Raw genomic sequence first — 57,671 nt, 5'->3', positions numbered from 1 at the left:
ATTCTCGAATACCTGTATATTGTGATAATATTGACAATATCACAGGAGTTATTTATGTAAAAGATTTGCTCTCGCATATCGAAAATACTGATTTTGATTGGGTAAAAGTAAAAAGAAAAGCTTTTTTTGTTCCTGAAAATAAAAAGTTGGACGATTTGCTTAGTGAATTTCAAGAAAAGAAAATTCATTTGGCGGTGGTGGTTGATGAGTATGGTGGCACTTCAGGAATTGTTACTTTGGAGGATATTATAGAAGAAATAGTAGGCGACATTAGTGATGAATTTGATGATGAAGATGTAATATATTCGCAAATTGACAAGGATACCTTTGTTTTTGAAGGGAAGACAGCTTTAAAAGACTTTTATCGCATTTTACAGCTTGAAGAAGATGAAAACCTCTTTGAAGACCATCGGGGAGATGCTGAAACCTTAGCCGGTTTTTTACTTGAAATTTCAGGAAATTTTCCCCGAAAGGGCATTCCTATTTCGTTTCATAATTATCGATTTACGGTAGAGGCTTTTGATAAAAAACGTATAAAACAAATCAAAATTATTCGTAATGTACATTCGTAGTTTTTGGATTGCTATTTTGGTTTTGGGGCTTATTTCTTGCGGGGGCGACGTTTTTCCCAAACCCAAAGGGGTACTTCGTTTGGAGTATCCTAGAGCTAATTATCAAGTGTTTAATCTGCAACAAAAATGTCCTTTTGAATTTCAAGTCAATACAAATTCAAAAGTAAACCAAAAGGCGGGCTCTTGCGATTTGAATATCCATTATCCTAAAATGAAAGCCACCATTTACATTTCATATAAAAAAGTACAGGGTAATATTCGTAGTTTATTGCGTGACGCTCAAAAACTTACCTTTGAGCATACCGTAAAGGCAGATAACATTGCTTCAACGCCGTTTGTAAACCAAACCAACCGCGTTTACGGTATGTTTTATCAGGTATATGGTAATGCTGCCTCTCAGGCACAATTTTATGCCACTGATAGTATTTCTCATTTCATTTCAGGTTCTGTATATTTTAAGGCTTTGCCCAATTACGACTCTATTCAACCTGCCACGCACTACTTAGAAAAAGACGTACGTAAGATTATGGAAACCCTACAATGGAAATAATTTCTTAAAAAGAGAATGAAAATTCTAATAGCCTGAAAATATCACTAGCCAATAAAATCAGTACAATAACTCCTGAAACTACTTTTAAAGGTAAACTTTTAATAGCCAACGGAATCAACACATAGCTCAAACTAGCAATTATCGAAATTATGGTGTAAGCCAACTTAAGAAAACTATCTTCAAACCAGTTTGAAGGAGAGGTAACGAAATTATATCCTACCATAGCTACCAAACAGATAACTAGAAAAACAACAAGAAAAATATCGGCCAAAGATATCCCATTTGTTTGTTTTCCTTTGTGCAAATCCACTCCACAGTGTTTACAGTAATTAGCATCAGTGTCACAGGGACAAGAACAATTAAAGCAATTCATTATCAAAATTTTATTTTTTCAACTAAATCCAAACATTCCAAGGAATTACAAATAAAATAAGCAATAATGCCAATGCGTAGAAAAATGCAATTTTACCAAAAGCTCCTTGCGAAGTTTTTTGTTTTTTGTGTAAAGACCAGCCTATAGTAATTAGCGTAATAGCGATGAGAATCATTGAAGGATGTTCCACCAACATTTTACGCAAGTAACTGTCTTTCATAATAGTTTTAGCTCCTGCTTCTGACCACGAAGCGAATAGAGGTGAAATGAAGTATAAAATTAGCCCTAAAAGAAATTGAATGTGAGATACAATAAGAGCAAAAAGCCCTATGCGTAAATCTCCTAATTTGTATTCTTTTTTAGAGAAAAAACCAATAATTGCGTTGATAACAGCAACAACCAACACAATGAGTGTCAAATACGCCCAATAGGAGTGAATTAATTTAATCATAAGTAAATGTTTTTAAGTTGTGCAAATGTAACGATAATTCTTTAAATTTACATAGTATATTTCTTATGAAGTGCTTAAATTCCATTAGTAAGTGTAATTTCTTGGAATTGTTTTTCTAAACCAAAAAATATTATTTTTGCACCCTGAAAAAAATGGAGATGAAAAATTGGCTAGAACGTACGGAATTATTAGTAAAATCGGAAGGAATTGAAAAACTTAAATCAGCAAATATTTTAATAGTAGGATTGGGTGGCGTAGGCTCGTTTGCTGCCGAATTTATCGCTCGTAGTGGTGTAGGAAAAATGACCATTGTTGATGGTGATTCGTTCGATGTAACTAACATCAACCGCCAACTACCTGCTCTGCATTCCACACTCGGGAAGTCAAAAGCTAAAGTGTTGGCTAATCGTCTTTTGGACATCAATCCAGAATTGAAACTCACCGTTCTTCACGAATTTTTATCGCCCGAACGTGCCTTTAAATTGGTCTCTAGCGAGTTTGATTACGTTTTGGATTGTATTGACAGCATCACCCCGAAATTAAACTTGATAAAAGCCGCCAAAACCAAAAAAATAAAACTCATTAGTAGTATGGGCGCAGGTGGTGTGTTAGACCCTTCAAAAGTTATGGTTACTGACATTAGAAAAACCAGAGATTGCCCCCTTGCCAAAAACATCCGAAAACGACTTAAAAAGGAAGGTATTCATTCTGGATTTAAAGCTGTTTTTTCTACCGAAGTTGCTCCAAAAGATACTATGCAGCACACCGACGGAACGAATTTTAAAAAGTCGTTCTACGGCACCATTAGCTATATGCCCGCTACCTTTGGGCTACACGCGGCAGCTACCGTAATTCAATATTTGCTCAATCACGAAGAAACCGAATAAAATCACTTTTTGAAAAATATTACCCAAAAAGGATTTGAATAGCTTCCTCTATTTTAGCCACTTTGACCACTTTTATTGCAGGATTTTTTATTGCCAATTTGCTGTATTTGGAAATAAAAATGGTTTGGAAGCCTAATTTTTCAGCTTCGGTAATGCGCTGTTCCACACGCTGTACAGGACGAACTTCACCTCCTAGCCCAATTTCAGCAGCAAAACACACATTTTTCTCAATAGCAATATCTTCATTGGAAGAAAGTATCGCCATTGCCACTCCTAAATCGGTAGCTGGATCGTCCAAAGTGAAACCTCCAGTAATGTTCAAGAAAACGTCTTTGGCTCCAAGGCGAAAACCAGCTCTTTTTTCAAGTACCGCCAATAACATATTAAGCCTTTTGGCATTAAACCCCGTTGCACTTCGTTGTGGCGTTCCGTAAACAGCCGTACTTACCAAGGCTTGAATTTCAATCATTAAAGGACGCATTCCTTCCAAAGTTGCAGCAATGGCTGTTCCACTAATGGTTTCTTCCGTTTTCGAGATAAGTACTTCTGAAGGATTGTTTACTTCGCGCAAACCGTCGCCCAACATCTCGAAAATACCCAATTCGGAAGTAGAACCAAAACGATTTTTTAAAGCGCGTAAAATACGATACACGTGGTTGCGATCGCCCTCAAACTGAAGTACGGTATCAACCATATGCTCCAATATTTTCGGACCAGCAATGTGACCGTCCTTGGTAATATGCCCAATCAAAATGACAGGTACGTGGGTGGTTTTAGCAAATTTTATTAGCTCGGAGGTACATTCGCGAATTTGGGATACGCTTCCTGCCGAAGCCTCTATATAGTCCGATTGTAGGGTTTGTATGGAGTCAATAATCAGGATTTGAGGTTTGAGCTCTTTAATTTGCTGAAATATATGTTGGGTTTTGATTTCGGTCAGTACATAGCAGTTTCCCGTATTTTTTTTGATACGATCTGCTCGCATTTTTATCTGTTTTTCGCTTTCTTCCCCAGAAACATAGAGCGTTTTGTAAGGCAAATTAAGCGCTATTTGAAGCAAAAGTGTACTTTTACCTATACCTGGTTCGCCTCCAAGCAAGGTAACCGAACCAGGTACCAAGCCTCCTCCAAGCACATTATCCAGTTCGTTATTATTGGTTTTTAAGCGAGTTTCTTGTGCTGAATCAATTTCAGAAAGGGAAATGTATTTTACTTTTTTAGGTTTAGCTTCTGGCTCTTGCCACGCTTTTTTTTCTTCAGTTTGAACCACTTCCTCTACAATGGTGTTCCACTGCTTACATCCGTAACATTGACCTTGCCATTTGCTGTATTGTGTACCACAGTGCTGACAGAAATACGCTGTTTTTACCTTTGCCATTACTTTGAAGGTTAGTTTTTAAGTGCTGACATTCGCTTTTCAATAAATTCGGAAGTGATGAAATCAATCATCGTTTGCGTATAGGCTTTTTGGTATGCTTTAAGTGCCTTTTTAGGCTCATTCATTTGTTCGTAATATTCACCCAAGATGAAATTGGGTAGCGCCGTTTCTTTATAGCCATTATCTGCCACGAATTCCGATAGTTTCAGTAGCGAATAAGCATCTTTTTTATGTAAAGAGGCTTCATAAATCATTAAAATGTCATCTAATATTGGCTTTTTGCGTTGCCCCATTTTTTGGTATATCTGTTCGTATTTGTAGTTCAAATAATCGAAAATATTTTCTTCTAAAGTGAGTATTTTTTCCTCAAATTGTTTATCTGATATGGGTTTATACACATCAAAAAGGAAATCAAAAGCCCTTGGAATCCCCGAAAGTGCCACAGAATTTTTAGAAACACCACCAAAATCCTCAAAATAATAACTTACTGATTCTGGCAGAGTCGTATTTCTCAATTTTTGGTCTAAATCTTTGGTTGCCTGATAGATTTCCTTCCTTTCCAAACTGGAGGTGGCAACATAATAAAAAATCGGCTTTTTGAACAGCGGTAACTGCGCAGCCAACGATTCGTTTATATTAGCTAATGATTTGGGATTGAGCAAAAAATAGGCATCAAAAATCGATTTTTCTTTCAACAAATAATAATTAGCAAAAAATGCGGCTCTACCTTCAGCTACAATACCTTTAAAAGGACTAAGTTTATACTTGCCTGATAAATGTGTAATGAGCTCCGTGGCTAAAAAGTCATAAAACTGAGCCGACTGATTTTGAGGAAAACCAATTTGTTCATCAATAGTAACATCTTCTGGAGTGTTAAAAACTCCAACAATAATACTTTCGGGCATATCTTCAAAATACTCGTAAAACCGAGCATTCGCCATAACAGGTTCCATCATATACCCAGCATCAAGAACCACAAAAAGCGGATAGGCTTGTTTGGGGTCGTATTTTTCAGGGGTGTAGATAACAATTTTGCGTGATTCTTGCAATCTTTTTGAATTTACCGATTCCGATATAAGCTGACTATAAGCGTTTTGTATCAAAAGTAGAAACGCAAGGAAAATACCTATTTTTTTCATAGTTTTTAAATTTTTAAGTTCTTGTTTTTACTTACGAAGATAAGTTTCGAAAGTAAAATCATAAGCGTGTTTATCATCTTTCAAACAAGTTACGGACTCTACCAATTGCCATTCCTTGTCTGATATTTCTGGGAAAAAAGCATCAGCCTCTTCAAAATGGGCGTGAACTCGGGTAAGTTCAATCTTTTGAGCGTATTTCATCGTTTGGCGATAAATTTCCCCTCCTCCGATAATAAACGGATTTTCATCTATTTGTAAAGCCATTTCAATAGCCCATTCAACCGAAGGCACTACAATACAATCCGCTTTTTGATACTCTTTTTGCCGAGTTATGATAATATGTTTTCTACCAGGGAGTAACTTGGGAAAAGTTTCAAAGGTTTTGCGCCCCATCACGATGCAATGCCCCATCGTAAGGTTCTTAAAATGAGTAAAATCCTTGGGCAAATGCCATAGTAAATCTCCGTTTTTGCCCAGCGCATTGTTTTGTGAAGCCGCTGCAATGAGTGTTATCATAGGTTTTCTTTTTCTTCCTGAATTTGTGCCTCCAAAGCAATAGCTCTTTGAGCTTCTTCCTTTTGTTTTTCAAATTCTTTCTCCACCTGAGCTTGCATTTTTAGTAGCTTTTTTTGTTGTAAGGCAACTAATTTTTCACGTTCTTTTCGTTGCCACTCACGCCCCAAAAAACGGTCGGTAATAAATACATTTACCACGTGAATTAAAAAGAAAAAGGTCCAAGCCAAAATTGCCCATACGAACCAATCGGTTTGCCCGTATCCTAATAGTTTGTTAATCACAAACATAAAAATACCTCCTAAAACGTAAATAATAAGATGAAAAAACAAGCGTTTTTTCTGCTTAATTCGGTGTTGAGCGGTTTCAAACATTTCGTGCTGTGCCATATCAATCTTTGGCGAATTTGTAGTATTTCCGAACATAGTTGAATATTTTTTCCAAAAGTACAATATTTATCATAATCTTGACGTAGGCAATTCCAAAATTTGAGTTAAATATACGGAGTAAACTTCCTCGTTTTTTATCATTTTCATAACATATTTTTCTGTAACTTTGCCCCGTGATAACGAAATTAGGACACATATTATTTTCCCTTCTGCTCATATTTTCCAATTCGGGCTTAGCATTTTCTTTGCATTATTGTAAAGAAAAATTGGCCTCCGTTTCGGTAACTATTGAGCCTATGGCTATGGATAAAGAGCCCGATAGTTGCTGTTTATCCAATAAAGAAAATACTCCTTGTTGTGATGACAAATCGGTAGAAGCCCCTCAAACCGATGATGAATTTCTATCAAAAATTCTAAAAATCAATGAGTCAACGTTTATTCTGCCCTGTGAAGTAGCTCATATTTTTGTCAAAACAGCTTCCGCAGAACGTAAACTCTCAAATAGCTATACACAAAACACACAATCCAACTCACCACCACTGTATCAGTTATACTGTAGGCTAGTTTTCTACGCTTAGTTTTTACGTTTTTTAACTCCCTAAGACTTCTCTAAATCAATGAGTTGTCCTTATCTTATATCCCAAAGAATTTGGGGATAAAATTCTCTATTTACACGTAAAAAACTAATCATAAAAACAATGAAATTCAATTTATTTTTTATGCTTTGCCTACCACCTATTTTTTTGTGGGGGCAAAATATATCTGGAAATGTATCTGACGAAAAAAACAATCCGTTGATGGGAGTAAATATTTTTTGGGAAGGTACTTCAAAGGGGGTAACCACTGATACTGACGGAAATTTTACGATTGCATCGGTTTCTGATTCAAATACTTTAATATTTAGTTACATCGGTTTCAAAACACAAAAAGTAATTGTAAAACCGAGCGAAAAATTACAAATCCGCCTTTTGCCTGAAACCGATTTGGACGAAGTAGTGGTAAGCCATAAAAAACAAACCACCGTACGCTCTAAATACCAAGTAGCTAATTTACAAGTGATGAGCCATCAGGAATTACTCAAAGCCGCTTGTTGTAATCTTTCGGAAAGTTTTTCAACCAATCCGTCTATTGATGTTCATTTTTCAGATGCGGTTACGGGAAACAAACAAATTAAAATGTTGGGACTTACAAGTCCTTACATCTTAATGGCGGAAGAAAATGTGCCTGCCATTCGCGGGGCATCACAAGCCTACGGGTTGTCATTCATTCCAGGCACGTGGATTGAAAGCATACAAATTACCAAAGGAGCAGGAAGCGTAACTAACGGATATGAAAGCATTTCAGGGCAAATCAATTATGAAATTTTAAAACCTGCCACCAATACACCTATTTTTTTCAACGCTTATGCCGCAAATGACGGACGATTTGAGCTGAACAATCACCTAAATCATCATTTTTCCGATAAATGGAGTGCTACTTTATTCATTCACGGAAACTTACGAAAACAAAAAAGCGACCACAATTCCGACGGATTTTTAGATCATCCTATTGGGAATCAAATCAATCTACTGAATCGCTGGCAATTTTTAGATGCTGAAAAAGGTTGGGTAAGCTTTTTGAACCTTCATTATATGAAAGACGAAAAACAAGGTGGAATGACAAGTTTCAGCCCAAAAATGCACAGAAATACCACAAAAGCTTGGGGTAGCGAAATAAATACCGAAAAGATAAGTGCTTTGAGTAAAATAGGTTATGTTTTTCCTGAAATTTCACACCGAAGTTTTGGTTTTCAAAATGCTTTTCAATCCTATAATCAAAATTCATATTTCGGTCTAAACCAATATAACGTAAAGCATAATAGTTTCTTTTCTAACTTAATGTATAACTCCATTATTGAAAACGTAAAGCACAAATTTTCAACAGGTTTAAATTTTATTTATGACCATTTTGATGAATCCGTTGCGGTTAATTTTTCTAAAGATTTTACACGTACTGATTACTCTTTCGGTGCTTTCTTTGAATATACTTATGATAATTTAGATAATTTTAGTTTGGTTGGAGGATTACGTGCCGACAATCATAATCAAATGGGAACTTTTTTAACGCCACGCTTACATCTGAGATATAACCCTTGGGAAGGTAGCACTTTAAGAGCTTCGGCAGGAAGAGGCAAACGAATGGCTAACTTTTTTACTGAAAATCAACAATTTTTTGCTTCAAACCGCAATGTTTTATTCACCGAAAATTCAGAAAATCTTTATAAAAAACCTTCTGAAACGGCTTGGAATTATGGGGTAAGTTTGGTACAATCGTTTTACATTTTTTCAAAGAAAGCTGAACTTGCTATTGATTTTTATCGAACTGAGTTTCAAGAGCAAATTGTGGTGGATATGGATAATAGTCCGCAACAACTCTGGTTCTATAAACTCAACGGAAAAAGTTTTTCCAACTCTTTACAAGCCGAACTTTCAACAACTCCTTTAAAGGGTGTGGATTTACGTATGGCATATAAATGGAATGAAACTAAAACATCATATCTATCAGGAACTTACCAGAAAGCTTTAACTCCAGAACATCGCTTTTTTACCAATTTAGCTTACCAAAGCCCAACAAAAAAACACGGATATTGGAAATTTGATCTAACCTATAATTGGTTATCCAAGCAACGTTTTCCTTCAACGCTTTCGAATCCTAAAGCATACCAAATGGGAAATTATGCTCCTGATTTTTCCACTTTTAATGCTCAAATCACAAAAGTTTTCTCCAATCATTTTGAGATTTATTTCGGAGGAGAAAATTTAGGAGGCTACAAACAACATCATAGCATTTTAGCAGCTGATGCACCTTTCGGAAACTATTTCGATAGCACTTTAATTTACGCTCCTACTTTTGGTAGAATGTTCTATACTGGATTACGATATAGCATCGGGCATCCTAAAAAATAATCATAACTTTTTAAATACAAACAAGATGAATACAATTTTATTTTCTTCAGTTTCAAAACTATTTTATGTTTCTATTTTTTGCTTTTTTATAAGTACCTCTGTCCGAGGTCAAGAAAAGTTCAATAGTAACCAAAAAGTAACATTTACCGTAGCAGGTAATTGCGATATGTGTAAAAAGCGCATTGAAAAAGCGGCTTTTTCAGTCAAAGGCGTAAAAAACGCGGTTTGGAATGTACAAACACAAAAACTTGCCCTAACTTTTAACGAAAAAAAATGTAGTGAAATAGAAGTGCATAAAGCAATCGCGAAAATAGGACACGATACCGAAAAGATACGTACCGATGATGCTACTTACGAAAGTTTGCATCACTGTTGTACCTATGAGCGTTTACCCGTACCTAAAAATTAGTTTTTTACATAAAGTAATGGCTTGATTGTTAAAAGGAAAGGCTGTACAAATTTGTACAGCCTTTCCTTTTAACAATGAAAAAATTTTATAAACTTGGCACTTTAGTCTGCTAAAATAACAGCTTTATTGTCATTGAACTCCAAAGTTCCGCCTTTGATAGCCAATAGATATTCGTCTTTTTTATCTCCTTTGATAAATTTAGAGGCTACGTTTTCTTTAGGAGTTATATCTCCGTATAGTTTTACATTCCCTACAGTAAGTACAGAAATTATAGGAGCGTGATTCTCTAACATTTGAAATTCCCCATTAATTCCAGGCACCGACAAAGCACGTACCTCTCCTTTGTATAGAATCATCTCAGGGGTAACAATTTCCACTTTCATAAGTTATTCTTTTTTTGAATAATTATTGAGCTTCTGCTAACATTTTCTCACCAGCAGCGATAGCATCTTCAATACTTCCTTTTAGGTTGAAAGCTGCCTCTGGCAAATGGTCTAACTCCCCATCAATAATCATATTAAAGCCTTTGATAGTGTCTTTAATATCTACCAAAACTCCTGGAATACCTGTAAATTGCTCTGCCACGTGGAACGGTTGCGACAAGAAACGTTGTACACGTCGAGCTCTGGCAACAGCCAATTTATCTTCTTCTGAAAGCTCTTCCATACCCAAAATCGCGATGATATCTTGCAATTCTTTGTAATGTTGTAGCAATTTTTTTACACGTTGAGCACATTCGTAATGCTCTTTTCCTAAAATTTCTGGCGTTAAAATTCGTGAAGTAGAATCCAACGGGTCAACGGCAGGATAAATACCTAACTCAGCAATTTTACGAGAAAGTACGGTAGTGGCATCAAGGTGAGCAAACGTAGTTGCAGGAGCAGGGTCAGTTAAGTCATCAGCAGGAACATAAACCGCTTGTACCGAAGTAATTGAACCTGTTTTTGTTGATGTAATACGCTCTTGCATAGCCCCCATTTCAGTAGCCAACGTAGGTTGATAACCCACCGCTGATGGCATACGACCTAACAAGGCTGACACCTCAGAACCCGCTTGAGTAAATCGGAAGATATTATCCACGAAGAAAAGCACGTCTTTTCCTTGCCCATCACCTGCTCCGTCACGGAAATATTCAGCAATGGTAAGCCCTGAAAGTGCCACACGAGCACGAGCTCCTGGTGGTTCGTTCATCTGACCGAAAACAAACGTAGCTTTTGATTCTTTCATCGCTTGTTTATCCACTTTGCTTAAGTCCCAACCGCCTTTTTCCATAGAATGCATAAACTCCTCACCATATTTGATGATGCCAGACTCTAACATCTCTCTCAAAAGGTCGTTCCCTTCACGTGTACGTTCTCCTACACCAGCAAATACGGAAAGGCCTCCGTGTCCTTTCGCAATATTATTGATAAGTTCCTGAATCAAAACGGTTTTACCTACACCAGCACCACCAAACAAACCGATTTTTCCTCCTTTGGCATAAGGCTCAATAAGGTCGATAACTTTAATTCCAGTGAAAAGTACTTCGGTTGAAGTAGAAAGTTCTTCAAATTTTGGAGCCTCGCGGTGGATAGGTAGTCCGTTAGCTCCATCTTTTGGAAGATTTCCTAACCCATCAATCCCGTCACCGATTACGTTGAATAGGCGTCCGTAAATATCTTTACCAACAGGCATTTGAATAGGATTTCCTGTTGCAATAACTTCAGTGTCACGGCTCAAACCTTCGGTTGAGTCCATCGAAATGGCTCTAACGACATCTTCACCAATGTGCGATTGCACCTCCAATACCAGTTTTGAACCATCTGCTTTAATAATTTCCAATGAATCGTAAATTCGAGGAAGTTTTGCGTCCGCAGCAAATACAACATCCACCACAGGACCAATCACTTGCGATACTTTACCTTTTTGTTGAGACATTACTTATGTACGTTTTTATTTATTTTGATTCTTCTTAAAACCTTCAATATGTTACTTTCTGATTTTAAGACCTAATTTCTACCGTTCGCAAAGATATATTTTTCTTTCGGAAAATTAAAAACGATTTTAAATATTTCTTTCAAAAAACATCTTTTTTAACTAAAATGAATTAAATCGCATCTGCACTTAAGATATAGGCATTCACCCCTAAGGCTTGGTATATTTTATTACATTTGCAAAAATATTTTTCATTGTGAGAGAAGACTTAATGCTCAAACTAGGGCAAAGTATCGTTTATAGCAACCTCGAAAAGGAATTAAATCATAATAAGTCCGTTGATTTAAACGGACTATCAGGAGCTTCATTATCATTTGTCATTGCCAATCTTTTCCGAAACACGAAGCGAAATTTGTTTGTGATGCTTTCGGACAAAGAAGAAGCAGCGTATTTTCTGAATGATTTGGAAAGCCTGTTGGGCGATGAGCACGTAATATTTTTCCCCGATAGCTACCGCCGTCCGTATCAGATTGAAGACACAGATAACGCCAATGTTTTGCTTCGTGCCGAAGTGTTAAACCGATTGGGCTCACATCAAACACCTTTGATTGTGGTGAGTTATCCTGAGGCTCTTTTTGAAAAGGTAATTACTCGCAAACAACTCGAGAAGAACACTTTAAAAATTAAAAAAGGAGACTCTTTATCTTTGGATTTCCTCAATGAAATACTTTTCACCTACAATTTCAACCGAACAGATTTTGTCACCGAACCCGGGGAATTTTCAGTTCGTGGTGGTATTGTCGATGTTTTTTCTTTCTCGAACAACGAACCTTATCGCATTGAGTTTTTCGGCAATGAAATTGAAAGTATCCGTACTTTTGATGTTGAAACACAGCTTTCTACACAACAATTATCAAAAATAACGATTATCCCAAACATCGAAAATAAGGAAAATGAAGAAGTAAGGCAGTCCATTTTGGAATACATTTCGGAAAAAACGCTTTTTATCGCCAAAGATATTGATAGTTTTCCTCAAAAAATCGATAAATTATTCAATAAATCCGTTGAAATTTACGAAAAACTATCGAACGAAGTCAAACATATCGCTCCCGAAGTGCTTTTCTGTCAAAGTAATGAACTTCTGGAATGTATCGGCTCTTTTCAATCGATTTTCACAGGGGCGAACTCATTATTTTCTTCAGAAAAAATCGTTTTTAGAACTAATCCGCAACCTGCATTCAATAAGCAATTTGAACTATTAATCAGCTATTTAAACGAAAAACACGAAGAAGGTTTTACCAATTACATTATTTGTTCCACCGAGCAACAAGCAAAGCGTTTTGATGATATTTTCAAGGAAATGGAACAAAAAGTACATTATCAAACCGCCATTTTATCGCTACACAGCGGATTTGTAGATTCGGACAATAAAATCAACGTCTTTACCGACCATCAAATTTTTGAACGCTATCATAAGTTCCACCTAAAAAACGGATATGCTAAAAAACAAGCCATTACGCTTAAAGAACTCACTCAACTTACTGTTGGTGATTATGTTACGCATATCGACCACGGCATCGGAAAGTTTGCTGGATTACAAAAAATTGAAGTAGAAGGCAAAATGCAAGAAGCCATCAAACTTATCTATGGCGACCGCGATGTACTTTTTGTCAGCATTCATTCCTTACATAAAATTACGAAATACAACGGCAAAGACGGCAAACCTCCGAAGATTTACAAACTAGGTTCGGGAGCGTGGAAGGCCCTGAAACAGAAGACAAAAGCTCGGGTTAAAGAAATCGCCTTCAACCTTATTCAATTGTATGCCAAACGGAAAGAATCTAGCGGTTTTGCCTTTGCTCACGACAGTTATCTGCAAAACGAATTGGAAGCCTCATTTCTTTACGAAGATACGCCCGACCAAAGCAAAGCTACTGCCGAAGTCAAGGCCGATATGGAAAGTCCCAAACCAATGGATAGGCTCGTTTGTGGCGATGTTGGCTTTGGAAAAACGGAAGTTGCCATTCGGGCAGCCTTTAAAGCGGTTGATAACGGAAAACAAGTAGCCGTTTTGGTACCTACGACCATTTTGGCATTTCAACATTATCAGACATTTAGCAGCAGAATGAAAGATTTTCCGGTCAGGATTGATTACTTAAATCGATTCCGAACGGCAAAAGAGAAAAAAAACATTCTGGAAGAACTCGCCAAAGGTTCACTAGACATTATCATCGGGACACATCAAATTGTAAATGAAAGTGTTAAATACAAAGATTTAGGACTTCTAATCGTTGATGAGGAGCAAAAATTCGGTGTGGGTGTGAAAGACAAACTCAAAACGCTGAAAGAAAACCTTGACGTACTGACACTTACAGCAACTCCAATTCCAAGGACACTGCAATTCAGTTTGATGGCAGCAAGGGATTTATCAGTAATCAATACGCCTCCACCAAATCGATATCCTATTGATAGTCAAGTTATCCATTTCAATGAAGAAATTATCCGTGATGCCGTTGCTTACGAAATTCAGCGAGGCGGACAAGTATTTTTCATTAACAATCGCGTGGAAAATATCCGTGAAGTGGCAGGAATGCTACAACGGCTTGTTCCCGATGCCAAAATAGCCGTAGGTCACGGGCAAATGGACGGCAAAAAACTCGAAGAAACGATGCTTGCCTTTATGGACGGAGCTTATGACGTTTTGGTAGCAACGACCATCATCGAAAGTGGTTTAGATGTGCCTAATGCCAACACCATTTTTATCAATAACGCTCATAATTTTGGCTTGTCCGACCTACATCAAATGCGTGGACGCGTGGGAAGAAGCAACAAAAAAGCCTTCTGTTATTTCATCACACCTCCATTTGTGGCAATGAGTGATGATGCTCGTAAACGGATACAAGCCATTGCTCAGTTTTCGGACTTAGGAAGCGGATTCAATATTGCGATGAAGGATTTGGAAATACGAGGAGCAGGTGATTTGCTCGGTGGAGAACAAAGTGGTTTCATTAACGAAATCGGATTTGAAACCTATCAGAAGATTTTGCAAGAAGCCATCGTGGAGCTGAAAGAAAACGAGTTTTCGGAATTGTATCAAACGAAGGAAGAAGACAAATCATATCTGAATGACACACAAATTGATAGTGATTTTGAGCTTTTATTTCCGGATACTTACGTAAACCGAGTTGCGGAACGATTAAACCTTTACAATGAGCTAAGTAACATCACTTCGGAGGTCGATTTACTAACCTACGAAAAGAATCTGATTGACCGCTTTGGTCAGTTACCTCCTCAGGCTGTCGATTTACTCAATAGCGTACGTCTGAAATGGTTTGCGACCAAAATGGGAATCGAAAAATTAGTAATGAAAAACGGAAAAATGACAGGATATTTCATTTCCGACCAAGAAAGTCCGTTTTATCAAAGTTCTCGTTTTCAAAAAGTATTGCAATTTGTGCAACGCCACCCCGACCGATGCAGAATGCAAGAAAAAGAAACCCGCAACGGACTACGGTTGTTGCTTCACTTCAACAACATCAATACTATTGCTCAAGCCTTAAAAGTGATGCAATTGGTTTTCAACGAACAACACTCCTTTTAAAGATAAATAAATTTAAAACCATATAGAAACATAGAAAAATGCTATGTTTTTATATGGTTTTGAACTATTATAATCCTTCCAAAAATAGTATTTTATACGTTTATCTCATAATGGTGCGCCCAATTCCTTTCGAAGTGGGAATCAGTACGACAAACTATTTTGGCTTAGCTATAACGATACATTCTTTTAAATTAGCCTTATACTAATTGTCATAAAAAAATGTGGTAAAAAGATTTAAAATTCTATTTACCACATTACTTCTAAAATATTATAACGCTAAAAATCTATTTGATTGAAATCTTCCTCATCGCTTGTATCTGTTGATTGGTTTTGTTTTCCACAGTCCACAACAATATCACTATTTTCAGGGACAGGGAAAGGGTCTTTTGACACGCCCAAATCCTTATCCTGATAGCATTGCTTCATAAAATACCCCCAAATGGGCAATGCCATAGTTGCCCCTTGCCCAAGAGCTATTCCTTTAAAGTGAGTTGCTCTGTCCTCGCCACCAACCCAAACTCCGGTAACCAAGTTAGGAACCATTCCCATAAACCAGCCGTCACTTTGATTTTGGGTTGTTCCGGTCTTTCCTGCAATCGGATTGGTAAAGGCATACGGATAGCCCGTCATTACATTTTTGTAGATATTGTTATACGAATCAGCTCCTTTAGTTCGCAATCTTGCCCCAGAGCCCGACTGCGTTACGCCTTCCATTAAATTGACCACCGCACGAGCTACCTCAGCACTAACCACATCTTTGGTTTCAGGAGTGTTTTCATACAAAACGGTACCATTTTTGTCTTCTATTCGGGTAACCAAAACAGGTTTTACATATACCCCCTCATTGGCAAAAGTACCATAAGCTCCTACCATTTCAAAAACAGTTACATCGGAAGTGCCCAAAGCAATGGAAGGAACTTCGGGTATTTCGGCACTAATACCCAATGATTTAACCAAGTTTATCACAGGTACAGGACCTACCCTATCCATTAAGTTTACCGTAATGGAGTTCACGGAATTTGCCAAAGCGTGTTTTAAGGTCATCATCTCTCCAGAAAACTTACCATTTGAATTTTTAGGACACCAAGCCGTAGGGTTACCAAATTTACCTGCCTCGACACAAGTTTGAATGTCAGGTAATTGTAAGCAAGGCGAATAATGCAACTGATCAATAGCCGTAGCATATACAAAGGGCTTAAAAGTAGAACCTGTTTGCCTTGCCCCTTGAATAACCTGATCATACTGAAAATGTTTGTAGTTAATCCCCCCTACCCAAGCCTTTACGTGACCCGTTTGAGGCTCCATTGCCATCATTCCAGTACGTAAGAAAGATTTATAATACAAAATAGAATCCTTTGGGGTCATTATAGTATCTTTTTCGCCTTCCCAAGAAAACACAGTCATCTCGGTTTTTTCATTGAAAGAAGCCCGAATTTCTTTTTCAGAAAAACCTAATGCATTCATTTTCTTCCAACGAGGTGAATTTTTTATTGCTCTTTCAATGATTTTATCATATTCTTCTTTGGATACTTCTAAAAAAGGAAAGGTTTTATTTTTCTTCGGATTGTTTTCATTGTCAAAAACCTTTTGAAGTCGTTTCATATGTTCTTGTACCGCCATCTCAGCATAGCTTTGCATTTTGGAGTCGATGGTTGTATATACTTTTAATCCGTCAAGATACAGATTGTGTTTGGTACCGTCGGGTTTTGGGTTATTATCAATCCACGTTCTCATATAGGAACGGAGATATTCCCGAAAATAGGTTGCCACACCTTCATTGTGTGTTTCTGGGGTAAACTTAATTTCCAAAGGTAATTTTTGAAGTGAATCCTTCATTCGGCTTGTGATAAAATTGTTTTTCATCATCTGCCCTAATACTACATTACGCCGATTGGTTACGCCTTGAGGGTTACGCCTTGGATTATACAATGACGAATTTTTAAACATTCCTACCAAGGTGGCTGCTTCTTCAATGTTGAGCTCTTTAGGCTCTTTATCAAAATAAATTCTTGAGGCAGAGCGTATTCCGTCAGCTTGATATCCAAAATCATAGATATTGAAGTACATCGTTGCGATTTCGTTTTTGGTATATTGAGTTTCGAGACGAACGGCAATAATCCATTCTTTTATTTTTTGCACATAACGCTTCCAGCCACGAGTATCCGTACCGTGAAATAGCTGTTTGGCAAGTTGTTGAGAGATGGTTGAAGCCCCTCCTTTACTTCCTAAATAGAATAAAGCCCGTAGAGTTCCTCGTGCATCAATACCTGCGTGGTCATAGAAACGCTCATCTTCGGTAGCTACCAAGGCATCTATTAGATGTTGTGGTAAATCACTGAAAGTTACCGGAGTACGATTATCATCTAAATAAAACTTACCGAGCGTTTTTCCGTCAGAAGCAATAATTTCAGTAGCCAAATTGGTTTCTGGGTTTTCCAATCGCTTGAAATCGGGCATTTCCCCTAAAACTCCCCAAGCCGCCAACAAAAACAATAGGCATACGAAAAGGATTCCACCCGCAAATAAACGCCAGAACCACACCACACCTAAGTTCCTTTTTTTTGTTTTATTCAAATTTTTTGCCATTGATATTTTATTGTTTTTCAATTATTATCCCTAATTCAGTAATGCCTTCAAGGACCACAATTCCGTCAGGATTACCTACTTTACGCATTGCTTGTTCTACCTCAAACCGATAATTTCCCTTGACAGGAAAAGCAACATTTTCCTTAAACCAAAGTTTACTTTCTTTCACCGCCGAAAATCCTTGCCCGAGCCACTTGCCCTCAGGAGTTGCCATTTCATACTCTAAAGTATCCACGACTACTTCATTATTAGGCATTTCCATTCTTGTTATCAGAAACAAATTACTGAACGGATATTTTTCATCATTTCTGACCACTATAAATACGTTATTTTTAGAAATCGTATCGGTAGGTTGATAATCAAAAGCGATGCGATTGTCTTTGTGCCAACCGTTTTGCAGCGAAACAAATTCACTGTACGACACGTTTGACTGACAAGCTGTTATAAACAGAATTGCCACCACTATCCCAGCTAAAAATCTCATTTTTTATTATTGGTATTTGGGGTTTTATCTTTCGGTTTTCGTCGTTTTTTGTTCTTACTACGCTTGTTTTTCTTATTGTCAAATCGGGTTAGGCTATCTTGCCCTACCACATTTTGGAATTCGGGTAAAAGAGTAGTTTCTTCGGCAGCAAGAGCAAAATCTTCCAAGGCTGCGATTTTCACTCCTTTTTTGTTTTGGGTGATGATTTCATTAACTTGGTCAACGGTAAGTTTGTGCCAGTTGATGGACTCATCATCATAGGTAAACCACATAAAACGCTTGAAAATATCTATCTTTTGGCAAGTGGCACGTCCTTTTTCGGTCAATAGTTTGGTTTCCATTTTTGGAAAATCTCGCAGAGCGTCCAAATAGGTATCCAACTCGTAATTCAAACAGCATTTAAGTTTTCCGCACTGCCCTGCCAATTTCTGTGGATTTAGCGAAAGTTGCTGATAACGAGCCGCAGCTGTGGTTACTGAGCGAAAATCGGTAAGCCACGTAGAGCAACAAAGCTCCCTTCCGCAAGAACCTATGCCCCCCAATCGGGAAGCCTCCTGCCGAAACCCAATCTGACGCATTTCAATACGGGTGGAGAAGGTTTTTGCCATATCTTTAATAAGCTGACGGAAATCAACCCTTTCTTCAGCAGTATAATAAAAGGTCGCCTTAGAACCGTCACCTTGGAATTCAACGTCTGATATTTTCATCTCCAAGCCCAAGGCAATGGCAAGTTCACGCGATTGTTTTTGTACTTTTTCTTCTTTGGCACGAACTTCCTGCCAAATATCTAAGTCTTTCTGATTGGCTTTCCGATAGACTTTGGGCAATTTTTCATCGTGCCAATTGACCTTGTTTTTCTTCATCTGTAAACGCACTAACTCTCCCGTTAGCGTCACGATGCCCACATCGTGCCCTGGATTGGCTTCTGTGGCAACTACATCGCCCATTTGTAAAGGCAAATTTTCAGAATTACGGAAATATTCTTTGCGACTGTTCTTAAAACGAACCTCAACGCAATCAAATTTGACCTCTACTCCTGGCATTTGAAGGTTGGAAAGCCAATCAAACACCGATAATTTGTTACAACCATCAGTGCCGCAAACTCCGTTATTTTTACATCCTTTAGGGCTATTTATATCTGTTGTGCAACTACTGCAACTCATTGTTTATTATTATGTTAAAAAATCATCACTTGAGGGCAATCCTTCACAATAAAAAAAGGAAACAACACCCGAAAATTAGGGGTAAAGTTACAGATTTTTCTTTTAAAGTGGTTATTTGATTTTTAGTTTGTGTAAAAAATGTGATGATTGTTCGTTTTTTAGGCTATATTCTTATCGATTTTATCTTTCAACTTTCTTTTATTTTTGCCCGACATATTATAAAAAGAAGCAACAAAGATAAGGCAAAAAATACCTTCGTCTTTGTTGCTTAATTTATGTAGCTGGATTTTTTTATCCTTTACCCTTTGTACTTTATCCTTTGTAAATATGTTTTATTATTCCTTCAATTTTTGAACTCCCATATTCCAAAGGATGAAGGATTGTACATCTGCCGCTTGTTCAATAATTTTACTTACAGGAGTTCCTGCACCGTGCCCTGCATTGGTTTCGATACGAATCAGTACAGGAAGATTTCCAGCTTGCTTGCTTTGCAATTCGGCAGCAAACTTATAGCTATGAGCAGGTACTACACGGTCATCGTGGTCTCCGGTAGTTACCATTGTAGCAGGATATTGCACGCCTTCTCTTACGTTGTGCACTGGAGAGTATGCTTTGAGGTATTCAAACATTTCCTTACTGTCGAGTGCTGTACCATAATCGTATGCCCACCCTGCTCCAGCAGTAAAGGTATGATAGCGTAGCATATCCAATACGCCTACGGCAGGTAAAGCTACACGCATTAGGTCAGGACGTTGGGTCATTGTAGCCCCTACAAGCAATCCTCCATTAGAACCTCCGCTAATGGCAAGAAAATCAGAAGAAGTGTACTTTTGAGCAATCAGATACTCGGCTGCAGCAATAAAATCATCAAAAACGTTTTGTTTCTGCATTTTAGTACCTGCATCGTGCCATTTTTTACCATACTCACCACCTCCGCGTAAGTTAGCTACCGCATAAATACCTCCGTTTTCAAGCCAAACCGCATTAGTAACACTAAAAGAAGGAGTCAGACTTACGTTAAATCCGCCATATCCGTACAAAATAGTCGGATTTTTTCCATCAAGTTTTAATCCTTTTTTATGGGTAATAATCATCGGTACTTTGGTTCCGTCTTTCGAGGTGTAAAATACTTGTTTCGATTCGAAATGGTCTGAATTAAAGTCGATTTTAGGACTCCAAAATATTTCAGAAGTTCCCTCGGCAATATTCAATTTGTAAATTTTAGATGGTGTGTTGTAGTTGGCAAAAGAAAAATATGTTTCCTTATCTTCCTTTTTAGCTGAAAATCCTCCAGCAGTACCTACCCCGGGCAGGGTAATCTCACGAATAAGTTCACCTTGATAGTCATATTGTTTTACCTTAGAGATGGCATCAATCATATATCTTGCATAGAAATAACCTCCTGCCATTGAAAGCGATAATACATTTTCGGTTTCAGGAATTACATCTACCCAGTTTTCAGGATTTGGATTTTTTAAATCAATGGCAACCAATCTTTTATTAGGTGCCTTTAAGTTCGTAATGGCATAGATTTTTGTTCCGTTGTTATCCACCACATCGGTGTCATTATCCACACTATCGGTAATGGTAATCATTGGAGCTTTAGGGTTTTTCAAATCTTTGACGAAAAGCTTGTTCCCTGAGGTAGATACTGCTGCTGTGATAAACAAATAGTTACCATCATCAGATACTGTACCTGAGACATAACGATATTTTTGGTCGGGCGTTCCTCCGAAAATAAGTTGGTCTTCTTTTTGAGAGGTTCCTAATTTATGGTAATAAAGTTTATGGGTGTCGGTTTTTGCCGAAAGCTCACTTCCTGTTGGCTTGTCATAACTGGAATAGAAAAATCCTTCAGTTGCTTTCCACGAAGCTCCGCTGAATTTAATATCTTTCAACGTATCGCCTATAATTTGTTTGTCGGCAGTGCGCATTACGATGAGCTTTCGCCAGTCGCTTCCGCCTTCCGAGATTAGGTAAGCTAACAATGAACCATCTTTAGAAAAACTCATCCCACCCAAGGAGGTTGTTCCGTCTTTAGAAAACGTATTAGGATTTAAAAATTCTTCTTCCTTACCCTGCTTATCTCTACGATACAAAACGCTTTGATTTTGCAAACCATTATTCTTGTAGTAGTAAGTATAGTCGCCTTCTTTAAATGGCGCTCCTACTTTTTCGTAATTCCATAATTTTTCCAACCGATTTTTTAATTCATCACGATACGGAATTTGACTCAAATAGCCAAAGGTAACTTCATTTTGTGCCTTTACCCACTCGGCGGTTTCCGCACTGCGGTCATCTTCAAGCCAACGATAGGGGTCGTTTATCGTTTGTTCAAAATAAACATCAGAGGCTTCTACTTTTTTAGTTTGCGGATAGGTCAAAGCTGTAACTTGTTTTTCTTTTGGGTTACACGAAATCATTACAAGTACACAACCCAACGGAACAATTTTTTTATGCATCACTCAAAGTTTTTTATTTATGGTGCGAAAGATAGTAATTTATTTTAAAGAAATAAAGATTTTTAGGAGCCTACAAGCTAAACTAATGTTTCTAGCTATCTTTTAGAAAAGGTATAATTATTATTGCTTCCTCTTTAGATAAAACCAAAATGACTCGCTTATAACATATTGATAATCCATTTAATCACTATATACAGATATAGCAAAGTAAAGGATAAAGCTGTAACTATTTTAATAAAAGTCCCTGCTAAAAAACCAAGAAAAGCTCCTGCTGAAGCCTTAAAGGCTCTGGGGGTATCCGAAAAATCATAGAGAAGCTCTCCTACCAAAGCTCCCGCAAAAGGACCTATTAAAATTCCCCAAGGAGGAAAAAACAATCCTACAACGATGCCTAAATTAGCTCCCCATATCCCATATTTGCTTCCTCCGAATCGTTTTGCACCCATTCCAGGTATCAAAAAATCGGCAACGGAAATAACTAAAGCTACTACAAATGTGATTATTAGTAAATAATAATTAATTTGCACTGTCGGGGCCATATACGTCAATAATAATCCGAGCCAACTCAAAGGTATGCCTGGGAGCCCTGGGGCTATGCAACCAATAAAGCCTAATAGCAAACAAAGGAATCCTAAAATAATCAAAATATAGTCCATAACTAAAATATATTTATTGCCTATCGAAAGCAACAAATATAATCTGCAAAATGAAATTACCAAAATTCAAGATGAAATGTACATTTTTTGAGGATTTCATCATCAGCCATAAAGGTTATTAAACCTAAAAACAAGGCAATTAAGCTGTGTTTTTTTACGTAATTTCTCCCGCAAATTGCTTCAAAATTAGTAAATTGAGTTTATAAATATCTTTAATGTTAGTGAGCACATCACGAACATCTTAATTTCAAAAACTATAAAAAAGTGAGTAATGACATTTGGATTTTGAAGAGCCTAAAAATTTATTTTATAAATTCGTAGCATATAAAAATTACACTTGTGGGTTGAATGTGCCAAATCGCATTTTTTGTAGTTTATCCAAAAATTTTTAAATTGCGGGGCTTAATTTGATAGAATCTGCTATGCGATTTTTTTTATTTTTAATAACTTGCTTAACAGTTGGTGGCTGTAAATATTACAATTTTACAGGCGGAAGCACTGGAAATGCCAAAACTTTTCAGGTGAATTTTTTTCGTAACGATGCTCCTTTGGTTGAGCCAGGGCTGGACAGAGATTTTACCATTGCCCTTCAAGAACTCATAAATAACCAAACCAACTTATCGCTTACCGATCGTAATGCGGATTTGGTTTATGAGGGCGAAATTGTAGAGTATCACATCGCTCCGATGACGGCTACAGCCAATCAAACAGCAGCACAAAACCGTCTTACAATAGGCGTAAATGTACGTTTTACCAATAATATTGAAGAGAAAAAAGATTTTGAAAGACGTTTTTCTTTCTATTACGATTATCCTGCCGCAAGCCAGCTTAGTTCGGTAAAGGAAGCCGCTTTTGGCGAAATATTTGAACGAATTACACAAGATATTTTTAATGCCTCTTTGGCGGATTGGTAACCTAAAATAATGACTCTCAAAGAATTTATTGAAATACTCGAAAAACCCAACCAAATTCAAGCCCAGCAAATGCACGAATTGGAAGAAATTCTCCTTGAATATCCTTACTTTCAAGCGGCTCGGGTATTGCAGTTAAAAAAATTCCATACCGAACAAAACTATCGGTACAATAAAGCCCTTAAATTGGCGGCAGTTCACGTGGCAAATCGTTCCGTTTTATACGATTTTATTCATTCAAAATCGGGGCAGCACCTTAGTGAAGCTGAGGTGATTAGGCAAATAGCTTTGCAAAAGACAACACCGAAAACCGATTTTGTGACCCCTACAGCAACATACCAGAAAATGCCTCAAAAGGAGATGGATTCTTTCCCTAAAGAAGAAATTGTTCCTAAAATATATGGTTCTTTTACGGATAATCAAGAGGCTGATGCTATAGCAGCTAAAAATCAAGTTTCCCAGACCGATTTACACTCTTTTTCACAGTGGCTCAAAACCATTTCCGAGGTAGGAAATCCGTCAAAACAAGAAGAGAGGCACGTTGAGGAAAATCCTAAAATAGCCGAAAAATTTAAGTTGATAGACCGATTTTTAGAAACCAATCCGAAAATTGAGCCTTCACGCGAATATGTATCGAATATCAATTTGGCAAACGAGGTAAAAACCGATCCTCATCAATTAATGACCGAAACTTTGGCTCAAGTTTATGTAAAACAACGAAAATATAAGCAGGCAATTCAAGCTTATGAAATTTTAATTTTGAAAAATCCAGAAAAAAGTGGTTACTTTGCAGACCAAATAAGAACAATTAAAAATTTACAACAAAATAATTTATAAAAAATGACAGCATTTAATATCTTTTTAGTACTTATCATAGTGGTTTGTTTGTTACTAATGTTGGTAATTATGGTTCAAAACCCAAAAGGAGGAGGGCTTTCTTCAACCTTTGGGAGTAACACCCAAGTGGTAGGAGGGGTTAAAAAAACGGGTGACTTTTTAGACCGTAGTACTTGGACTTTTGCTATCCTTTTGGTGGTTTTGATTATTGCAGCAAATACTTTTGTTGAAACGGGTAGAGAGACAAATTCTGGTTCAAGATTATTGGACGGTAAAAAAATAGAAAATGTAGCTCCTGAATCCAATCCGTTAGAGGCACCAACTACACAAAAAGATACAGCGCAGTAAAATGTCCTAAAAAATTTATATCTATGCCAACTTGTCAGTATAAGTTGGCTTTTTTATTTTGATTTGGCAGTTTTCTGCAATTGGCATACTTTCTGAAAAGAAATACATACAGCGTAAAATAATTTATGAATTTAAAAGAAAAAATATGACAAAAGTGAAAATTAAACCCCTAGCAGATCGCGTTCTTATTGAACCAGCCCCTGCTGAAACCACCACAGCATCAGGGATTATTATTCCAGATACGGCAAAAGAAAAACCTCAGAGAGGAATTGTAGTGGCTGTTGGTGCAGGAACAAAAGATAACCCAATTACATTAAAGGCAGGAGATGTAGTTCTTTATGGTAAATATGCAGGAACGGAACTCAAATTTGAAGGAAAAGATTATCTCATTATGAGAGAGAATGATGTGTTGGCAGTGATTTAAACATTACTGTTGGCTTTTAAGCTATTGGCAAGAACTAAAATAAAATGAGAGATTTCAAAAAAATGACTTAATCTCAATCAAAAAGCAATTAGTATCATTACGTAATAAATAAAATAATCTGCGGAAAGCTGAAAGCTAACCGCCAAAAGCAAAAAATAATAAAATGGCAAAAGAAATAAAATTTGATATAGAAGCTCGTGATGGCTTAAAGCGTGGTGTTGATGCTTTGGCAAATGCCGTAAAAGTAACTTTAGGTCCGAAAGGAAGAAATGTAATTATCAGTAAATCATTCGGTTCGCCTCAGGTTACCAAAGATGGTGTTTCTGTGGCAAAAGAAATAGAATTGGAAGATGCTCTTGAAAATATGGGAGCTCAAATGGTAAAAGAAGTTGCTTCGAAAACCAATGATTTAGCAGGTGACGGAACCACTACAGCTACTGTTTTGGCTCAAGCCATTGTTAAGGAAGGTCTCAAAAACGTGGCAGCTGGTGCCAACCCTATGGATTTGAAAAGAGGTATCGACAAAGCGGTTGCTAAAGTCGTAGAAGAGCTTGGAAAACAAGCCAAAGAGGTAGGGAGCTCTTCTGAAAAAATCCAGCAAGTAGCTTCTATTTCTGCAAATAACGACGAATCAGTAGGTGAACTTATTGCTAATGCATTCGACAAAGTAGGGAAAGAAGGTGTAATCACTGTTGAAGAGGCTAAAGGAACAGATACTTATGTAGATGTTGTGGAAGGAATGCAGTTTGACAGAGGGTATTTGTCGCCTTATTTCGTTACAGACTCTGAAAAAATGATTACTGAGCTTGATCGTCCTTACATTTTGTTGTACGATAAGAAAATATCTACAATGAAAGATTTACTTCCTGTTTTAGAGCCTGTTGCTCAATCTGGAAAACCCCTTTTAATCATCGCTGAAGATATTGACGGAGAGGCTTTGGCAACCCTAGTGGTTAATAAACTAAGAGGAGCGTTGCGTATTGCTGCCGTAAAAGCGCCTGGTTTTGGTGACAGAAGAAAAGCGATGCTTGAAGATATTGCAATTTTAACCGGAGGAACTGTAATTGCTGAAGAGAGAGGATTTATCCTTGAAAATGCTACTATTGATATGCTCGGAACCGCTGAAAAAGTAGTTATTGATAAAGACAACACCACTATTGTTAATGGTGCAGGTGTAGCTGATAATATTACAGCTCGAGTAAATCAGATAAAAGCACAAATTGAAACTACAACTTCCGATTACGATCGTGAAAAACTACAAGAGCGTTTGGCTAAACTTTCAGGTGGAGTTGCCGTTCTTTATGTAGGAGCAGCCTCTGAAGTAGAAATGAAAGAGAAAAAAGATCGTGTGGATGATGCGCTTCACGCCACTCGTGCTGCCGTTGAAGAAGGTATCGTTGCTGGAGGTGGTGTCGCTTTAATTCGTGCTAAAGGTGCTTTGTCTAAATTAAAATCTGAAAATGCCGACGAAGCAACTGGAATACAAATTGTGGTACGTGCTTTAGAAGCTCCTTTAAGAACCATTGTTGAAAATGCTGGTGGAGAGGGCTCTGTAGTGGTAGCAAAAGTATTATCAGGTAAAGATACTTTTGGGTACAACGCCAAAACCGATCAGTATGTAGATATGCTTAAAGCAGGTATTATCGACCCTAAGAAAGTAACCCGTGTAGCTTTAGAAAATGCAGCATCAGTTGCAGGTATGATTCTGACTACCGAGTGTGCTTTGGTAGATATTAAAGATGAAAAAGGAGCAGCAATGCCTCCAATGGGCGGCGGTATGCCAGGAATGATGTAGCAGACAGCGTCTGTGGCGATAAATTTAAAATGCTAACGGCTTTTGGGTCGTTAGCATTTAAGTATTTTCAATCAATTATTAGTATTTTATGAGTGTCATCAACAAAATGGAACTAGTCAGCAAAGAAACTATTCTAAATATCAAAAACAAAAATGTGAAATCCGAAAGTGAGGAGTGGGATTTTAAAGAAATCTATAAAATAAAAGAGACTATAGATAAAATAGAATTGGTAAAAGATATTGTAGCTTTTGCTAATTCGAAAGGAGGGTATATTATCTATGGCGTAAATAAATCATATGAATGGATAGGGCTTGACTCTAGAAGTGATATAGATGTAGATGATGCTACTATAAATAATATTTTAGACACTTATTGTGATGGTAAAATTGATTTTGTTTCTAGTATAATAGAGATAGATGATTTATCTTTTTTTGTCTTGTATGTTTTCCCATCAAAAGATATAATTCCTTTTAAAAAGGATGGACAATATAATAAAGAAAAATGGGGAAATAAAAAATCTATTAATACTACAGTATTTAAAAGAGGAGATGTATATTGGAGAAAAGGAAGTAGATCTATTAAGGCAGATAGTTTATATTATAAATTAAAGAGTAATAATTTTAAAATTCTTGAAAATGTTTCTTCTCAACCTATAATGTACACTGAGTTTATTGGGAGAAAAGAGTATTTAAGAGATTTATATGAAAAAATTAAGAACCCTAATAATAGGATAATCCAAATAGATGGAATAGGAGGAATAGGTAAGACTAGCTTTGTACACTATTTTGTGCAAAAGTTGATTGAAAATGATGAATATCAAAATGATTTTGATTTTATAATTTGGACTAGTTCAAAAAGAAATAAATATACTCCGAAAGGGATAAAGGATGTTTCTGAATTTATATCAAATTATGCAGACTTAATTCAAGAGATACTGAATTTTATTGAAATGAACGAAATTTCTAATGATGGAAATTTGGAATATGATGACACAGATTTAGTTAAAATTTTTCTACAAGAGAATAAGGTTCTATTAATCGTTGATAATTTGGAAACTTTAAATGACAATGATTTGATAGATTTTTTAGAGCACTTTCCTACAAAATCAAAGGCAATACTAACCACAAGAGAAACACTAGGAGATTTTTATATGTCTAGGATTAATATGAGTGGATTTAGTAGAGAAAGAGAATTTGAGGATTTCTTAGTTTCTCAATACACAAATTTTAATGGACAAGGAAACTTTCTAGATGTGTTTAAAGAATATCTTGATGAACTATATTCATATACAAAAGGAATGCCTTTAGCTTGTCAATTAATCACACATCAATTAGCAAATGGAATTCCTATTGAAAATGTTTTCAAGAATTTAGAGAGTGGTAAAGCATATGAAGATATACTAATTTTTTGTTTTAAGGGCTCTATAGAGCGTCTTTCAGAAATTGAAAAAACAATATTATTTATATTTTCTCTGTCAGAAAAAGAATCTTTACTATCAATAGATGATTTGATATATGTAAGTGGTTTTACTAATGATGAGATAGGCTTGGAAGCAATTCCCAAATTAACAAAAATATCTTTATGCTATCAGAAAAAAATGGATACAGGAACAATAGGTTATTCTATTCCTTATCTAGCGAAAATTTATTCTAGGCAGTTTTTACATTTAGATAATGAGCAGGAGATTATTTCCAAGTATGAAATATTTGTTCAAGAAAGGGCGAAATTCAATTCTTTAGATAGTGGAATTGAAAGTTTATTTTATAGATCTCAAGCAAAAAATCATAATGAAAAAGTGCTAGCCGATAAAGCTTTGAGATGTTTATCCATAGCAAGTTATGACTATTATTCAGCTATAGATTCTATTGATGAATTAATTCAAAATAATAATAAATTTCCTTTTTTATATTTAATAAAAGGAAAAATAGAAGAGAATAGCTTTTATAGTAGTAGCTTAGAACGAGCTAAAAAAGAATTTTTAATAGCTATTGAATTAAATGGCGAATATCTAGAAGCTCTAATAGAACTGGGATATATTGAGTATAAACTAATAGTGGGAAATAAGGATAAAGCAAAAAAATATCTTCAATCTAGTATTGATTATTTTCAAAAAGCCTATGAAATTGCCCCTGATGACCAAAGGGTATGTTTAGGATTAGCACAAGGATACTCAAAACAGGCCAGAAATTTAAATTATAATTTTAATAAAGAAATGAAGATGGAATTAGCAGAAAAAGCTAATGAATATTTTGAAAAATCTTTTTATAAGGGAGAAAATTTAACAAAACAAGAAAAGCATTCTAATGCTATTACAGCTTGTGGATATGCGGCTAATTTGAAAAGAAATAGAGATAATGTTAAAGCACTAAATGTTTGTTTAATAGGATTAGGATATGAGCCAGATAATCATATTCTTTTAGAGTTAAAAAAAGAAATCGAATATTATGTAGATCCTAAAAAATATGTTACAGAGGGGTTTAAATATAAAGGCTGGGTAAAAAATAAATAAATGATTTTGTAGAAGTGTTTTGTAAACGCCCAACGCAATATCATCATACACAAGGACGAATCCAATTCACCCCTGCAATCAAACCCAATCATTCCGCATTTGGTTAACAACAAGATGTTTAAACCAAAATACAATTACAGTTTTGTTTCCGCAAAATATAAGCCCACATTAACCTTGTTGATATCCACGACCCCTAACGGGGTCGCATGTGTATAGCATAGAAATATCAAGTGTGATGCAGATATGCCCTCTTCGAGGTCAAAAATAATGAATGTGAATGAGCGAATGATGGATATTTTTAATGAATGAAATACAATAGTTGCAGTTTTGTTCCCACAACCTGTTTCACCTCAATGTATTCACATTATGAGACGGGAGATTTTGATTAAAATCGTCCCGAAAAAGAGACAAAAAATGATGAAAAAGAACACAATTTCGAATTTTCAGAAACACATTTTCTAAAAAAATCATCCGAATATGAGAAAATAGAAAGTGAATGGTTCTTCCAAGGGGATCAAACTATTTGGAATTACCATAACTATAGGACTCAAAAATCTTACTATAGTATCATTTAAAAAGCCGTGAGATGCAACTATCTCACGGCTTTTTAAAACAATGATAAACAAATTTACTATTTTTTAGAACGGCTCATTTTTGCAGCTAAAATAACTGCGTTTCGTGCATTAACAATGGTTCCTGAAGTAGATAATTCCGAGAAGTTTACTTTAACCTGCTCTTCACCTACAATAACATCAAATTTTGGAGCCACTCCCGATTGCATAATTACTTTTTTAACCTCAGCAGCAGTCAATTTTGGGAAGTATGAGCGTATCAAAGCCGCTAAACCAGCAACCTCAGGCGAAGCCATTGAAGTTCCTTGCAAGAATTTGTATGTGTTTTCTGGAGCTGTAGCCCAAATTTTTACACCTGGAGCAAATACATCTACCGTTCTTTTTCCGAAATTAGAAAATGAAGCCACTAAATTTTCATCATACTTGTAATTTAAAGCACCAACAGTCAAGAAATTATCTGCTATTTCTTTTTTGCTTACTTCATCAGTAGGGAAAACTTCTTCGTTATCAATATTTTTACTATCGTTTCCTGCAGCATTTACAATAAGTACATCTTTTGAAGCCGCATATTTTATAGCTTCTTGAACTTGTTTGTAATGAGGCGAAAAATCTTTTCCAAAGCTAGTATTGACTACCTTAGCTCCATTATCTGCAGCATAACGAATAGCAAAAGCGATATCCTTGTCGTACTCATCTCCATCAGGAACTGCTCTTAAAGTCATAATTTTAACATTAGATGCCACGCCATCCATACCCACTGAGTTTCCTCTTTGTGCCGCAATAATACCCGCAACGTGAGTTCCGTGTAACGACTCCTCAACATCTGGACCGATTACATTGTTATTTCCGTATCCTACTTTACTGAAGTCATTTTCATCATCTTTTAAAATTTCTTTACGTGGATGATAATTCAAATTCAAATGATAGTTCAGCTTTGAGGTAAAATGTTTTACCCCTTGTGAAAGATCTTCTTTGGCTTGATTCACAGAGCCTACCAAAGAAACCATACGTGTTAAGAAAGCTACATATTGTTGCAGATTATCATCTTGGGTTTGAAAATTTTCCAAATCTTTCAAAGTATAATCTTTCTTTTTGAGTGCTTTTTGCACGGCAACATCTGCAGTTTCAATCATTTGCATTAGTTGCTCATAGCGGGTTTTATTCTCCAATGCCTGAGCGTGTTCAGTTTCGTACATCGTTTTAGCTTTAGCAAAATCTGGATTTTTAGTATCATTGGTTTTCATAATACGCACGTACTCCAAATTCTCGTGATTTACATCACCCAAGAAATTCCAACCATAAACATCATCAACATAACCATTATTGTCATCATCAATTCCGTTATTAGCAATTTCGTTAGGATTAACCCAAAGCACATTTTTTAAATCTTCGTGATTGATATCAATCCCCGAATCAATAACCCCTACAACTACAGTAGTGGGTTTTAGACCCTTTAGTAAATCGTAAGCCCCCTGCAGATTAATACCAGGAAAGCCATCTTTGGCAAGATTGGTATGTGGCCATCCTTTCAAAACCTCTTCAGAAACCTCTTCAGGCTGAGCAGGAACTTTGCTTGGTAGGGCATCAACATCTGTTGAGGCAATTTTTGACAATGAGCTACATCCTGATAAAATAAGAGCAGATGCAACTAACCATAAGGATTTTTTTACATTCATATTTTTAAGAGTTTATTTTTGAAATCGTTTTTATTCTTACTATTTGCTAAAAACAGCATTTGCTAACCCTTATTGATACTTAGGGAGTACAAATGCCATTTGTTACAAAGGTCAAAAATAAGTAAATTTAAAATCTATCAAAAAATTTTATGTAGAATATTGCCAAAAATACCTTAAATGCACTACAAAATAGGTCTTTATGATAAATTTTGTGTGTATTATTCAAAAAATTTTACTTTAGAAGCAGGATATAAATATTGATTTTTAAATTATCTCCTCCAAACCAAATGCCCATCACAAGGAATACCTCTATTTCCGCTTCTGGTTAGGGAGATGGCTCCGCTGTTTTTATCGTCAAGGTTGTAGAGCTTCCCATTGGCAGGAATCACAGATATATAGCCAAATTTTCCACCTACCGCTCCTACCCACGAACCATCAGGATAATCGTGGTCACTCCACGCCATACCACGAGAGCCTCGCGAGGTAAAAGCAATGTATTTACCGTCAGGGGAGAATGTAGGAAAACCTTCACCGTCCCAACTTGCCCAATCGTAGGTTTTACTAGTGGTAATTTGTTTGCGATTGCTACCGTCAATATTGCAAAGCCACAAATGTTTATCCTTATAATAAACAAACTTTGTTCCTTGTGGATTCACTCTGTACGAACCGCCTCCATCGGCAGAACAGACTTTTTGATACGTTTTATATCCGTCGGCAGGACTCATCTTGTAAACCGAATTGCCCACCTGTACGTATAACGTATTATCCAACGTCCAAACGGGTTTTCCCCAGTCGTAATACTTTACATTGGACGGATTGCAACGACCTACTTCGTTATCCTTATCCGCTTCGATGATAATCATAGGCATATCCGAATATCCCTGTCCTTCCAATGCAATATACTTCTCATTAGGAGAAATAAAGGCATCAAGGGTGATTACATCTCCCCATTCGTATTCAAAATCGTGGATATTTTTCCCATCGGTTTTTACTTCTTGATGCGTTACAGGGTCGCTAATGCTCCTATATACAATACGTTTATGATTAAATCCTTGTACATCAAGGGTAAAAAGCACCTTTGAAGTATCCCACGACACATCATACGTTTGTAAAACTTGTGTCGAACTTACTTTTGCTACTTTTTCAGTATATTTATTATCCGTTAGATTATATACAGACACCTCGTCGGTAAACTGAATGAATAAGTTCCCGCTAAGATTATGTGCTCCTGCACTTGATTCGCCTTCTTTGGAACAAGATGACAAGAAAGCCAATAACATTATTCTGAATAATAAAATCATCTTTTTCATATTTATGCATTAAAGTTACTTTCTAAAAGATACCATTATGTAATGTTTCTGTTTGTAATGTGATGCCTCAGATTGTTTGTTTTTATCAAAGAAAGGGAATTCAAAGTCTTTTTCTACCTCCAAATCATATTACTGAAATAACCTGCCACAGAATAACCATAATTGTCTTTAATCATTATGGCTCCGCTGGTGGGGTCTTTCAAATCGTAGAGTTTGTTGTTATCAGGAATGATAAATACATATCCATACGCTCCGCCAACTACAGTAACGTGAGGCAAACGTGGTTGCAAAGGGTCATAATCTGTCCACATCCGACCGATTGTAGGTGAACCTACAAAAGCAATATACTTCCCATCGGGTGAAAATACAGGCTGATACTCTCCGTCGGCTTTAGAACTTCCTGATGGTGGACTGGTGGTAATCTGTTGCAATCCACTTCCGTCAATATTCTGTATCCATAGATGTTCTTTGTATCGGAAAGCAACTCGTGTTCCCTGCGGATTTACAGCCACATAACTCGCTCCATTACCATTATTGATGTTCAAAACCTGTTCTGTTTGTATTCCATAATCTTCTTTCCAGCGATACAACACCCCCCTGATAGCAAAAAATAGCTCATTATTAAGTGTCCAAACAGGAGTAAATTGGTAGTCTAAATCCGCTTTAGAGGTATAAAACTCAGCTAAAAGTTTCCCCGTTTGCGTGTCTAATAGGAGTATGCCTCTGTTTTCCCAATAGTTGCCATCTACGGCGATGTATCTTTTATTGGGAGAAACCCGTATTGGGGCTTCGCGATAGAATTCTCCTTCGGGGCTAATACCATTATACTGATATTTGAAACCAAAAATATTTCCCTTAGAAGGTATTCCATTGGGGTCGGAAATCGTACTGTACCACGTATATTTCCCCTCAAAAGGTCGCATTATAAAAGTTTGCTTATCTTGATAGGAGTCAAAAGTACGGCTTGTACCTATCGACAATGCTATTTCCTTGCTTCCGTGGGAGAAATCATAACCTGTAACTCCTGGTCCTCTGTCCGTTTTGGTTACTTTAAAGAGCTTTCCTGTTTTAAAATTGTACGAACGGATGCCATCAGTAGCAAATTCGATGTATAATGTTCCGGGCAAATTATTTAATGACGATGCCCCACCTCCTCCATTGTCCTCTTTAGAACAAGAACTATACACCAATGTCCCTAAAAGGCTCATAAATATTATTAATATCTTTTTCATATTTATCAATTTTTATAGTTAAACTTTTACTCTTCTTGTCAGGATGAGCGAAGTCGAAGTCTTTTTCTTACTCTTGAAATTTGCTCAAAGTGGTGAATCAAATAATTTTAACTTTAAATTCTTGATTTTTTACTTGTTCCTCGTCTATTCTTTTTGCAAATAAGTGTATCCATCTACCACGATGGTAGCGTCATCTCCTTTTGTAGAAGGTCTACCGTAGAAGAAACTATGTGTAGAAGTCGTATCGTTACTGTATCGGAGAGTTAAATTTCCGTTAGAAATGGTGTACGTTCCGACGTATTTTTGCCCTGAATAGCTGCCACTTCCTATGCCGCTTCCCGAAGTTTGAGTGAAAGCACTTTTATCATTGGAGAACTTACCATTACCATCAAAATACAAATAGCCACTCACCCCTGAAGCTGAAAAATTACCTGCAGCATCAAGCACTGCAATATTTTGGAACTTGTAGCCACTGGGCGGAATCTGATTGACAAATTCTACTTTGAACATAAAATAGGCTCCATCAGCTAACATATAGCTGTAGTTATCCATATATTCATAGTACGACTTCTCACCGGATTTACTCGTAGTGGTAAGTTTATTACCTTGAATGGTGTAATTTCCATCAACTCGGGTTTTCCAATCGCTCTTACGAAGCCCTTCAGTGTATGTTCCGTCATCTCGAAGGTAGATAGCAAGGTCATATCTACTTGAACCGATAAACCAAATACCTGCATAAACGCCCGTTCCAGGCTTGGTGGCGTTAGTTCCACTATTGCTCTCTTTAGAACAAGAAGTACAAGCCAATGTTCCTAAAAGACTTGTAAAAATTATCAACATCTTTTTCATAATTATTTTTGTTTTTCAAATTTATTCTTTACGTTCCTTTTTCAAAGTAATAAATCAAAAGTTTATTCCCCTAAGTGTCTTTTTATTATCCGCATTTGATTTAAAAATATAGTACTTTATGAATATGGGTTGAAAGAAATAACCACATAAATAATACCAAAAATATTTGTAGAATTGTAAATATATCATAAATCAGTATTAAAAAAATCACTTCCTTTATTTTTCATAATCAGTGAACTACCTCAATTTGTGTTTGAAATTGTGCTAATAAGTTTATACGTACTGATTTTAAAAGCACGATACTTCAAAAAATGAAACCTTTTTTTCAGATTGAATAAAACCAAGTTTGTAAACGAAATTTTTCCTAAAAAATCACTGACTTATTCTTTACGGCATAGCTGATTTGTTTATAAATGAGTATTAATTTTACAGTTTTTACACATTTTACACACTAATTTTAGAGACAAATGAATACTTACATATTTATTCGTATATTTGTGGGTTAAAAATTTTAATCATTCGCATAATGAATCATTTTACAGCAGAAGATTTTGAAAAATTATTGAAGGGGTGGATTACTGAACTCATTAATTTTGTTCCAGCATTAGTTGGAGCAATCGTCGCTTTTATTGCGGGTAGATATATAATTCGTTTTTTGTTAAATCTCACTAAAAAGTTAATGATAAGAAGAGAGGTTGATGTTACTTTACAAACCTTTCTTTTACAATTAATTAAATGGACTCTTCATATAGCATTGTTTTTAATAATTATTCAGATTATTGGGGTTCCAGCAACACAATTTTTCGCTATTTTAGCCAGTGCAGGTGTTGCTATTGGTTTGGCTTTACAAGGTTCCTTATCAAATTTTGCAGGAGGAATTATGATATTGATTTTCAAGCCTTTTAAGGTAGGAGATAACATTGAAGCCAAAGGCGAAAGAGGTACTGTAAAGCGTATTGGGTTGGTTTCTACCACATTAAATAAATTTAATAATGAGGAAGTTATCATTCCTAATGGTCCTCTTTTTGGAGATAGTATCATTAACTATACCCGTGAAGATAAAAGAAGAGTAAAGGTATTAGTTGGTATTGGTTATAGTTCTGACCTTCAGAAGGCTAAAGAAATTTTGTTGGATATTGCCAAAAGTGATAAACGTGCTTTTGAAGAACCTGCTCCGTCTGTTTTTGTTGAAGAATTGGCAGATAGTTCGGTAAATATTTCGGTACGTTTTTGGTGTAATAATGATGACTATTGGGATTGCTATTTTAGTGCTATTGAGTCAGTTAAGACACGATTTGATGCCGAAGGTATCGAAATTCCTTTTCCACAAAGGGTTCTCAATATTGTGAGCGATACTAGCAAATCTTAAAAAACGGAAATAAAATATATTTTTGACAGATATGAAAAAAATAGTTGTAACTGGCGGATTGGGATTTATCGGTTCGCATACAGTAGTAGAGTTGCAAAACTCAGGTTTTGAAGTAGTTATTATTGATAATTTATCAAATTCATCGGAAGATGTACTTCCACGTATTGTAAACATCACGGGGAAAAAGCCAATTTTTGAAAAGTTCGATTTGCGTGATAAACAAGCAGTTATTGATTTTTTCCAGAGACATCACGATATTGCAGGAATGATTCACTTTGCAGCATCGAAGGCAGTTGGAGAAAGCGTGGAAAAACCTTTGTTGTATTATGAAAATAACTTAACCACTTTGGTTTATCTTCTGCAAGAATTGAGCAAAAAAGAAAAAGCACATTTTATATTTAGTTCATCTTGTACGGTTTACGGTCAGGCCGATGAACTTCCGATTACAGAAAATGCACCTGTGAAAAAAGCGGAATCTCCTTACGGAAATACCAAACAAATCGGGGAAGAAATCATTGCCGATACGTGTAAGGTAACCCCTCATTTACAGGCAATTTCTTTACGATATTTTAATCCGATTGGAGCACACCCTTCTGCCGAAATTGGCGAATTGCCCATAGGAGTTCCACAAAATTTAGTGCCTTTCATTACTCAAACAGGTATAGGTTTGCGTGAAAAATTGTCTGTTTTTGGTGATGACTATCCAACACCTGACGGAACTTGTATTCGTGATTATATTCACGTGGTGGATTTGGCAAAAGCTCACGTGGTGGCTTTGCAACGCTTGTTGGAAGGCAAAAACACTGAAAATTACGAAGTTTTCAACGTTGGAACAGGAACAGGAAGTAGCGTTTTGGAAGTAATCAATAGTTTTGAGCGAGTTTCAGGCGAGAAACTGAATTATCAAATCGTGGGTAGACGTGCGGGTGATATTACCGCTGCTTACGCAAATACGGATAAAGCCAATAACGTACTCGGCTGGAAATCAAAATCTACATTAGACGAGGCAATGGCTTCAGCTTGGAAATGGGAAAAGAAAGTTAGAGGTAAATAACTCTTAAAAATGCTCGAAATTGGCGAACTTACTCCTTTTTCGAGCATTTTTTTACAAAATAAAAATTATGAACGTCCTTTCCGAAGAAGAATTACTTCACCTTATCGCTTTGAAAAATACTCCTTTGGTAGGAGACATCACCGCAAAACGGCTCATTTCACACTGTGGAAGTGCTCAAAATGTATTTACTCTTTCCAAACAAAAACTACAAAAAATTGACGGAATCGGAAGTAAAATCATTGAAAATTTATCAGTAAGTACTCATTTGAAAGATGCCGAAAAGGAATTGAAACTCATTGAAAAGTATAAAATTACTCCAATTTATTTCACTGAAAAAAACTATCCTGAGTTACTCAAACAATGCCCTGATAGTCCAATTTTACTCTACCAAAGAGGAAATATCCATCTGCAAAATAAACGAATCATTAGTATTGTAGGCACAAGGAATGTGACGCCTTACGGTATGGCTTTTTGTGAAAAATTGGTAGAAGATCTTGCGCAGTGGAATGTGGTGATAGTAAGCGGATTGGCTTATGGCATAGATATCACGGCCCACAAATCAGCATTGGCAAATAACTTGCAAACCATTGCTTGTCTTGCTCACGGATTAGATACCATATATCCGAAAATACATAAAAAATACGCTGACCAAATGGAACAAAATGGTGGATTGGTAACTGACTTTCCGTGCCAAAGTCCTTTTGACAGAAATCATTTTTTGAGCCGCAATCGAATTATTGCTGGAATGTCCGAAGCTACCATTGTCATAGAATCAGGAGTAAAGGGAGGAAGTTTGGTAACTGCCGATATTGCCTTTTCATACAACAGAGAGGTTTTTGCCGTTCCTGGAAGAGCCACCGATACCTATAGCGTTGGCTGTAATCAACTGATAAGAAACGAAAAAGCACGGATTTTACTTCACGCTGAAGATATCGTTTATCAATTAGGATGGGAAAAAACAGCTCCAAAACTGGTTCAAAATCAACTTTTTCCAGAATTATCCGCAGAGGAGACCATCATCGTTTCCTTTTTAAAAAGTAATGGAAAACAATTGTTAGATGCCATATCATTAGGGTGCAATTTGCCTATTTATAGTGTTTCTAATATTCTGTTTCAGCTGGAAATGAAATCGGTAGTACGTGCACTACCTGGTAAAGCCTTTGAAATCATCTAACTGATTTTGGAAAAAAACTAATGTAAAAAGGGGCTTAATAGACATTTTTTAGGCTACAAACTCTCGAATCCCTTATTGTTACTAACTTACGATGTGGAAAGACGCACCCGAAAAGGCTCTTTTTACGCACAAGTCGATACCATTATCGATTGGAAACCCATTTCCGCTATCATCGACAAACACTATCAAAAAGGACTTTCCGCCTCGGGTGAAAACCCTATGACGGACTCCTGCTGTTGAAAATGTTGCTCATCGGAATGTGGACGATAGCAAACTAAATGCAGGTAGCTATATCAGTGGGTTCTTTTCATTTAGTACTGAAAAATAAATAGCGGTTTTACAAATTTGTAAAACCGCTATTTTTAGATGTTGTTTTAACAGAAAATTATTGTTTGTAAAAAGGCAATTTCACTACGGTTGCGGGTACTCTGTTTTTACGGATTTGGATAAAAATTTCGCTTCCAGGTTTGGAAAGTTCGGTAGGCACATACCCCAAGCCAATCCCTTTGCCTAATGAAGGTGCCATTGTGCCACTGGTTACTTTTCCGATAACGTTTCCGTTGGCATCTACAATTTCATAATCGTGACGTGGAATGGCTTTTTCCTGCATCTCAAAGCCTACTAATTTTTTGGCAACACCATTTTCTTTGTGAGCTTTAATAGCTTCGGCATTAACAAAATCTTTGGTAAACTTGGTAATCCACCCTAATCCTGCTTCAATGGGCGAAGTCGTATCATCAATATCATTTCCGTATAGGCAGAAGCCCATTTCTAAACGAAGAGTATCACGTGCTGCCAGACCAATAGGCTTGATTCCGTAGGAAGCTCCAGCTTTGAAGACTTCGTCCCAAACGTGTTTGATGTGTTCGTTTTTTACATAGATTTCTATTCCGCCACTTCCTGTATATCCTGTTGCAGAGATAATGACATCATTAACTCCAGCAAACTTGCCAATGGCAAAATGGTAGTATTTGATTTCGGAGAGGTTTACGGGAGTGAGCGACTGCATTGAATCAATGGCTTTTGGACCTTGAATGGCAAGTAGTGAATATTGGTCGGAAACGTTCTCCATATCTACACCCCAAGTATCGTGTTTTTTAATCCATTCCCAATCTTTTTCAATATTGGAAGCATTTACTACCAAAAGGTAATGCTCATCGGCAATTTTATAGACAATAAGGTCATCTACAATACCGCCCGTTTCGTTGGGCAGACAGCTGTACTGGGCACGGCCGTCAAACAAGGTAGTGGCGTCATTAGAAGTTACTTTTTGGATTAAATCCAAAGCGTGTTTTCCTTTGAGAATAAACTCTCCCATATGGCTCACGTCAAAAACGCCTACGCCATTGCGTACGGTTTCGTGTTCGGCATTTACCCCCTCGTATTGTACAGGCATATTAAATCCTGCAAAAGGAACCATTTTTGCTCCTAATGCTATGTGAACGTCGGTTAATGTTGTATTTTTCATATCGTTTAGGTATATTTTAATTATAGTTACTCGTTATTTACAAGGCGTAAACTTGACTTTGTTTTTAGTACTTTTTGAATTGTCTCTAAATTTTTAAAGGTATTATAAAAAAGCAAAAACCTTATGAAGCCTCACAAGGTTTGTTGTGCCAATTATTTGTGTCTGATAGTAAAATTTTTGGTTTGGTCAGCCTCATAGCGTTCTTTACACTGATGATAAATTTCGATGGCTTCTTGCAGATTTCCCCAACCGTTTACAGCTACTTTTTTCTTTTCTAAATCTTTATATACTTGGAAGAAATGCTCAATTTCCATAATTAGGTGCGGATTAACATCGTCCAAATCGTTGAGCTTATTCCAAACAGGGTCTGACACAGGTACGCAAATCATCTTTTCGTCGGGTCCTTTTTCGTCTGCCATATGGAATACGCCTATGGGTTTTACCTCCATCACACAACCTGGAAAAGTGGGTTCGGAAACCAACACCAACACATCAAGGGGGTCGGAGTCAAGCGCCAAAGTTTCAGGAATGAATCCGTAATCCGCAGGATACATCATTGATGAGAAAATCATACGGTCATAACGGATTTTTTTCAACTCAAAATCATATTCATATTTATTACGGCTTCCTTTGGGAATTTCAATCAGTACATCAAACGAAATATTTTCTTTGTTATTCATATCTTTTTATTTTATCGCTTACAAAAGTAGGAATTAATTTTTAAATTTTTGGGATTTATTACATTTAAGGTATGCTTTTATGCATCCTTGCTCCAAAGTTAAATGTTTATATTTCATTGTCTTATGTGTTTATTTGACAAAGAAATAACATTTTTTGAAGGGAGAAAGTTTTTTTACTTTCACTCTTTTTCTTACACACTTTGCTTTCGCAGACTTTGGATACGCCTCCATTCAAAGAAGAAAAAAACTACCCCAAAAAGTTACACTTGCTAATAGAATTTAAGGTTCAACAAGTACATCTAAGAATAGCATTTGCAGTTCTTTCATTGACTTTTCGATACGTCGCACGGTTTTCTCATCCTCAATAGAGGTGTGTAATTCGGCTTGTTGAAACCACATTGTTCCCTCACCAGCCCTACATTCACGCACCTCAAGCTTACCATCAATACAAGCCACAAAAACGTATTGAGACGGGAAGTAAGCGTCTTTCACATCATAGAAAACCAACGCTTTAGGCAGATAAAAATCGCCGTACTCCATTGTTTTGTGTGGCAAATCAGTATGCCAAAGCACTGCATATTTATACCCTTTGATGTCTCTCTTCCAAGGAACAAACGAATATTTTTGAGGAAGGGTAACAATTTGTTGCTGATCACTGGCATTATTCTTACTCATCGTCAAAATCTTTTGGAAATTTTCCAAATTGATGGTTTCACTCTCAAAGGGTGTTCCACAAAGATGTCTGTCTCTGTAATATATTCTTGGCATAATTTACAACAATGCTTTTGGGAAGGGCAAAATTACCGAAACTTTTTTGTTTTCCGAATATTTTTTGTGCATTGTTAATATCTTTTATTTTGTATTTTTGTGGCTCAAGGATACGTTTTTTCCTTTGTTAATTCATCACTATTTCAAATGAAGAAAATCATTATTTTAGCTTCAGGTTCAGGCACGAATGCCGAACGCATCATCAGTTATTTTGACCAAAAACAAACTGCTGAAGTATCACTGATTCTTACCAATAATCCTCAAGCAGGGGTTTTACAAAGAGCTAAACGGCTTCAAGTTCCATCATTGGTATTTGACCGAATGGCATTTTATCAAACGGACATCGTGTTAAATATCATTCAAAACTTACAACCTGACCTTATTGTACTTGCCGGATTTTTGTGGAAATTCCCTGAAAATATATTAAATCATTACCAAGGGGGTATTGTAAACATTCACCCTGCGCTACTGCCAAAATTTGGTGGTAAGGGAATGTACGGAATGCACGTACATCAAAAAGTTATTGAACAAAAAGAGACCCAAAGTGGCATTACCATTCATCACGTGAATGAAAACTATGACGAAGGGGCTATCATCTTCCAAGCAAAAACCCAAGTTAGTGAACAAGATACCCCCGAGACCTTAGCAGAAAAAATACATCAGTTAGAATATGAACATTTCCCAAAAGTCATCGAAGAATTATTAGGATTGTAAAACACCAAATTAAAAACGATTGTTATGAAAATATATCCTATCGAAACGGGTAATTTTAAGTTAGACGGAGGCGCTATGTTCGGCGTAGTTCCCAAAACTATCTGGCAGAAAACTAATCCAGCGGATGCCGAGAACAAAGTAGGGTTAAGTATGCGATGCCTTCTGATTGAACAAGATAATCGACTGATATTGATAGATACGGGCATTGGCAACAAACAATCTGATAAATTCTTTGGGCATTATTCCCTTTGGGGAGATTTTAATTTAGACGATTCCTTAAAAAAAGTAGGGTTTCATCGTGATGATATTACTGATGTTTTTATGACGCATCTGCATTTTGACCACAGCGGAGGCGCCATACAATGGAACAAAGACCGAACAGGTTATGAACCCGCTTTTAAAAAAGCTCATTATTGGAGTAATCCAAGCCATTGGCAATGGGCAACCGAACCTAACGCCAGAGAAAAGGCTTCCTTTTTGAAAGAAAACATTTTGCCTATTGAAGAAAGTGGTCAGCTTCGTTTTATTGACAATCCTATCGGAAACTTTACAGAAAAATCTCCTTTAGGTTTTGACATTCTTTTTGTTGACGGACATACTGAAAAACAAATGATTCCTTACATTTCTTATCAAGGAAAAAAATTGATTTTTGCTTCGGATTTGTTGCCTACCATTGGGCATATTCCCCTGCCTTATGTAATGAGCTATGATACCCGTCCGTTACTAACCCTTGAAGAGAAGAAAAATTTCCTAAACGAGGCTGCTGATAACCAATACTATTTGTTTTTAGAACACGATGCCCAGCACGAAATTTGTACCTTGCAACACACCGAAAAAGGCGTACGCTTGAAGGAAACATTTCGCTTTGAGGAGGTTTTCAATCCGTAATTAGCTTGTATTTCCAAAGCAAATAACTACTTAAAAGTGATAAAAAATTCAAAAAGAATTATTTTTTTAGCACTGTTTTTATATTTTCTAACTTAATATACTATATTTGTTGTTCAAAAGCAAATGCACTAATATTAAATGACGACAGCACTGAAGCAAGAAGGTAAATTTTCATATCTTGAGAAAGGAGAAGGCACTCCAATTATCATTCTACACGGGCTGATGGGAGGGCTCAGCAACTTTGAAGGTGTAGTTTCTTTCTTTTCGGAACGTAATTATAAAGTGGTGGTTCCTGAATTGCCTTTGTACACGATGCCACTACTACGAACAACGGTAAAAAATTTGGCAAAATTCATACATAAATTCGTAAAACACAAAGGATACGAAAAAGTGATTCTTTTAGGTAATTCACTCGGAGGACATGTTGGTTTGCTATACACAAAACTTTTCCCAGAATCGGTGAAAGCACTCATACTTACCGGAAGTTCAGGGCTTTATGAAAGCGCAATGGGTGATGGGTATCCCAAACGCGGCGACTACGAATTTATTAAAAAGAAAAGTCAAGAAGTGTTTTACGACCCCAATGTAGCTACCGAAGAAATTGTTAATGAAGTTTTTGAAACCGTAAACAATCGTACAAAACTAATAAAAACTTTAGCTATTGCTAAAAGTGCTATACGCCACAATATGGCTAAAGATTTACCCAAAATGCCTACCCCTACTTGCTTGATTTGGGGCAAAAATGACAACGTTACTCCTCCAAGAGTTGCCGTAGAATTCAACCAATTACTACCTGATTCGGAGTTGTTTTGGATAGACAAATGTGGACACGCCCCAATGATGGAACACCCCGAAGAGTTTAACCAAATCTTGAATAATTGGCTGGAGAAACGTAATTTTTAACCTATACTTTGTTTCTCGTATTTATGATTATTACCAAAGCCGAATTCATCATCAGTAATAGCGATGTAAGCAAATGCCCTAAAGAAATACTCCCCGAGTACGCCTTTATAGGGCGTTCCAACGTAGGTAAATCTTCGTTAATCAATATGCTTACCAATAATAAAAATTTGGCAAAAACTTCGGGAAAACCTGGGAAAACACAACTTATCAATCATTTCAAAATCAATAACAATTGGTTTTTGGTGGATTTGCCTGGTTATGGGTATGCCCGAGTTTCAAAGAGTACTAAAAAGGTATTTCAAAAGTTTATTACCCAGTATTTTGAAAAAAGAAAGCAACTGATATTGGCTTTTGTTTTGGTGGATATTCGGCACGAACCCCAAACCATTGATGTTGATTTTATGCAGTGGTTGGGGGAAAATCAAATACCGTTTGCTATCATCTTTACCAAAGCCGATAAACTCAAACCCGAAGCCATCAAGCGCAACGTAGCTACCTACCACGAAAAAATGCTTGATTTTTGGGAAGAAATGCCCACTTACTTCGTTACTTCATCTTCCAACCGAATGGGAAAAGAAGAAGTATTAGCCTATATTGACAGTATCAACCAATCCCTTTAAAATTGAAGGAATATATAATTTGTTGAATATGTTATTGTTGCTGTCAATTTTACATAAAAGGCGAAAACAATCGAAGATTTTCTCTATAAACTGTTTGTAATTAGGGCGTTGCAACCAGTGTTCACAAGAGAGTTTTTGGGAAGAGACTACATCACGGTAAAAATCAGTACGCAGTTCTGTAGCGATGGCTCGGTCAAACACCAAAGCCGACACTTCAAAATTCAAATCGAAACTTCTCGCTTCTAAATTTGCCGTACCCACCGATGCCCATTGCCCGTCAATGACAAAAGTTTTGGCGTGGACAAACCCTTTCTGATAGCGGTAAATTTCCACTCCAGCATTTAGCAATTCCTCAAAAAACGCCTCAGCAGTGGTATTCACCAATACAGAATCTCCTTTTTCGGGCAAGAGCAAACGCACCAAAACTCCACTGAGTGCGGCTACTATCAAGGGGAACGTGCCGATTATTCCTGCGGGGATGCTCAACGGCGACACGATGCTTCAATGTGATTTAGGCATTACGGCCCATTCTTTTGATTATATCGGAAAAAGAACGCTTATATTCCGCATTTAGGATACTGTAATCGCGTTGAGTGCGTTTTACATATTTATCCATAATAACGATTTTTTTTGTATCGATATTTCAGGATAAGACACCTTTTTTATAAAAAGAGATGTGTTTTTGCTCCACATCAAAAGGAGATTGATCATTAGCTACCAAATAAAACCCAAAATCTTTCCAAATGGTGTTGAATACACATTTTTTTGTGACATATTTAACATAAAAATACACGTATAAACTTTCTTAAATTTCATTTGAAAAATTATCTATTATGCAGTTTTTTTTCGTAAATTCGTTGGGTGTTCAATACTAAAAATCATAGAGTGTTATGGAAATGTTACTTATTACAACACAATGGATTACATCAAGTTTTGAATGGTTAGCACAGGCTACATATTTACACCAATTGGTGGTGGTGTTACTTGCTATTTTTATTGGGGCTCGTGTAGGAGGCATAGGGCTTGGTATTTTCGGAATGATGGGAATGGCTATTCTGGTTTTTTACTTCGGGTTGGAGCCTGGAAAAGCTCCTATTGAAGTGATGCTGATGATTGTTGCCGTAATTACCGCAGCTTCGGCATTACAAGCAGCAGGAGGTTTAGATTATCTGGTACGGGTAGCTGAAAAAATTCTTCGAAAAAATCCTGCAATGATTACCTTCCTCGCCCCTATGGTTTGTTACTTTTTTACATTTTTTTCAGGAACAGGGCACGTAGCATATTCGCTACTTCCTATCATTTCCGAGATAGCCACAGAAAGTAAAGTCCGCCCCGAACGCCCAATGAGTATTTCGGTAATTGCTTCACAACAAGCCATTACGGCAAGTCCTATTTCGGCAGCAACGGCGGCTCTTTTGGGTATGGACTTGCTCGGTAGTAAAGGCGTTGAGTTAAGTGATATTCTAATGGTTTGTATGCCAGCCACATTGATGGGTGTAATTGTTGGCGCTGTGGCAGTGAGTTTTGTGGGTGTTCCCTTAGAAAAAGATCCCGAATACCAACGCCGATTAGCCGAAGGCTTATTAAAAGCCAATCGAGAAGATAAACAAATGACACCCAAGCAAACTCGTAGAGCCAAAATATCGGTATTGGTCTTTCTTTTAGGGGTATTAACCATTGTACTATTTGGTTCGGTTCCAGCGCTGCGTAGCGTAGGGAATGTTACCATAGGTATGCCTGAAGTTATTGAAATTGTGATGATGACTACTGCTGGATTTATTTTTATCTTGGGCAAAGCCGATGTTGGTAAAGCCACACAAGGAAGCGTTTTCATTGCTGGAATGCAGGCGGTAATTGCCATTTTTGGGATTGCTTGGATGGGGGATACCTATTTCAACGGAAATTTGGAATTCTTCAAAACAAACATTGAACATATCGTTACGGCATACCCGTTTTTGTTCGCCGTTGCCCTTTTTGTAATGTCTATTTTGCTATTCAGTCAAGCGGCAACAGTACGCACACTTTATCCGCTGGGTATAGCTTTGGGCATTCCTCCTATGGCACTGGTAGCGATGTTTCCTTCGGTAAATGGCTATTTTTTCATTCCAAATTATCCGACAGTAGTGGCAGCTATCAATTTTGATCGTACGGGTACTACACGCATTGGCAAATACGTTTTAAATCACTCATTTCAATTACCAGGTACTATAGCCACAGTGGTTGCTGTAGCTTTAGGTTATGCTATTATAACTATTTGGTTTTAAGTATTTTTGGTGGAGTCACGTAGAATTAGTTGAGTAGGCAGTTGAATGATTTGATGTTCAAACGGAATATGTTTGTCGGTCTTCTCAATTTCATCAATGAGCATTGAGGTTGCCTTTTGCCCCATTGTGGCACTGGGTTGCGCCACGGTAGATAGTTTTGGGCGAATGTATTGCGTTACAAACCAATTACTAAACCCGATGACGGCTATTTCCTGCGGAATTTTCTTTCCGAAATCTTTAATGGCATTGACTGCTCCTAAAGCGAGAATATCGGTAGCCGCAAAAACGGCATCTATTTCAGAGTGCTTTTTCAGACATTGATAGGTAATTTCATACGATTGGTGCATATCGTGTGGTTCCGTATGAAATATATAGTCAGAATTTTCTTGTAGCCCAAACTCATAAAGTGCTTTCAGATAGCCTGTAAGCCTTTTTCGGTAATTGAGAGGCAGGGTGGTTCCTCCTAAAAAGAGAATGTGTCGAGCTCCTTGTTCAAGCAAATGTTTTACAGCCAGATATGCCGCTTTTTGGTCGTCAATCAGTACCTTAGAACACGGTATAGCACTCGAAATCCGGTCAAAAAGCACCAAGCCAATATCATTGGCTAAAATATCCATAATATGCTCTTGCTCATAGGCTAAGGTCTCGTGTGAAAGTGCCATCAAGATTCCATCGACTCTTTTATCAATAAGCAACCCTACTTGTTCCTTCTCCATTTCGAGCGAATCTTCAGAACATAGTGTGATAACTAAATAACCCCGCTTAGTTGCCTCTTGAATGATTCCGTTTAGCACTTGTGAAAAGAAATAATGGTCGATTTTAGGAACGATAACCCCTAAGGTTTTTGACTTTTTGCTTCGGAGAGTAACCGCGTGAACATTAGGCTTATAATTAAGTTCCTTTGCCAATTGCTGCACTTGGTTTTTGGTCTCTTGACCAATATCAGGGTAATTTTTTAACGCTTTTGAAACTGTAGTTACTGAAACGCCTAATCGCTCTGCCAAATCTTTTAATGTTACCGAAGGCATAATTTATTATTTTTTGTCATTGACAAAGGTAATGATTTTTTGCGCATCAATAAAAAACAACAAGTGTTGGATAATACGTATTTTAAAATAATTTGGATGACAAATAAAATTGTGAAGACACCATCATTTAAAGTTTGATGGTAATCTTAAATTCCATATAGTAAGTACAGCAAATCCAACTTTCGCCTTTTAAACTGCGACTATTAGTTTTTACAATTTTAAAATTTCAATTGAGGTTGAATGTGGTCATTATCTCATACTGCTTTTAAACAAAACAAAAATTATAATCAATAAAACAGAATCATTTTCTTCTTGATTTTATAAATCCGTTAAGGAAAATAGCCGCTAGCATAACTGCCGAAGCCATATAAAATATAGGGCTCATATGCTCCGATTCACCAAAAATGAGATAGGCAAAAACCACCCCATAGATGGGTTCTAAATTTACCGCTAGCACCAAAGTAAATGGTGAAATGTGCTTCATTAAACGTATTGATTCAAACATAGGATAAGCCGTGAAAAGCCCCGCCAGAAGCAATACCCACCAAAAATCAACCCAAGAAATTTGCGTAAAGTTCAAAAGTTCACCTGTCAGCCCAAAATAACCACTAAGGGCTAAAAAACCTCCGAATATTTCGTAAAAAATGATATTTCCAGAAGTGGTACTTCCGTGTAATTTACCATTGAAAACGCTAAAAATAGAGGCTAATAAAGCACACAAAATGCCGTAAAAAATGCCTTCTTTGTATTGTATCTCAGTCTTGAAAATCAAAATCATTCCTAAAACAATAACAATCCCTATGATGATTTCCAGCCAATCCAATCTTCGTTTATAAACTATTGGTTCGGTAATGGCGGTAAATAGCGTTGTGGTAGATATACACGATAAAGCAATGGAAACATTGGAAACTTTTATGGATTGGAAGAAAAACAACCAGTGCAAAGCCATTAAAAAGCCCACACCCAACAGTTTAAAAAACAATTTTTTAGGAATCTTAATAGTCTCTTTTTGAAAGAAAAAAACAAAAACCAAAAGTATAGATGAGGTAAAAAGCATCCGATACCAAACCAATGCCGAAGCCTCCAAAGTAATGATTTTACCCAAAATAGCGGTAAATCCCCATAAGAAAATAATGAAATGTAGCCGAGCTAGGTATGAATTAAGCATAGTATTTTGGCGAAAACTAAATTTGCTGAACTGGGCAAAATTATAAAAATCTGGTAAAATGAAAATAACGTTTTTACCCTGATGTTGCTTTGTTTGAGCGAACTTTATAAAAAATATTTCATTTTTAAACTATTTGATTATCTTTGTCCGCACTAACTAAAAAACAGAAAATTGCCTACAACGGTAACACATACAGCTACTTTTGCTAGTACATATTCGGACTTTAAGCAAATCACCAAGGCGGGGTTGTCTGCCAGTGTTGTTTTCTCTTCGGTTGCTGGATATTTACTTGGGGCAGGTGAAGTGTCGTGGAGAATTATCGCTCTTTTATCGCTCGGCGGATACTTTATGGTTGGCGCTTCTAATGTGTTTAATCAAATTATCGAAAGAAATTTGGACGCCCTGATGAAGCGTACGCAAAATCGCCCAATTCCCACAGGAAGAATTTCGGTGCCTACGGCTTGGTTTATCGGTATTACTTTTGTTATTGCCGGAATTTCTTTGCTTTATGTGGTAAACCCCAAAACGGCTATGTTTTCAGCGTTGTCCGTCATTTTATATGTGGGCTTATATACACCTTTGAAAACGCGGACGCCCTTATCGGTTTTTGTAGGCGCTTTCCCTGGAGCAATTCCTTTTATGCTGGGGTGGGTAGCTGCCACCAATGATTTTGGTATAGAGGCAGGAACGCTATTTATGATACAATTTTTTTGGCAGTTCCCTCATTTTTGGGCTATTGGTTGGCTTCTTGATGATGATTATAAGAAGGCAGGATTTAAGCTTTTGCCTACTGAAAAACGCGACAAAGCCACCGTCATACAGATAATAATGTATATCCTTTGGATGATGTTAGCAGCTGTATTTCCTGCTTTTGGCTTTACAGGGGCATTAAAGCTCTCTGTTGGGGCAAGTATATTAGTTACACTTTCAGGATTTGTGATGCTGGGGTTTGCCATAAAGTTGTACGAGAAACAATCTCATATAGCGGCGAGGCAGCTTATGTTTGCTAGTGTTATTTATATTACCGTAATTCAAGTGATTTTTGTAGCCGATAAATGGATTCGATTATGGATATAACAGAATTGGAAAAAGGAAAAAGAGCCAAAAAGATGATGCTTTGGTTCGGTATCGTTAGTCTTTCAATGACTTTTGCTGGACTTACCAGTGCTTATGTAGTTAGCGGAAGTAGTCGCCCAGATTGGTTGAGTGATTTGCGATTGCCTACGGCGTTTTTCATCAGTACTGTCGTACTTTTGTTGAGCAGTTTTTTATTTTGGACGGCAAAAAAATCAATAAAAAACCAAAAATACAAACAAGCAACCCTTTTACTTTGGAGCGTTTTTGTCTGTGGAATAGCTTTTATTGTTTTGCAATTCAGCGGATTTTCTGAATTTGTTTCACAAGGATATTATTTCACTGGTAGTGAAAGTAACGTTACCGTATCGTACATTTACATCATTGCCTTCTTGCATATTGTTCACGTAATAGCAGGGTTATTAGTGGTTTTGACACTCATATACAAACATACAAAGCGAAAATACACTCCCGAAAACACGCTAGGAATTGACCTAGGGCTTACTTTTTGGAATTTTCTTGACCTTTTGTGGCTGTACTTAATAATATTTTTTTACTTTTACCGATAAAACTTAAACAAACACTAATTTTTAAAACTGACATTCACTAACTATGGAAGCAGCAATTGCAAAACCAGAAAAAAAACAATCGCGTTGGGGCGGAGGTGATGCTCAACCCTTTGGGGTGAGTTATGGGAAAATGATGATATGGTTTTTCATCGTTTCCGATGCCCTTACTTTTTCCGGATTTTTAGCCGCTTACGGGCTCATTCGTTTTAAATTTATTGATATTTGGCCTATCGCCGATGAGGTTTTTACACACATTCCATTTTATCACGGTGACCCTCAGCCAATGATTTTTGTGGCATTTATGACCTTTGTGCTTATCGCCTCTTCGGTAACAATGGTATTGGCTGTTGATGCGGGGCATCGTATGAATCAGAAAAAAGTAGCTACTTATCTGTTACTGACCATTATTGGTGGGATAATCTTTTTAGGCTCTCAAGCTTGGGAATGGGCTACTTTTATTAAAGGAGAATTTGGAGCAGTGGAAACAAAAGCTGGAAATATTTTACAATTCGTTGATGCTAAAACCAATAAGCAAATTGCTTTGGCTGATTTTGTAAAATCTTCACAGGTAGTGCGTCAGCAGCAAAAAGCTAATAAAGGGATTTGGTTTATGAAAGAAAAAGCATTGCCTACCTATGCTTTGGCAGATGTAGTGGCGTCATTTAAAGCCAATGAAAATGTGGTAATTCGTACCGAAAAGTTAAACGAAAAAGGGCATAAAACGGTGCTTTCCAGAGCTGAATCATTACAGCAAATTGAAAATGCAAGGTATGTGGTTGAGGGAGCAAACCTTATCCGAAATGAGTATGGTCATCGCTTATTCGGAGATTTCTTTTTCTTTATTACTGGATTCCACGGATTCCACGTTTTTTCAGGAGTAGTGTTGAATATCATTATTTTCTTAAACGTACTCTTAGGTACCTATGAGCGTCGTAAGAGCTACGAAATGGTAGAAAAAACAGGACTTTACTGGCATTTCGTGGATTTGGTTTGGGTTTTCGTATTCACTTTCTTCTATTTGGTTTAAAAAAATATTATTGATTATGGCACATACAGAACATAAATTAGAGATATTTCGTGGAGCTATTAAGTTCAAATCCAACGAACAAAAAATATGGGGCGTGCTTATTTTGCTGTCTATAGTTACGGCAATTGAGGTGCTTTTGGGTATTTATCGCCCAGAATTTTTAGAAACTAAAGTGCTTTCTATGAAGCTTTTAAATTGGATTTTCATTATCCTTACCATAGTTAAAGCTTACTATATTGCGTGGGATTTTATGCATATGCGTGATGAACTTAAAAGTTTCCGACACGCGGTGGTGCTTCCACTTTTGATATACATTCCGTACATCATATTTATTTATTTAATAGAGGGAAGCTATATCAATGAAGTGTTGAAAAACAGCTTTATGACTTGGAAATTTTAAAAATAGTTTCTTATAGTTTTTGCTTATGGACGCCACCTTTTTTCAGGTGGCTTCTCTATTTTATAGGGTTTTTATCCCCCCTTCTGACTAAAAATTGTAGACTCAAATTGAAAAAAATTCGTAACTTCGCTAAAGCAAAATAAAATGTTATGATATACGATGCTATAAACCACTGGGAATTATACTTTAAAAACCCCATTTTCAGAGAAATTTTCAATAATTTAAAAACGTTAGACGCACAAACTCCAGATGGGATTTACTTTGCTTGTGAGCAGTATCAAATACGGGTAATGACTTATCAAACCAAGGAAATACCTACTATAATTGAATCACACCAAAAGGAAGTGGACATTCACGTGGTTTTGGCTGGGGAAGAACGTATCAAATTATTTGGCAGAAAAGATGTAATTGTAACCACCCCTTACAATGCTGAGAAAGATTGTCAACTCTATAAAGCAGTAAATCCACCCGTTATTGATTTACACCTAACTCCCAAAAATATGGCAGTGCTTTTTCCTCAAGACATTCATCAGCCTCAATTTATAGCAGAAACTAAATCTCAAACCATTAAAAAAGTGGTTGTTAAAGTAAAAGAATTTGTTTTTGGAGAGCATTAACTATTCTTCTCCAAACCATTTGCTTGAGAAGTTGTGCCCAGAAGGTTCTTGGAATAATCGGAGGTTAAAGGTGGGGATAATGGCAAAAATATGGTCGAAAATATCGGCTTGTATTTGCTCGTAAACTGCCCATTCTTTTACCTTACAGAACATATATATTTCAATGGATACACCTTTTTCTGTAGATTGTAATTGTCTGACAATAAAAGTCATATCTAAATTAGCATATCCTGATTCTCGCAAGTAATTTTCAACATATTTTCGGAAGGTACCAATATTGGTCAGTCTGCGTTGGTTTACGTGTTCTGTTTCATTGGCATTTACCGCTGAAATTACTTGGAGTTTTTCGTCAATATACTCGGTAAGCAATCGTATCTTTCTAAAAGTTTGTATTTCAGCTTCTGACAGGAAGTGAATGGATTCAATATCAATACTCACGTGACGTTTGATTCTTCGTCCGCCTGAAAGTTGCATTCCTCGCCAATTGGTAAAAGACTCGGAAGTGAGCTTGTAAGTAGGTATAGTGGTTATGGTTCTGTCCCAATTTTGGATTTTAACCGTAGTCAAGCCAATATCAATAACCGTTCCGTCAGCGCCGTCTTTAGGTAAAACAATCCAATCTCCCACATAAACCATTTTATTTGCTGAAAGTTGTATTCCTGCTACAAACCCCATAATCATATCTTTATAAACAATCAGAAGAATGGTTATCATAGCTCCCAATCCAGCAAGGATGTCTAAAAAGTTTTTATTTGCAAAAATGGAAATAACGGCAATACCTCCTAACGAAAAAACAATCACTTTTGCCAATTGAATGTAAATTTTTAAGGATGCCCCCTCACCTTTTACGTGACCATACAATTCGTCAATAGCATTTAGTAGTGCATTGAAAAACAATAACGAAACAATAATAAAATAGGTACCGATAAGAGTTTCTATTACCCATCGCAGCCCGTCAGAGGCAATGAGTTCGCCAAAGAGAAGCATCACCACACCAGGGAAGAAATGTGCCATATTGGCAAAGACCTTGTTTTTCACGAAAATATCATCCCAATCGGTAGCGGTACGTCCTACAATTTTAGGAATATATTTACGCATTATTTGCGTAGCTAGTCGGTCAACCATCCAACCAAAAATACACATTGCCAGAAAGGTAAAAGCCGATTGTAACGTAACAGCCCAACCATTATCAATACCTAAGTTCTCTATAAAAACAACACTTTCAATACGGTATTTCTCAATGAAATGCATCATAGCTTCAAAATCAAGATTTTCACAACAAAATTATAAAATTAAAATATATGATTAGATTTAATGAAATAAAAGACTATTTTTGCGGTATGTAAATTTAAAATTTTATAATATGAAAAAAATAATGATTGCGTGTTTTATGCTTTTATCTGTTAAGGCATTTTCTCAAGATTACCCAAAACATCAAATAAATTTAAACATCGCCAATGCTATAGCCATTGCTTCTATTGAAGTGGGATATGAACATTATGTAGGTATGAATCAGTCGGTTGAGTTGGAAATGTTTTTCAATGATCGTTTTTCGTACTTTCCTAAAAATAGCGATAAAAAATTCTCTGCTACCAGTATCAAATTAGGATATAACTACTACTTTGATCCTGAAAATCTCTCAGGACCTTACATCAATCCGTTTATTAAACAGCGTTTTGGTAAGTATAAAGAAACCGAAGGAGCAAATGTTACTGAAATCAAACTCAATAGTTTTATTTTAGGGGTAGGTCTTGGCTATCAGTGGAATTACAACGATACTTTCATCGTAGCACCGTTTGTTAATATTGCACGTAATTTTGGATCCGAAATTAATAACAGTAAAAAGTTTTGGGCAATTGAGCCTAATGCTGGTTTAAAAATAGGATACAAGTTTTAAGAAACTAAACCCATAATAAAAAGACGTGAAAACCCGTGATTTGCTTGGCAAATCACGGGTTTTCTGTTTCACACGTTTCATTTTGCAAAAAAAGTAGTTATATCACAAGGATATATACCTCAAGATGCGCTAAAAAAATAATCTGGTGGGCTTATCCTAATTTTCAAAATAACAAATTATTAACGATAGCGTTTTTATTATCTTCCAAACTCAAATATATAGCATCTATCTATTTTGCTACTGAGAAAAACATTTTTATTACCAATTTGAACAACTTGCCCTATTAGAATTTCTTTGGGTTATGTTAAAGAATAGATAATTTATTATTAACACCTTACGAAATTAGAAAAAAGCGCTTTATTTTCAACAGAAAATTCATACCTTAGCCCCAACAAAGCAGATCTTCGGATTTCAACTATTGTTTTATACTAACAGTAAATCAAATGAAAAGAATAGCTCTATTAACTTTTATGATGCTTTTTTCTGGAAAAATATGCTCACAGGAATTGCATCTTCCTCAGATGAATCAATATCTGGCAGATAGCGAGTTTTTGATTGCATCAACTTACGCGGGGATTGGAGACTTTGTTAAATTGCGCTTCAGTGGAGTAACCCAATGGGTTGGAATCAAAGATGCTCCTGATTATCAGTCGCTTTCTGGAGATGTTCGAATCGGTGAACGTAGCGGTTTGGGCTTGGTGCTATACAATGACAAAAATGGTCACACCAAACAAATGGGGGGTAAAGTCAGTTTTGCACACCACTTAACATTAGACCGTTACGATAATCACTTCCTTTCTTTCGGAATTTCGTATGCACTCAATTCCTTCCGAATTGATACTGACAAATTCGATCGTATTTATGACCCTTCCGTAACCAACAATCGCTCTACAATCAATCATAATTTTGACGTAGGAGTGTTGTATCGTTATAAGGGTTGGTTTGCTAATTTGACTGTAGCCAATTTGCTCAATAAGGATATTGATATTTTTGCAGTAAGCGAGCCCAAGGCATTGCGTAATTACAGTGTTTACACGGGGTATCGTTATAAGAGATATCGCACTAGTGATTTCGAAATAGAACCCTCATTATTTTATCAGCATTATGAAAGTGATGGACGTTCATCAACGGATGTGAACCTAAAATTCAGATGGTTAGATATGCAAGATTACTATTGGGCTGGGGTTAATTATCGTTTTTTGAATGACCAGATTTTGAGACCCTTGAATATCGGTCCGATGGTGGGCTTGAAGCGAAATATGTTCTATTTTGCGTATTCTTATCAACTAACTTTAAATGAGATAGCAACATATAACACAGGAACTCACGTAATCACCTTAGGGCTTGATTTATTTCAAGGAATTAGTAACTGTAGATGTACTGATAGATAATATGCTGGGTAAAATTCACTTGAAAAACATTCGTATTTTTAGTAATCACGGTTGTTTAGATGAAGAAAAAATAATAGGTAGTGATTATTTAGTTAATCTGAAAATCAAGGCTGATTTGAAAAAAGCCATAGATTCTGATGAGTTATCCGATACGGTTGATTATGTTCATTTAAATAGAATTATTAGTGAAGAAATGCACAAACGTTCTAAATTGTTGGAACACGTAGCCTATCGGGCATTGAAGCGAATTTTTGATGAACTTCCACAGGTTCAGCAGGTAAGCATTGGTATTGCTAAAGTTAATCCACCCATAGGTGGCGATGTGGCTTCGGTTGCGGTCAAAATAAAACAAAAAAGAGTTTGTATTTGTGAATAAAAGTAGTAAATTTGCAATCTGACTTACACAAATAGGGCATCGTGGCCGAGTGGCTAGGCAGAGGTCTGCAAAACCTTGTACAGCGGTTCGAATCCGCTCGATGCCTCAACTTAATATAAAGTTCTTTGTTGAGTGTATTACTTGATCTAGTTATACCAAATGTAGAAGTGATTCAAAGTAGTGATGGGATTTTCATCATACATCAATAAATCTCTATTATCTTAAAATATAGTTGATTTTAAATGTTTTATACAAAGAGTTTTAAATCAATAATAAAATTATAAAAAAATGACAAATGTATTAGACAAATTCGTTCAGGATATGAAAAATAACGTTCCTGGATTTATAGCAGTGTCTGTCACAGAGGTAAGATCAGGTGTTTCTTATGTTTCTGATACTGTTGTACCTAGTTTTGACCCTAATTTAGCTTCAGCTTATAACTTAGAAGTAGTAAAAGCTAAATTGAATGCTCTTAGTGCTTTAGGACTAGCTCCAAAAGAAAAAATTGAAGATATTTTGATTACTTTGACAGATCAAATTCACATCATTGACATTGCTGCTAACGGAACGTACTTTATTTATTTAGCGGTAGATTCAACAAAAGCAAACCTTGGTTTAACACGGGCTTTACTTGCTAAATACAAAAAAGATTTGGCAGCAACTTTCTAAGAACAACAAAAAAATTAACAATAAAAAGTTTGAAATTATATAGTTTCAAACTTTTTTGTTTTTTAATAACATCTCTTTTTAAAGCATAATACTTAAAAATAGTTGGTAAAAGTTTTTGAGATATAGGCTACCAGAGGCTTGAGCAGAAGTTTTATGGAATGTGTTTCATAAAACTTTTTCTTTGTAATTCAACTTGCTAGTTTATATTATTTAAAGCCTGTTTAAATTTTATTGAGTAAAATTTTTATAGCAGATAATTTGACCATATTTTCTGAGTTTTCTAGCAGTAATTCATAATTTCTACATAATCTTCGATCATTGTCTAGCCAAGCAAAAGTGCGTTCTATCACCCATCTTTTAGAAATGGGATGAAAATCCTTTTTCTTTTGATCATTTCTCATAACTACCTCAATGATATAACCAAATTTATTCTTCACTTGTTCGATAATCTCTCTCCCTATAACCTCCATTGGCAAGGATAATCTTTAAAGGAATGAATAAATATACCAAAGTTCTCATCAGAAAATCTGCCGCTTTACCATCGTGAATATTGGCACTTATAAGTTGGAATGAACTTACGTTTATTGAGCAAAAATTAATTTTTTTTAAGAATTTTAT

At 36.5% G+C, this 57,671-nt stretch carries 55 protein-coding genes, 1 tRNA gene and 1 pseudogene (1 of these 57 only partly in view); 32 read left to right on the top strand and 25 right to left on the bottom strand.

Annotated features, from left to right (window positions below):
* Together gldE and gldD are read left to right on the top strand one after the other, a co-directional pair.
* Positions 1-572: the final stretch of a gliding motility-associated protein GldE gene (gldE, locus tag CGC47_RS07730; protein ID WP_042001122.1), read on the top strand. Its footprint begins 760 nt before the window's first position; the window shows 572 of its 1,332 coding nt (coding positions 761-1,332); its start codon lies off the left edge, out of view; its stop codon occupies positions 570-572.
* On the top strand, positions 559-1,122 hold the full coding sequence (gene gldD / locus CGC47_RS07725) for a gliding motility lipoprotein GldD (RefSeq protein WP_042001071.1): 564 nt from the start codon (positions 559-561) through the stop codon (positions 1,120-1,122). The genes gldE and gldD overlap by 14 nt, the downstream gene beginning before the upstream one ends.
* Positions 1,123-1,126: 4 nt before the next feature.
* Here the strand turns inward: gldD and CGC47_RS07720 are convergent, their stop codons facing one another.
* Positions 1,127-1,432, bottom strand: coding sequence for a hypothetical protein (locus tag CGC47_RS07720; RefSeq protein ID WP_013996241.1), 306 nt, complete (start codon positions 1,430-1,432; stop codon positions 1,127-1,129).
* A gap of 85 nt (positions 1,433-1,517) precedes the next feature.
* Entirely contained in the window at positions 1,518-1,946 is a 429-nt protein-coding gene (locus CGC47_RS07715; RefSeq protein ID WP_095900202.1) for a hypothetical protein, read from the bottom strand.
* Between the two features lie 152 nt (positions 1,947-2,098).
* Here CGC47_RS07715 and CGC47_RS07710 point away from each other — a divergent pair, with 152 nt between their 5' ends.
* Positions 2,099-2,833, top strand: coding sequence for a tRNA threonylcarbamoyladenosine dehydratase (locus tag CGC47_RS07710; protein ID WP_370444584.1), 735 nt, complete (start codon positions 2,099-2,101; stop codon positions 2,831-2,833).
* 19 nt (positions 2,834-2,852) lie between these two features.
* Here CGC47_RS07710 and radA read toward each other — a convergent pair whose 3' ends face one another.
* Genes radA through CGC47_RS07690 form a run of 4 tightly spaced genes read right to left on the bottom strand, consistent with a single transcriptional unit; the run spans position 2,853 to position 6,288 of the window.
* Positions 2,853-4,211: a DNA repair protein RadA gene (gene radA, locus CGC47_RS07705; RefSeq protein WP_095900201.1), complete on the bottom strand. Its 1,359-nt coding sequence runs from the start codon at positions 4,209-4,211 to the stop codon at positions 2,853-2,855.
* A gap of 11 nt (positions 4,212-4,222) precedes the next feature.
* Positions 4,223-5,350, bottom strand: coding sequence for an alpha/beta hydrolase (locus tag CGC47_RS07700; RefSeq protein ID WP_042001073.1), 1,128 nt, complete (start codon positions 5,348-5,350; stop codon positions 4,223-4,225).
* Positions 5,351-5,377: 27 nt separating this feature from the next.
* Positions 5,378-5,866 carry a dihydrofolate reductase gene (locus CGC47_RS07695; RefSeq protein ID WP_042001076.1) on the bottom strand — a complete coding sequence of 163 codons (489 nt, stop codon included), beginning with the start codon at positions 5,864-5,866 and terminating at the stop codon, positions 5,378-5,380.
* Positions 5,863-6,288, bottom strand: a complete 426-nt coding sequence (locus CGC47_RS07690) for a 2TM domain-containing protein (RefSeq protein WP_042001079.1) — start codon at positions 6,286-6,288, stop codon at positions 5,863-5,865. Before CGC47_RS07690 ends, CGC47_RS07695 begins: the two co-directional genes overlap by 4 nt.
* Before the next feature lie 137 nt (positions 6,289-6,425).
* Here CGC47_RS07690 and CGC47_RS07685 point away from each other — a divergent pair, with 137 nt between their 5' ends.
* From CGC47_RS07685 to CGC47_RS07675, 3 genes are all read left to right on the top strand, one after another.
* Positions 6,426-6,830 carry an HYC_CC_PP family protein gene (locus CGC47_RS07685; protein WP_100342911.1) on the top strand — a complete coding sequence of 135 codons (405 nt, stop codon included), beginning with the start codon at positions 6,426-6,428 and terminating at the stop codon, positions 6,828-6,830.
* Positions 6,831-6,950: 120 nt separating this feature from the next.
* Positions 6,951-9,197: a TonB-dependent receptor gene (locus tag CGC47_RS07680; RefSeq protein WP_042001086.1), complete on the top strand. Its 2,247-nt coding sequence runs from the start codon at positions 6,951-6,953 to the stop codon at positions 9,195-9,197.
* A gap of 25 nt (positions 9,198-9,222) precedes the next feature.
* Complete coding sequence (locus tag CGC47_RS07675; RefSeq protein ID WP_042001090.1) at positions 9,223-9,606, top strand: heavy-metal-associated domain-containing protein; 384 nt, start codon at positions 9,223-9,225, stop codon at positions 9,604-9,606.
* A 101-nt stretch (positions 9,607-9,707) separates the two neighbouring features.
* Here the strand turns inward: CGC47_RS07675 and CGC47_RS07670 are convergent, their stop codons facing one another.
* Positions 9,708-9,989 (bottom strand): FoF1 ATP synthase subunit delta/epsilon, encoded by a 282-nt coding sequence (locus CGC47_RS07670; protein WP_013996229.1) that lies wholly within the window; start codon positions 9,987-9,989, stop codon positions 9,708-9,710.
* Positions 9,990-10,011: 22 nt separating this feature from the next.
* Positions 10,012-11,523 carry a F0F1 ATP synthase subunit beta gene (gene atpD / locus CGC47_RS07665; RefSeq protein ID WP_041987006.1) on the bottom strand — a complete coding sequence of 504 codons (1,512 nt, stop codon included), beginning with the start codon at positions 11,521-11,523 and terminating at the stop codon, positions 10,012-10,014.
* 268 nt (positions 11,524-11,791) lie between these two features.
* On the opposite strand from atpD, the gene mfd reads away from it, so the two are divergent.
* The gene (mfd, locus tag CGC47_RS07660; RefSeq protein ID WP_042001095.1) at positions 11,792-15,121 is read left to right on the top strand and encodes a transcription-repair coupling factor; all 3,330 of its coding nucleotides are present in this window, start codon (positions 11,792-11,794) and stop codon (positions 15,119-15,121) included.
* 276 nt (positions 15,122-15,397) lie between these two features.
* Here the strand turns inward: mfd and CGC47_RS07655 are convergent, their stop codons facing one another.
* The 5 genes from CGC47_RS07655 to CGC47_RS07635 form a co-directional block, all read right to left on the bottom strand.
* Entirely contained in the window at positions 15,398-17,707 is a 2,310-nt protein-coding gene (locus CGC47_RS07655; RefSeq protein WP_013996225.1) for a penicillin-binding protein 1A, read from the bottom strand.
* 7 nt (positions 17,708-17,714) lie between these two features.
* The gene (locus CGC47_RS07650) at positions 17,715-18,191 is read right to left on the bottom strand and encodes a gliding motility lipoprotein GldH (RefSeq protein ID WP_013996224.1); all 477 of its coding nucleotides are present in this window, start codon (positions 18,189-18,191) and stop codon (positions 17,715-17,717) included.
* The gene (locus CGC47_RS07645; protein WP_082025326.1) at positions 18,188-19,354 is read right to left on the bottom strand and encodes a PSP1 domain-containing protein; all 1,167 of its coding nucleotides are present in this window, start codon (positions 19,352-19,354) and stop codon (positions 18,188-18,190) included. Before CGC47_RS07645 ends, CGC47_RS07650 begins: the two co-directional genes overlap by 4 nt.
* A gap of 335 nt (positions 19,355-19,689) precedes the next feature.
* On the bottom strand, positions 19,690-21,816 hold the full coding sequence (locus CGC47_RS07640) for a prolyl oligopeptidase family serine peptidase (RefSeq protein WP_044729399.1): 2,127 nt from the start codon (positions 21,814-21,816) through the stop codon (positions 19,690-19,692).
* Between the two features lie 158 nt (positions 21,817-21,974).
* Positions 21,975-22,472 carry a DUF456 domain-containing protein gene (locus CGC47_RS07635; RefSeq protein ID WP_095919476.1) on the bottom strand — a complete coding sequence of 166 codons (498 nt, stop codon included), beginning with the start codon at positions 22,470-22,472 and terminating at the stop codon, positions 21,975-21,977.
* A 422-nt stretch (positions 22,473-22,894) separates the two neighbouring features.
* On the opposite strand from CGC47_RS07635, the gene CGC47_RS07630 reads away from it, so the two are divergent.
* The 6 genes from CGC47_RS07630 to CGC47_RS07605 all read left to right on the top strand — a co-directional run bounded on the left by CGC47_RS07630 (position 22,895) and on the right by CGC47_RS07605 (position 29,296).
* Positions 22,895-23,386 (top strand): LptE family protein, encoded by a 492-nt coding sequence (locus CGC47_RS07630; RefSeq protein ID WP_013996258.1) that lies wholly within the window; start codon positions 22,895-22,897, stop codon positions 23,384-23,386.
* 9 nt (positions 23,387-23,395) lie between these two features.
* The gene (locus tag CGC47_RS07625) at positions 23,396-24,220 is read left to right on the top strand and encodes a hypothetical protein (protein WP_041988260.1); all 825 of its coding nucleotides are present in this window, start codon (positions 23,396-23,398) and stop codon (positions 24,218-24,220) included.
* A 3-nt stretch (positions 24,221-24,223) separates the two neighbouring features.
* On the top strand, positions 24,224-24,568 hold the full coding sequence (secG, locus tag CGC47_RS07620) for a preprotein translocase subunit SecG (RefSeq protein WP_095900199.1): 345 nt from the start codon (positions 24,224-24,226) through the stop codon (positions 24,566-24,568).
* A gap of 145 nt (positions 24,569-24,713) precedes the next feature.
* The gene (locus tag CGC47_RS07615; RefSeq protein WP_041913738.1) at positions 24,714-24,992 is read left to right on the top strand and encodes a co-chaperone GroES; all 279 of its coding nucleotides are present in this window, start codon (positions 24,714-24,716) and stop codon (positions 24,990-24,992) included.
* Positions 24,993-25,155: 163 nt separating this feature from the next.
* On the top strand, positions 25,156-26,787 hold the full coding sequence (gene groL, locus CGC47_RS07610) for a chaperonin GroEL (RefSeq protein ID WP_042001104.1): 1,632 nt from the start codon (positions 25,156-25,158) through the stop codon (positions 26,785-26,787).
* A gap of 106 nt (positions 26,788-26,893) precedes the next feature.
* Positions 26,894-29,296 (top strand): ATP-binding protein, encoded by a 2,403-nt coding sequence (locus tag CGC47_RS07605; RefSeq protein ID WP_169922917.1) that lies wholly within the window; start codon positions 26,894-26,896, stop codon positions 29,294-29,296.
* 631 nt (positions 29,297-29,927) lie between these two features.
* Here CGC47_RS07605 and CGC47_RS07600 read toward each other — a convergent pair.
* From CGC47_RS07600 to CGC47_RS07585, 4 genes are all read right to left on the bottom strand, one after another.
* On the bottom strand, positions 29,928-31,544 hold the full coding sequence (locus CGC47_RS07600; protein WP_042000107.1) for a S8 family peptidase: 1,617 nt from the start codon (positions 31,542-31,544) through the stop codon (positions 29,928-29,930).
* 269 nt (positions 31,545-31,813) lie between these two features.
* The gene (locus CGC47_RS07595; protein ID WP_082025300.1) at positions 31,814-32,854 is read right to left on the bottom strand and encodes a TolB family protein; all 1,041 of its coding nucleotides are present in this window, start codon (positions 32,852-32,854) and stop codon (positions 31,814-31,816) included.
* Positions 32,855-32,967: 113 nt separating this feature from the next.
* The gene (locus CGC47_RS07590; RefSeq protein ID WP_042000110.1) at positions 32,968-34,086 is read right to left on the bottom strand and encodes a TolB family protein; all 1,119 of its coding nucleotides are present in this window, start codon (positions 34,084-34,086) and stop codon (positions 32,968-32,970) included.
* Between the two features lie 144 nt (positions 34,087-34,230).
* The gene (locus CGC47_RS07585; protein ID WP_095900197.1) at positions 34,231-34,935 is read right to left on the bottom strand and encodes a hypothetical protein; all 705 of its coding nucleotides are present in this window, start codon (positions 34,933-34,935) and stop codon (positions 34,231-34,233) included.
* 526 nt (positions 34,936-35,461) lie between these two features.
* On the opposite strand from CGC47_RS07585, the gene CGC47_RS07580 reads away from it, so the two are divergent.
* The 4 genes from CGC47_RS07580 to CGC47_RS07565 all read left to right on the top strand — a co-directional run bounded on the left by CGC47_RS07580 (position 35,462) and on the right by CGC47_RS07565 (position 38,772).
* On the top strand, positions 35,462-36,304 hold the full coding sequence (locus CGC47_RS07580; protein ID WP_042000116.1) for a mechanosensitive ion channel family protein: 843 nt from the start codon (positions 35,462-35,464) through the stop codon (positions 36,302-36,304).
* 31 nt (positions 36,305-36,335) lie between these two features.
* Entirely contained in the window at positions 36,336-37,358 is a 1,023-nt protein-coding gene (galE, locus tag CGC47_RS07575) for a UDP-glucose 4-epimerase GalE (protein WP_018280283.1), read from the top strand.
* 67 nt (positions 37,359-37,425) lie between these two features.
* Positions 37,426-38,532, top strand: coding sequence for a DNA-processing protein DprA (dprA, locus tag CGC47_RS07570; protein WP_042000119.1), 1,107 nt, complete (start codon positions 37,426-37,428; stop codon positions 38,530-38,532).
* A gap of 75 nt (positions 38,533-38,607) precedes the next feature.
* The gene (locus tag CGC47_RS07565; RefSeq protein ID WP_231552284.1) at positions 38,608-38,772 is read left to right on the top strand and encodes a hypothetical protein; all 165 of its coding nucleotides are present in this window, start codon (positions 38,608-38,610) and stop codon (positions 38,770-38,772) included.
* 145 nt (positions 38,773-38,917) lie between these two features.
* Here CGC47_RS07565 and gcvT read toward each other — a convergent pair whose 3' ends face one another.
* The 3 genes from gcvT to CGC47_RS07550 form a co-directional block, all read right to left on the bottom strand.
* On the bottom strand, positions 38,918-40,000 hold the full coding sequence (gene gcvT / locus CGC47_RS07560) for a glycine cleavage system aminomethyltransferase GcvT (protein WP_042000122.1): 1,083 nt from the start codon (positions 39,998-40,000) through the stop codon (positions 38,918-38,920).
* A 152-nt stretch (positions 40,001-40,152) separates the two neighbouring features.
* On the bottom strand, positions 40,153-40,680 hold the full coding sequence (locus CGC47_RS07555) for an inorganic diphosphatase (RefSeq protein WP_013996189.1): 528 nt from the start codon (positions 40,678-40,680) through the stop codon (positions 40,153-40,155).
* Positions 40,681-40,959: 279 nt separating this feature from the next.
* The gene (locus tag CGC47_RS07550; protein WP_041985613.1) at positions 40,960-41,448 is read right to left on the bottom strand and encodes a hypothetical protein; all 489 of its coding nucleotides are present in this window, start codon (positions 41,446-41,448) and stop codon (positions 40,960-40,962) included.
* 147 nt (positions 41,449-41,595) lie between these two features.
* Between CGC47_RS07550 and purN the strand changes: the two genes are divergently transcribed.
* From purN to yihA, 4 genes are all read left to right on the top strand, one after another.
* On the top strand, positions 41,596-42,162 hold the full coding sequence (gene purN, locus CGC47_RS07545; protein WP_095900390.1) for a phosphoribosylglycinamide formyltransferase: 567 nt from the start codon (positions 41,596-41,598) through the stop codon (positions 42,160-42,162).
* A gap of 24 nt (positions 42,163-42,186) precedes the next feature.
* Entirely contained in the window at positions 42,187-43,050 is an 864-nt protein-coding gene (locus tag CGC47_RS07540) for an MBL fold metallo-hydrolase (protein WP_013996192.1), read from the top strand.
* 138 nt (positions 43,051-43,188) lie between these two features.
* Positions 43,189-43,953, top strand: a complete 765-nt coding sequence (locus tag CGC47_RS07535; protein ID WP_041985620.1) for an alpha/beta fold hydrolase — start codon at positions 43,189-43,191, stop codon at positions 43,951-43,953.
* 26 nt (positions 43,954-43,979) lie between these two features.
* Positions 43,980-44,573 (top strand): ribosome biogenesis GTP-binding protein YihA/YsxC, encoded by a 594-nt coding sequence (gene yihA / locus CGC47_RS07530; RefSeq protein WP_042000147.1) that lies wholly within the window; start codon positions 43,980-43,982, stop codon positions 44,571-44,573.
* A gap of 49 nt (positions 44,574-44,622) precedes the next feature.
* On the opposite strand, the pseudogene CGC47_RS07525 reads toward yihA, so the two are convergent.
* Positions 44,623-45,023 (bottom strand): annotated as a pseudogene (locus CGC47_RS07525) (phospholipase D-like domain-containing protein); the annotation flags it as partial.
* Positions 45,024-45,463: 440 nt separating this feature from the next.
* Between CGC47_RS07525 and CGC47_RS07520 the strand changes: the two are divergent.
* Positions 45,464-46,837: an anaerobic C4-dicarboxylate transporter family protein gene (locus tag CGC47_RS07520; RefSeq protein WP_370444581.1), complete on the top strand. Its 1,374-nt coding sequence runs from the start codon at positions 45,464-45,466 to the stop codon at positions 46,835-46,837.
* Here the strand turns inward: CGC47_RS07520 and CGC47_RS07515 are convergent.
* Positions 46,834-47,865: a LacI family DNA-binding transcriptional regulator gene (locus CGC47_RS07515; protein WP_013996218.1), complete on the bottom strand. Its 1,032-nt coding sequence runs from the start codon at positions 47,863-47,865 to the stop codon at positions 46,834-46,836. The genes CGC47_RS07520 and CGC47_RS07515 overlap by 4 nt on opposite strands.
* Before the next feature lie 301 nt (positions 47,866-48,166).
* Positions 48,167-49,033: a DMT family transporter gene (locus CGC47_RS07510; RefSeq protein WP_095900196.1), complete on the bottom strand. Its 867-nt coding sequence runs from the start codon at positions 49,031-49,033 to the stop codon at positions 48,167-48,169.
* 171 nt (positions 49,034-49,204) lie between these two features.
* Between CGC47_RS07510 and cyoE the strand changes: the two genes are divergently transcribed.
* The 5 genes from cyoE to CGC47_RS07485 all read left to right on the top strand — a co-directional run bounded on the left by cyoE (position 49,205) and on the right by CGC47_RS07485 (position 52,720).
* Positions 49,205-50,110: a heme o synthase gene (gene cyoE, locus CGC47_RS07505; protein WP_042000131.1), complete on the top strand. Its 906-nt coding sequence runs from the start codon at positions 49,205-49,207 to the stop codon at positions 50,108-50,110.
* Positions 50,101-50,676 (top strand): cytochrome c oxidase subunit 3, encoded by a 576-nt coding sequence (locus CGC47_RS07500; RefSeq protein WP_044729396.1) that lies wholly within the window; start codon positions 50,101-50,103, stop codon positions 50,674-50,676. The genes cyoE and CGC47_RS07500 overlap by 10 nt, the downstream gene beginning before the upstream one ends.
* Before the next feature lie 43 nt (positions 50,677-50,719).
* Positions 50,720-51,703 carry a cytochrome c oxidase subunit 3 gene (locus CGC47_RS07495; protein WP_013996214.1) on the top strand — a complete coding sequence of 328 codons (984 nt, stop codon included), beginning with the start codon at positions 50,720-50,722 and terminating at the stop codon, positions 51,701-51,703.
* 16 nt (positions 51,704-51,719) lie between these two features.
* The gene (locus tag CGC47_RS07490; protein ID WP_013996213.1) at positions 51,720-52,103 is read left to right on the top strand and encodes a cytochrome C oxidase subunit IV family protein; all 384 of its coding nucleotides are present in this window, start codon (positions 51,720-51,722) and stop codon (positions 52,101-52,103) included.
* A 149-nt stretch (positions 52,104-52,252) separates the two neighbouring features.
* On the top strand, positions 52,253-52,720 hold the full coding sequence (locus CGC47_RS07485) for a YhcH/YjgK/YiaL family protein (protein ID WP_042000133.1): 468 nt from the start codon (positions 52,253-52,255) through the stop codon (positions 52,718-52,720).
* Here CGC47_RS07485 and CGC47_RS07480 read toward each other — a convergent pair whose 3' ends face one another.
* The gene (locus tag CGC47_RS07480) at positions 52,721-53,974 is read right to left on the bottom strand and encodes a mechanosensitive ion channel family protein (RefSeq protein ID WP_042000135.1); all 1,254 of its coding nucleotides are present in this window, start codon (positions 53,972-53,974) and stop codon (positions 52,721-52,723) included.
* Between the two features lie 109 nt (positions 53,975-54,083).
* On the opposite strand from CGC47_RS07480, the gene CGC47_RS07475 reads away from it, so the two are divergent.
* The 5 genes from CGC47_RS07475 to CGC47_RS07455 all read left to right on the top strand — a co-directional run bounded on the left by CGC47_RS07475 (position 54,084) and on the right by CGC47_RS07455 (position 57,053).
* Positions 54,084-54,617 carry a porin family protein gene (locus tag CGC47_RS07475; protein WP_013996210.1) on the top strand — a complete coding sequence of 178 codons (534 nt, stop codon included), beginning with the start codon at positions 54,084-54,086 and terminating at the stop codon, positions 54,615-54,617.
* A 443-nt stretch (positions 54,618-55,060) separates the two neighbouring features.
* The gene (locus tag CGC47_RS07470) at positions 55,061-56,008 is read left to right on the top strand and encodes a PorP/SprF family type IX secretion system membrane protein (RefSeq protein WP_013996208.1); all 948 of its coding nucleotides are present in this window, start codon (positions 55,061-55,063) and stop codon (positions 56,006-56,008) included.
* A 1-nt stretch (position 56,009) separates the two neighbouring features.
* Positions 56,010-56,384: a dihydroneopterin aldolase gene (folB, locus tag CGC47_RS07465; RefSeq protein ID WP_370444598.1), complete on the top strand. Its 375-nt coding sequence runs from the start codon at positions 56,010-56,012 to the stop codon at positions 56,382-56,384.
* Positions 56,385-56,419: 35 nt separating this feature from the next.
* A tRNA-Cys gene (locus CGC47_RS07460) sits at positions 56,420-56,490 on the top strand.
* Between the two features lie 182 nt (positions 56,491-56,672).
* Positions 56,673-57,053 carry a hypothetical protein gene (locus CGC47_RS07455; RefSeq protein WP_013996206.1) on the top strand — a complete coding sequence of 127 codons (381 nt, stop codon included), beginning with the start codon at positions 56,673-56,675 and terminating at the stop codon, positions 57,051-57,053.
* Between the two features lie 221 nt (positions 57,054-57,274).
* On the opposite strand, the gene CGC47_RS07450 is transcribed toward CGC47_RS07455, so the two are convergent.
* Positions 57,275-57,523, bottom strand: a complete 249-nt coding sequence (locus tag CGC47_RS07450; protein WP_231552286.1) for a transposase — start codon at positions 57,521-57,523, stop codon at positions 57,275-57,277.
* Between the last annotated feature and the right edge of the window lie 148 nt (positions 57,524-57,671).

It is taken from the genome of Capnocytophaga canimorsus, assembly GCF_002302565.1.
In the GTDB taxonomy this organism is placed as follows: domain Bacteria; phylum Bacteroidota; class Bacteroidia; order Flavobacteriales; family Flavobacteriaceae; genus Capnocytophaga; species Capnocytophaga canimorsus.
Note: the sequence above shows the minus strand (reverse complement) of the source record. Positions and strands in the feature narration are given on the sequence as shown.

Excerpts from the sequence above, each read along its gene's own strand:
- gldD (WP_042001071.1), top strand. The coding sequence starts at position 559 with ATGTACATTCGTAGTTTTTGGATTGCTATTTTGGTTTTGGGGCTTATT.
- CGC47_RS07715 (WP_095900202.1), bottom strand. The coding sequence starts at position 1,946 with ATGATTAAATTAATTCACTCCTATTGGGCGTATTTGACACTCATTGTG.
- CGC47_RS07710 (WP_370444584.1), top strand. The coding sequence starts at position 2,099 with ATGGAGATGAAAAATTGGCTAGAACGTACGGAATTATTAGTAAAATCG.
- radA (WP_095900201.1), bottom strand. The coding sequence starts at position 4,211 with ATGGCAAAGGTAAAAACAGCGTATTTCTGTCAGCACTGTGGTACACAA.
- CGC47_RS07700 (WP_042001073.1), bottom strand. The coding sequence starts at position 5,350 with ATGAAAAAAATAGGTATTTTCCTTGCGTTTCTACTTTTGATACAAAAC.
- CGC47_RS07695 (WP_042001076.1), bottom strand. The coding sequence starts at position 5,866 with ATGATAACACTCATTGCAGCGGCTTCACAAAACAATGCGCTGGGCAAA.
- CGC47_RS07690 (WP_042001079.1), bottom strand. The coding sequence starts at position 6,288 with ATGTTCGGAAATACTACAAATTCGCCAAAGATTGATATGGCACAGCAC.
- CGC47_RS07680 (WP_042001086.1), top strand. The coding sequence starts at position 6,951 with ATGAAATTCAATTTATTTTTTATGCTTTGCCTACCACCTATTTTTTTG.
- CGC47_RS07675 (WP_042001090.1), top strand. The coding sequence starts at position 9,223 with ATGAATACAATTTTATTTTCTTCAGTTTCAAAACTATTTTATGTTTCT.
- CGC47_RS07670 (WP_013996229.1), bottom strand. The coding sequence starts at position 9,989 with ATGAAAGTGGAAATTGTTACCCCTGAGATGATTCTATACAAAGGAGAG.
- atpD (WP_041987006.1), bottom strand. The coding sequence starts at position 11,523 with ATGTCTCAACAAAAAGGTAAAGTATCGCAAGTGATTGGTCCTGTGGTG.
- mfd (WP_042001095.1), top strand. The coding sequence starts at position 11,792 with ATGCTCAAACTAGGGCAAAGTATCGTTTATAGCAACCTCGAAAAGGAA.
- CGC47_RS07655 (WP_013996225.1), bottom strand. The coding sequence starts at position 17,707 with ATGGCAAAAAATTTGAATAAAACAAAAAAAAGGAACTTAGGTGTGGTG.
- CGC47_RS07650 (WP_013996224.1), bottom strand. The coding sequence starts at position 18,191 with ATGAGATTTTTAGCTGGGATAGTGGTGGCAATTCTGTTTATAACAGCT.
- CGC47_RS07645 (WP_082025326.1), bottom strand. The coding sequence starts at position 19,354 with ATGAGTTGCAGTAGTTGCACAACAGATATAAATAGCCCTAAAGGATGT.
- CGC47_RS07640 (WP_044729399.1), bottom strand. The coding sequence starts at position 21,816 with ATGCATAAAAAAATTGTTCCGTTGGGTTGTGTACTTGTAATGATTTCG.
- CGC47_RS07635 (WP_095919476.1), bottom strand. The coding sequence starts at position 22,472 with ATGGACTATATTTTGATTATTTTAGGATTCCTTTGTTTGCTATTAGGC.
- CGC47_RS07630 (WP_013996258.1), top strand. The coding sequence starts at position 22,895 with ATGCGATTTTTTTTATTTTTAATAACTTGCTTAACAGTTGGTGGCTGT.
- CGC47_RS07625 (WP_041988260.1), top strand. The coding sequence starts at position 23,396 with ATGACTCTCAAAGAATTTATTGAAATACTCGAAAAACCCAACCAAATT.
- secG (WP_095900199.1), top strand. The coding sequence starts at position 24,224 with ATGACAGCATTTAATATCTTTTTAGTACTTATCATAGTGGTTTGTTTG.
- CGC47_RS07615 (WP_041913738.1), top strand. The coding sequence starts at position 24,714 with ATGACAAAAGTGAAAATTAAACCCCTAGCAGATCGCGTTCTTATTGAA.
- groL (WP_042001104.1), top strand. The coding sequence starts at position 25,156 with ATGGCAAAAGAAATAAAATTTGATATAGAAGCTCGTGATGGCTTAAAG.
- CGC47_RS07605 (WP_169922917.1), top strand. The coding sequence starts at position 26,894 with ATGGAACTAGTCAGCAAAGAAACTATTCTAAATATCAAAAACAAAAAT.
- CGC47_RS07600 (WP_042000107.1), bottom strand. The coding sequence starts at position 31,544 with ATGAATGTAAAAAAATCCTTATGGTTAGTTGCATCTGCTCTTATTTTA.
- CGC47_RS07595 (WP_082025300.1), bottom strand. The coding sequence starts at position 32,854 with ATGAAAAAGATGATTTTATTATTCAGAATAATGTTATTGGCTTTCTTG.
- CGC47_RS07590 (WP_042000110.1), bottom strand. The coding sequence starts at position 34,086 with ATGAAAAAGATATTAATAATATTTATGAGCCTTTTAGGGACATTGGTG.
- CGC47_RS07585 (WP_095900197.1), bottom strand. The coding sequence starts at position 34,935 with ATGAAAAAGATGTTGATAATTTTTACAAGTCTTTTAGGAACATTGGCT.
- CGC47_RS07580 (WP_042000116.1), top strand. The coding sequence starts at position 35,462 with ATGAATCATTTTACAGCAGAAGATTTTGAAAAATTATTGAAGGGGTGG.
- galE (WP_018280283.1), top strand. The coding sequence starts at position 36,336 with ATGAAAAAAATAGTTGTAACTGGCGGATTGGGATTTATCGGTTCGCAT.
- dprA (WP_042000119.1), top strand. The coding sequence starts at position 37,426 with ATGAACGTCCTTTCCGAAGAAGAATTACTTCACCTTATCGCTTTGAAA.
- gcvT (WP_042000122.1), bottom strand. The coding sequence starts at position 40,000 with ATGAAAAATACAACATTAACCGACGTTCACATAGCATTAGGAGCAAAA.
- CGC47_RS07555 (WP_013996189.1), bottom strand. The coding sequence starts at position 40,680 with ATGAATAACAAAGAAAATATTTCGTTTGATGTACTGATTGAAATTCCC.
- CGC47_RS07550 (WP_041985613.1), bottom strand. The coding sequence starts at position 41,448 with ATGCCAAGAATATATTACAGAGACAGACATCTTTGTGGAACACCCTTT.
- purN (WP_095900390.1), top strand. The coding sequence starts at position 41,596 with ATGAAGAAAATCATTATTTTAGCTTCAGGTTCAGGCACGAATGCCGAA.
- CGC47_RS07540 (WP_013996192.1), top strand. The coding sequence starts at position 42,187 with ATGAAAATATATCCTATCGAAACGGGTAATTTTAAGTTAGACGGAGGC.
- CGC47_RS07535 (WP_041985620.1), top strand. The coding sequence starts at position 43,189 with ATGACGACAGCACTGAAGCAAGAAGGTAAATTTTCATATCTTGAGAAA.
- CGC47_RS07520 (WP_370444581.1), top strand. The coding sequence starts at position 45,464 with ATGGAAATGTTACTTATTACAACACAATGGATTACATCAAGTTTTGAA.
- CGC47_RS07515 (WP_013996218.1), bottom strand. The coding sequence starts at position 47,865 with ATGCCTTCGGTAACATTAAAAGATTTGGCAGAGCGATTAGGCGTTTCA.
- CGC47_RS07510 (WP_095900196.1), bottom strand. The coding sequence starts at position 49,033 with ATGCTTAATTCATACCTAGCTCGGCTACATTTCATTATTTTCTTATGG.
- CGC47_RS07500 (WP_044729396.1), top strand. The coding sequence starts at position 50,101 with ATGGATATAACAGAATTGGAAAAAGGAAAAAGAGCCAAAAAGATGATG.
- CGC47_RS07495 (WP_013996214.1), top strand. The coding sequence starts at position 50,720 with ATGGAAGCAGCAATTGCAAAACCAGAAAAAAAACAATCGCGTTGGGGC.
- CGC47_RS07490 (WP_013996213.1), top strand. The coding sequence starts at position 51,720 with ATGGCACATACAGAACATAAATTAGAGATATTTCGTGGAGCTATTAAG.
- CGC47_RS07485 (WP_042000133.1), top strand. The coding sequence starts at position 52,253 with ATGATATACGATGCTATAAACCACTGGGAATTATACTTTAAAAACCCC.
- CGC47_RS07480 (WP_042000135.1), bottom strand. The coding sequence starts at position 53,974 with ATGATGCATTTCATTGAGAAATACCGTATTGAAAGTGTTGTTTTTATA.
- CGC47_RS07475 (WP_013996210.1), top strand. The coding sequence starts at position 54,084 with ATGAAAAAAATAATGATTGCGTGTTTTATGCTTTTATCTGTTAAGGCA.
- CGC47_RS07470 (WP_013996208.1), top strand. The coding sequence starts at position 55,061 with ATGAAAAGAATAGCTCTATTAACTTTTATGATGCTTTTTTCTGGAAAA.
- folB (WP_370444598.1), top strand. The coding sequence starts at position 56,010 with ATGCTGGGTAAAATTCACTTGAAAAACATTCGTATTTTTAGTAATCAC.
- CGC47_RS07455 (WP_013996206.1), top strand. The coding sequence starts at position 56,673 with ATGACAAATGTATTAGACAAATTCGTTCAGGATATGAAAAATAACGTT.
- CGC47_RS07450 (WP_231552286.1), bottom strand. The coding sequence starts at position 57,523 with ATGGAGGTTATAGGGAGAGAGATTATCGAACAAGTGAAGAATAAATTT.